51 protein-coding genes and 1 tRNA gene (2 of these 52 cut by a window edge) are annotated in these 57376 nt (G+C 70.6%); 24 read left to right on the forward strand and 28 right to left on the reverse strand.

Translation table 11 applies throughout. The features are described 5' to 3' along the window. The 5 genes from proS to VYJ16_RS02525 form a co-directional block, all read right to left on the reverse strand. A protein-coding gene (gene proS / locus VYJ16_RS02505; protein ID WP_336348740.1) for a proline--tRNA ligase crosses the window boundary here: on the reverse strand, positions 1-141 show its 5' portion. Its footprint begins 1359 nt before the window's first position; only the first 141 of its 1500 coding nucleotides appear in the window; its start codon is at positions 139-141; its stop codon lies beyond the left edge, outside the window. 75 nt (positions 142-216) lie between these two features. Further along, positions 217-843: an 8-oxo-dGTP diphosphatase gene (locus VYJ16_RS02510; RefSeq protein WP_336348741.1), complete on the reverse strand. Its 627-nt coding sequence runs from the start codon at positions 841-843 to the stop codon at positions 217-219. A gap of 52 nt (positions 844-895) precedes the next feature. Next, entirely contained in the window at positions 896-1375 is a 480-nt protein-coding gene (locus tag VYJ16_RS02515) for a DUF488 domain-containing protein (protein WP_336348742.1), read from the reverse strand. Between the two features lie 29 nt (positions 1376-1404). Beyond that, positions 1405-2250 (reverse strand): hypothetical protein, encoded by an 846-nt coding sequence (locus VYJ16_RS02520; RefSeq protein WP_336348743.1) that lies wholly within the window; start codon positions 2248-2250, stop codon positions 1405-1407. 84 nt (positions 2251-2334) lie between these two features. Next, positions 2335-2841: a DUF7984 family protein gene (locus VYJ16_RS02525; protein WP_336348744.1), complete on the reverse strand. Its 507-nt coding sequence runs from the start codon at positions 2839-2841 to the stop codon at positions 2335-2337. A gap of 301 nt (positions 2842-3142) precedes the next feature. On the opposite strand from VYJ16_RS02525, the gene VYJ16_RS02530 reads away from it, so the two are divergent. Then, positions 3143-5062 (forward strand): beta-CASP ribonuclease aCPSF1, encoded by a 1920-nt coding sequence (locus tag VYJ16_RS02530; protein ID WP_336348745.1) that lies wholly within the window; start codon positions 3143-3145, stop codon positions 5060-5062. Between the two features lie 39 nt (positions 5063-5101). Here the strand turns inward: VYJ16_RS02530 and VYJ16_RS02535 are convergent, their stop codons facing one another. Then, a complete protein-coding gene (locus tag VYJ16_RS02535; RefSeq protein ID WP_336348746.1) occupies positions 5102-6730 on the reverse strand; it encodes a hydroxysqualene dehydroxylase in 1629 nt (542 codons plus the stop codon). Positions 6731-6911: 181 nt separating this feature from the next. On the opposite strand from VYJ16_RS02535, the gene VYJ16_RS02540 reads away from it, so the two are divergent. After that, the gene (locus VYJ16_RS02540; RefSeq protein ID WP_336348747.1) at positions 6912-7259 is read left to right on the forward strand and encodes a DUF192 domain-containing protein; all 348 of its coding nucleotides are present in this window, start codon (positions 6912-6914) and stop codon (positions 7257-7259) included. Between the two features lie 230 nt (positions 7260-7489). On the opposite strand, the gene VYJ16_RS02545 is transcribed toward VYJ16_RS02540, so the two are convergent. Together VYJ16_RS02545 and VYJ16_RS02550 are read right to left on the reverse strand one after the other, a co-directional pair. Continuing rightward, positions 7490-8494 carry a transcription initiation factor IIB gene (locus VYJ16_RS02545; RefSeq protein WP_336348748.1) on the reverse strand — a complete coding sequence of 335 codons (1005 nt, stop codon included), beginning with the start codon at positions 8492-8494 and terminating at the stop codon, positions 7490-7492. Positions 8495-8619: 125 nt separating this feature from the next. Then, positions 8620-9747: a M48 family metalloprotease gene (locus VYJ16_RS02550; RefSeq protein ID WP_336348749.1), complete on the reverse strand. Its 1128-nt coding sequence runs from the start codon at positions 9745-9747 to the stop codon at positions 8620-8622. Between the two features lie 203 nt (positions 9748-9950). Between VYJ16_RS02550 and VYJ16_RS02555 the strand changes: the two genes are divergently transcribed. Further along, on the forward strand, positions 9951-10238 hold the full coding sequence (locus tag VYJ16_RS02555) for a YgaP family membrane protein (RefSeq protein WP_336348750.1): 288 nt from the start codon (positions 9951-9953) through the stop codon (positions 10236-10238). A gap of 522 nt (positions 10239-10760) precedes the next feature. Here VYJ16_RS02555 and VYJ16_RS02560 read toward each other — a convergent pair. After that, positions 10761-10845 (reverse strand) — tRNA-Ser (locus VYJ16_RS02560). Positions 10846-10949: 104 nt separating this feature from the next. On the opposite strand from VYJ16_RS02560, the gene VYJ16_RS02565 reads away from it, so the two are divergent. Further along, positions 10950-11900, forward strand: coding sequence for an AAA family ATPase (locus tag VYJ16_RS02565; protein WP_336348751.1), 951 nt, complete (start codon positions 10950-10952; stop codon positions 11898-11900). Positions 11901-11984: 84 nt separating this feature from the next. Here the strand turns inward: VYJ16_RS02565 and VYJ16_RS02570 are convergent, their stop codons facing one another. The 7 genes from VYJ16_RS02570 to VYJ16_RS02600 form a co-directional block, all read right to left on the reverse strand. After that, positions 11985-12197, reverse strand: coding sequence for a hypothetical protein (locus tag VYJ16_RS02570; protein WP_336348752.1), 213 nt, complete (start codon positions 12195-12197; stop codon positions 11985-11987). Positions 12198-12295: 98 nt separating this feature from the next. Continuing rightward, on the reverse strand, positions 12296-12880 hold the full coding sequence (locus tag VYJ16_RS02575; RefSeq protein WP_336348753.1) for a DUF7519 family protein: 585 nt from the start codon (positions 12878-12880) through the stop codon (positions 12296-12298). Continuing rightward, on the reverse strand, positions 12877-14286 hold the full coding sequence (locus VYJ16_RS02580) for a DUF58 domain-containing protein (protein ID WP_336348754.1): 1410 nt from the start codon (positions 14284-14286) through the stop codon (positions 12877-12879). The genes VYJ16_RS02575 and VYJ16_RS02580 overlap by 4 nt, the downstream gene beginning before the upstream one ends. Then, positions 14283-14846: a DUF7269 family protein gene (locus VYJ16_RS02585; protein ID WP_336348755.1), complete on the reverse strand. Its 564-nt coding sequence runs from the start codon at positions 14844-14846 to the stop codon at positions 14283-14285. The genes VYJ16_RS02580 and VYJ16_RS02585 overlap by 4 nt, the downstream gene beginning before the upstream one ends. Beyond that, on the reverse strand, positions 14843-15808 hold the full coding sequence (locus VYJ16_RS02590; protein WP_336348756.1) for a DUF4129 domain-containing protein: 966 nt from the start codon (positions 15806-15808) through the stop codon (positions 14843-14845). Before VYJ16_RS02590 ends, VYJ16_RS02585 begins: the two co-directional genes overlap by 4 nt. Before the next feature lie 99 nt (positions 15809-15907). After that, positions 15908-16876 (reverse strand): DUF4129 domain-containing protein, encoded by a 969-nt coding sequence (locus VYJ16_RS02595; RefSeq protein WP_336348757.1) that lies wholly within the window; start codon positions 16874-16876, stop codon positions 15908-15910. A 47-nt stretch (positions 16877-16923) separates the two neighbouring features. Beyond that, positions 16924-17553, reverse strand: coding sequence for a VOC family protein (locus VYJ16_RS02600; RefSeq protein WP_336348758.1), 630 nt, complete (start codon positions 17551-17553; stop codon positions 16924-16926). 178 nt (positions 17554-17731) lie between these two features. Here VYJ16_RS02600 and VYJ16_RS02605 point away from each other — a divergent pair, with 178 nt between their 5' ends. Next, a complete protein-coding gene (locus VYJ16_RS02605) occupies positions 17732-18268 on the forward strand; it encodes a metal-dependent hydrolase (protein ID WP_336348759.1) in 537 nt (178 codons plus the stop codon). A gap of 32 nt (positions 18269-18300) precedes the next feature. Here the strand turns inward: VYJ16_RS02605 and VYJ16_RS02610 are convergent, their stop codons facing one another. After that, complete coding sequence (locus VYJ16_RS02610; protein WP_336348760.1) at positions 18301-19533, reverse strand: M20 family metallopeptidase; 1233 nt, start codon at positions 19531-19533, stop codon at positions 18301-18303. After that, the gene (gene thrC, locus VYJ16_RS02615; protein WP_336348761.1) at positions 19530-20813 is read right to left on the reverse strand and encodes a threonine synthase; all 1284 of its coding nucleotides are present in this window, start codon (positions 20811-20813) and stop codon (positions 19530-19532) included. The genes VYJ16_RS02610 and thrC overlap by 4 nt, the downstream gene beginning before the upstream one ends. 196 nt (positions 20814-21009) lie before the next feature. Here thrC and VYJ16_RS02620 point away from each other — a divergent pair, with 196 nt between their 5' ends. The 9 genes from VYJ16_RS02620 to VYJ16_RS02660 all read left to right on the forward strand — a co-directional run bounded on the left by VYJ16_RS02620 (position 21010) and on the right by VYJ16_RS02660 (position 32523). Further along, a complete protein-coding gene (locus VYJ16_RS02620) occupies positions 21010-23328 on the forward strand; it encodes a type II/IV secretion system ATPase subunit (RefSeq protein ID WP_336348762.1) in 2319 nt (772 codons plus the stop codon). Then, on the forward strand, positions 23325-25214 hold the full coding sequence (locus tag VYJ16_RS02625; RefSeq protein ID WP_336348763.1) for a type II secretion system F family protein: 1890 nt from the start codon (positions 23325-23327) through the stop codon (positions 25212-25214). Before VYJ16_RS02620 ends, VYJ16_RS02625 begins: the two co-directional genes overlap by 4 nt. Continuing rightward, positions 25211-25969: a DUF7289 family protein gene (locus tag VYJ16_RS02630; RefSeq protein ID WP_336348764.1), complete on the forward strand. Its 759-nt coding sequence runs from the start codon at positions 25211-25213 to the stop codon at positions 25967-25969. Before VYJ16_RS02625 ends, VYJ16_RS02630 begins: the two co-directional genes overlap by 4 nt. Further along, on the forward strand, positions 25966-26508 hold the full coding sequence (locus VYJ16_RS02635) for a DUF7266 family protein (RefSeq protein WP_336348765.1): 543 nt from the start codon (positions 25966-25968) through the stop codon (positions 26506-26508). The genes VYJ16_RS02630 and VYJ16_RS02635 overlap by 4 nt, the downstream gene beginning before the upstream one ends. Beyond that, positions 26509-27219 carry a DUF7263 family protein gene (locus VYJ16_RS02640; RefSeq protein WP_336348766.1) on the forward strand — a complete coding sequence of 237 codons (711 nt, stop codon included), beginning with the start codon at positions 26509-26511 and terminating at the stop codon, positions 27217-27219. After that, a complete protein-coding gene (locus VYJ16_RS02645) occupies positions 27212-27658 on the forward strand; it encodes a DUF7262 family protein (RefSeq protein ID WP_336348767.1) in 447 nt (148 codons plus the stop codon). Before VYJ16_RS02640 ends, VYJ16_RS02645 begins: the two co-directional genes overlap by 8 nt. Next, positions 27655-28203 (forward strand): DUF7261 family protein, encoded by a 549-nt coding sequence (locus VYJ16_RS02650; protein WP_336348768.1) that lies wholly within the window; start codon positions 27655-27657, stop codon positions 28201-28203. Before VYJ16_RS02645 ends, VYJ16_RS02650 begins: the two co-directional genes overlap by 4 nt. Before the next feature lie 179 nt (positions 28204-28382). Then, the gene (locus VYJ16_RS02655) at positions 28383-30344 is read left to right on the forward strand and encodes an outer membrane protein assembly factor BamB family protein (protein WP_336348769.1); all 1962 of its coding nucleotides are present in this window, start codon (positions 28383-28385) and stop codon (positions 30342-30344) included. Between the two features lie 268 nt (positions 30345-30612). Further along, positions 30613-32523, forward strand: coding sequence for a PQQ-binding-like beta-propeller repeat protein (locus tag VYJ16_RS02660; RefSeq protein WP_336348770.1), 1911 nt, complete (start codon positions 30613-30615; stop codon positions 32521-32523). Between the two features lie 56 nt (positions 32524-32579). Here VYJ16_RS02660 and VYJ16_RS02665 read toward each other — a convergent pair whose 3' ends face one another. Together VYJ16_RS02665 and VYJ16_RS02670 are read right to left on the reverse strand one after the other, a co-directional pair. After that, positions 32580-33713: a M48 family metalloprotease gene (locus tag VYJ16_RS02665; protein ID WP_336348771.1), complete on the reverse strand. Its 1134-nt coding sequence runs from the start codon at positions 33711-33713 to the stop codon at positions 32580-32582. A 75-nt stretch (positions 33714-33788) separates the two neighbouring features. Beyond that, the gene (locus VYJ16_RS02670; RefSeq protein ID WP_336348772.1) at positions 33789-34850 is read right to left on the reverse strand and encodes a TrmB family transcriptional regulator; all 1062 of its coding nucleotides are present in this window, start codon (positions 34848-34850) and stop codon (positions 33789-33791) included. A gap of 218 nt (positions 34851-35068) precedes the next feature. On the opposite strand from VYJ16_RS02670, the gene VYJ16_RS02675 reads away from it, so the two are divergent. Continuing rightward, positions 35069-37165 (forward strand): DUF7997 domain-containing protein, encoded by a 2097-nt coding sequence (locus VYJ16_RS02675; protein ID WP_336348773.1) that lies wholly within the window; start codon positions 35069-35071, stop codon positions 37163-37165. Positions 37166-37371: 206 nt separating this feature from the next. Here VYJ16_RS02675 and VYJ16_RS02680 read toward each other — a convergent pair whose 3' ends face one another. Continuing rightward, positions 37372-38499 carry an ABC transporter ATP-binding protein gene (locus VYJ16_RS02680; RefSeq protein ID WP_336348774.1) on the reverse strand — a complete coding sequence of 376 codons (1128 nt, stop codon included), beginning with the start codon at positions 38497-38499 and terminating at the stop codon, positions 37372-37374. Positions 38500-38603: 104 nt separating this feature from the next. On the opposite strand from VYJ16_RS02680, the gene VYJ16_RS02685 reads away from it, so the two are divergent. From VYJ16_RS02685 to VYJ16_RS02700, 4 genes are all read left to right on the forward strand, one after another. Next, a complete protein-coding gene (locus tag VYJ16_RS02685) occupies positions 38604-41366 on the forward strand; it encodes a glycoside hydrolase family 15 protein (RefSeq protein WP_336348775.1) in 2763 nt (920 codons plus the stop codon). A 318-nt stretch (positions 41367-41684) separates the two neighbouring features. Next, on the forward strand, positions 41685-43022 hold the full coding sequence (locus VYJ16_RS02690) for a substrate-binding domain-containing protein (protein WP_336348776.1): 1338 nt from the start codon (positions 41685-41687) through the stop codon (positions 43020-43022). A gap of 4 nt (positions 43023-43026) precedes the next feature. Continuing rightward, positions 43027-43983 (forward strand): carbohydrate ABC transporter permease, encoded by a 957-nt coding sequence (locus tag VYJ16_RS02695; RefSeq protein WP_336348777.1) that lies wholly within the window; start codon positions 43027-43029, stop codon positions 43981-43983. After that, positions 43980-45059, forward strand: a complete 1080-nt coding sequence (locus VYJ16_RS02700; protein ID WP_336348778.1) for a sugar ABC transporter permease — start codon at positions 43980-43982, stop codon at positions 45057-45059. The genes VYJ16_RS02695 and VYJ16_RS02700 overlap by 4 nt, the downstream gene beginning before the upstream one ends. Before the next feature lie 218 nt (positions 45060-45277). Here VYJ16_RS02700 and VYJ16_RS02705 read toward each other — a convergent pair whose 3' ends face one another. Next, positions 45278-47143: a receiver/sensor box histidine kinase gene (locus tag VYJ16_RS02705; protein WP_336348779.1), complete on the reverse strand. Its 1866-nt coding sequence runs from the start codon at positions 47141-47143 to the stop codon at positions 45278-45280. Positions 47144-47543: 400 nt separating this feature from the next. Next, a complete protein-coding gene (locus tag VYJ16_RS02710) occupies positions 47544-48419 on the reverse strand; it encodes a hypothetical protein (protein ID WP_336348780.1) in 876 nt (291 codons plus the stop codon). Between the two features lie 155 nt (positions 48420-48574). Between VYJ16_RS02710 and VYJ16_RS02715 the strand changes: the two genes are divergently transcribed. From VYJ16_RS02715 to VYJ16_RS02725, 3 genes are read left to right on the forward strand one after another with little or no spacing between them, the layout of a single operon-like run. Then, a complete protein-coding gene (locus VYJ16_RS02715) occupies positions 48575-49753 on the forward strand; it encodes a DUF3179 domain-containing protein (protein WP_336348781.1) in 1179 nt (392 codons plus the stop codon). A 46-nt stretch (positions 49754-49799) separates the two neighbouring features. Further along, positions 49800-50396, forward strand: a complete 597-nt coding sequence (locus tag VYJ16_RS02720; protein WP_336348782.1) for a hypothetical protein — start codon at positions 49800-49802, stop codon at positions 50394-50396. A gap of 60 nt (positions 50397-50456) precedes the next feature. Beyond that, positions 50457-51908, forward strand: coding sequence for a hypothetical protein (locus VYJ16_RS02725; RefSeq protein ID WP_336348783.1), 1452 nt, complete (start codon positions 50457-50459; stop codon positions 51906-51908). Here the strand turns inward: VYJ16_RS02725 and VYJ16_RS02730 are convergent. The 3 genes from VYJ16_RS02730 to minD all read right to left on the reverse strand — a co-directional run bounded on the left by VYJ16_RS02730 (position 51881) and on the right by minD (position 54092). After that, the gene (locus VYJ16_RS02730; RefSeq protein ID WP_336348784.1) at positions 51881-52642 is read right to left on the reverse strand and encodes a histidine kinase; all 762 of its coding nucleotides are present in this window, start codon (positions 52640-52642) and stop codon (positions 51881-51883) included. The two genes, VYJ16_RS02725 and VYJ16_RS02730, sit on opposite strands and share 28 nt — an antisense overlap. Before the next feature lie 131 nt (positions 52643-52773). After that, positions 52774-53319: a DUF8054 family protein gene (locus VYJ16_RS02735; RefSeq protein WP_336348785.1), complete on the reverse strand. Its 546-nt coding sequence runs from the start codon at positions 53317-53319 to the stop codon at positions 52774-52776. Next, entirely contained in the window at positions 53316-54092 is a 777-nt protein-coding gene (minD, locus tag VYJ16_RS02740; protein WP_336348786.1) for a cell division ATPase MinD, read from the reverse strand. Before minD ends, VYJ16_RS02735 begins: the two co-directional genes overlap by 4 nt. A gap of 378 nt (positions 54093-54470) precedes the next feature. On the opposite strand from minD, the gene VYJ16_RS02745 reads away from it, so the two are divergent. Then, positions 54471-55124: a SatD family protein gene (locus VYJ16_RS02745; RefSeq protein WP_336348787.1), complete on the forward strand. Its 654-nt coding sequence runs from the start codon at positions 54471-54473 to the stop codon at positions 55122-55124. Next, positions 55118-55570, forward strand: coding sequence for a hypothetical protein (locus VYJ16_RS02750; protein WP_336348788.1), 453 nt, complete (start codon positions 55118-55120; stop codon positions 55568-55570). The genes VYJ16_RS02745 and VYJ16_RS02750 overlap by 7 nt, the downstream gene beginning before the upstream one ends. A gap of 57 nt (positions 55571-55627) precedes the next feature. On the opposite strand, the gene VYJ16_RS02755 is transcribed toward VYJ16_RS02750, so the two are convergent. Together VYJ16_RS02755 and VYJ16_RS02760 are read right to left on the reverse strand one after the other, a co-directional pair. Next, a complete protein-coding gene (locus VYJ16_RS02755) occupies positions 55628-56494 on the reverse strand; it encodes an adenosylcobinamide amidohydrolase (protein WP_336348789.1) in 867 nt (288 codons plus the stop codon). Then, positions 56491-57376, reverse strand: partial view of a threonine-phosphate decarboxylase gene (locus tag VYJ16_RS02760; RefSeq protein ID WP_336348790.1) — the 3' portion only. 185 nt of this gene lie beyond the right edge of the window; the window shows 886 of its 1071 coding nt (coding positions 186-1071); the start codon falls outside the window, past its right edge; its stop codon occupies positions 56491-56493. Before VYJ16_RS02760 ends, VYJ16_RS02755 begins: the two co-directional genes overlap by 4 nt.

Raw genomic sequence — 57376 nt, forward strand, 5'->3', positions numbered from 1 at the left:
GTAGCCGCGCGGGCGGGTGACGATGAAGCCACCCATCGGCGCGTAGTCCGCGAGTTTCGCCTTCTGGACGACCTCCGCGTACCACTCGCCCGTGTTGTGGTTCTTGCTCTCCGTGATACCGAGTTCCTGCTCGCCACTCATTACGCCAGTCGACGCCCACCGCGACCATAAGGGCATTGAAGCCCGCGGCGCGCTGTGGTACGCGGCCGGTCCCGCTCAGTCGTCGTCGAGGTCGACGCCCGATCCGTCCGCGTCGAGGTCGACGCCGACCGCGACGTCGTGCTCGAGCATCTCGTCGCCGTCCGCGTCGAAGTAGAACACGCCGCGGATGGTGTCGCCATCGAGGACGTGCGGCAGCCATAGCTCGTCGTCCTCCCACATCTCGTCGTAGGGGACGTCCTCGCGAGCGCGCCACTCCGGGAACGCCTCCGGCGTCTCCTCGGGACTCCCGGTGACCGAGTGCGCGACGTAGACGTGACAGCAGAAGACGTGCTCGCGGCCGAAGTAGAAGTCGAACTCGCCGCGCTTCGCGAGGTCCGCGACCTCGACGCCAGTCTCCTCCTTCGTCTCGCGCGCCGCCGCCTCGCGCGGGGTCTCGCCGGCCTCCACCTTCCCACCGGGGCCGTTGTAGAGGTCCGCGCCGAGCCCGCGGCGCTTCCGTATCATGAGGAGTTCGTCGTCGGCCGCGAGCGGGAGCGACCCGCGGAGGGGATAGCAGATGGTCGCGTCGTCGCGCTCGCCCGCGAACGCGTCGCTCGGCACGCCGTCGGCGACGTCCACGTCCGCGTGCTCGGTCCACACACCCACCGCCTCGGGTCCAGCGTCGGGCGACCCCTCGTCCATACCCGGAGATGAGCACGCGGGCACAATCAAGCGTTCGGACGCGACCGCGCTGTCAGTCGTCCTCAGCGGTCGCGAGCCGCGATTCGAGGACGTCCCGGAGGATGGTGCGGTGACAGCGCTTCTTCTCGGTGTTCTCGAAGCACACGAGCGCGACGTCCTCGCCGTCGCGGACGCGCTCGGCGAGCGACTCCAGTGCCACCGCGGCGTCCGCGTCCGACTCCAGGTGCGTCCGATACCGCTCGGCGAAGTCCACGTCGAGCCACGCCTCGTTGTGCGCCTCCCGCTCGCAGACGCCGCGCATCTCGAAGTCCTCCTGCAGCTGTTTCGTCTCGTCGAGGAGGCCGGATGGCGGGGCGAGCGCCGGTTCGTTCTCGTCGACGCTCCCCGAGAACCACCGCGTCGGCCGCCGCACGACGCCGACGCGCGTCGCATCGCCGACGTCGGCGAGGTCGTGCTGGAGCGCCGCGACGTACGTGTCGAGCACCCGGCCAGGTGCGTCGGATTCGTCGGTCACGCCCGAATCGTCGGTCACAGGTCGAGCGACGAACGCGACCCACTAAGTCACTCGGTCGTCGTCGGGACCGCCACGGTGCGTTCCATCGTCCCCGACCCCCAGTCGAGGACGACCACCTGCTCGTTCACGCTCGGCACCAGGCCGACCGACCGCGTCACCGTCCTCGTCTCGCCCGCCGCGACCTCGACGCGGAGTTCGCCCTGATCCGAGACGGCGCGCGAGCCGAGTTCCGCGAGGAACTCGCCGTCGCCCTCGCCGACGTTCGCGACCGTGAACGACACCGCGACCTCGTCGCCGTCCGCGCGCGCCGGCACCTGGAACGGCCGCACCTCGAACGCGGGAGGGTTCCTCAGCGAGGGGACCAGCGAGTTCGTGAGCGGAAACACCGGAGTTTCGACCGCGCCGACCCACGCCAGCGCCACCGCCTCGGGGTCGACGTCGAGCGGAAGCGAGAACGCGAGGTGGACGCCGTCGGTGAACGGCTGGACGGTCTCGGAGACCGGCTCGATAGCGGCGTCGTCGACGCGGAGCTCGCAGGCGTCTCGCGCCGCCTGCTGTGGGTCGTCGCCGGACACCTCGAGTTCGACGACGACGTACTGGCGGTCGGCCTCCGCGCTGACGCTCGGGTGCGTGCCCGCGAGGAGCGTGACGATGGCGCGCGACGTCCGCGCCGACGCCAGCCGGACCGACCGACCGTCGACGTCCGCGCGTCTCGCGGGAGCCGCATCCCCCTCATCGGTGCCGTCTTGCGTCGTCGCGTTCGTCGTCGTCGACCGCGTCCCGGTGGGCTCGGTCGTGCCGCCGCCACCGTCGGTCGCGTCGAGACAGCCCGCCGTCGCGGCGAGCGCCGGCAGGACGGCAGCGACGACGGCACGGCGAGAGACGCGTTTCATGCCAGTACAAGCGGCCACGGCCGGTAAGTGTCTTGTCGAGACTCTAATGCGAGTTTCACCGGAGCAGCATCGGGAGTGCCCGCCTTACCGGTTCGCGCGTTCGACGGCGTCCGCGACCGCGAACGGACTCGGTTCCTCGGTCCACCCCCAGCCGGGGACGTGCTCCTGGACGCCGGCGGCGAGCGCGGCGTCGAGGTCGTCCGCGCCAGCGGCCTCGTCGTCGTCGCCGTGCGTGTCGACGTCCGCGTAGTGGAACGTCGCCTCGCCGAGCATGCGGAGCGGCTGGCCGCCCGCGATGGTGCCCGCGAGCTCGCGCCCGAGGACCTCGTCGACGACGAACCCCGGATAGTCGCCGTCGACGTCCAGATCCCGGAGGAGTGCAACGAGCGCCGCGACGTTCACCGCGCGGTCGCCGTCCGCGAACGTCTCGTCCACGACCGCCCGGTACTGCGCGTCCGTCACGTGGTCGACGTCGAGACCGAACAGCTCTCCGAGGTCGTCCCGAACCGCATTGATGAGCGGGACGACGACGTTCGCGCGCTCGCGCGCCCACTCGTACTCGCTCGCGACCATCGACGGCGTGACGTGCATACCCGCCGGTACCGTGCGAGGGCGCCTCAAGTTTGCGAAGGCTTTTATAACTCCGCGGATTAATCGACGAGTAAGCGGGTTCTCCCTGGACTCCCCCCAGTGGGCGACGAACCGTACGAGCGGTCAGCCGGCCCGGGGCACACTAACCGATGAACTACTGCTGTAATCGACAGTCCACGTTCCGCTCGCGCGTCCATCGCCGTCGCCGCGACGGCGACGACCAGCCCCGCGGCGCGTCCAGGGACCCCCTGCGAGCACGAACACGCGTTCGCGCTCGCTGGACCCCACATCTGCAGCACTCATGAGTTCAGTAGACCGACAACTCGACGACCTGAAGGCAGAGATCACGAGCGAGATACCCGACGACATCACCGTCTCCGACGTGAAGTACGAGGGCCCGGAACTGGTCGTGTACACGCGCGACCCGAAGAAGTTCGCCCAGCAAGGCGACCTCATCCGGCAACTCGCCTCCAAACTCCGCAAGCGCATCACCGTCCGGCCCGACCCGGACGTCCTCAGTCACCCCGACGAGGCACGCGAACAGATCATGGCGGTCATCCCCGAGGACGCGGGCGTCACCGACCTCGACTTCCACGCCGACACCGGCGAGGTCGTCATCGAAGCCCAGAAGCCCGGGATGGTCATCGGCCGACACGGCTCGACGCTCCGCGAGATAACGCAGGAGGTCGGGTGGACGCCCGAGGTCGTCCGCACGCCCCCGATCGAGTCCTCGACGGTGTCGAACGTCCGGAGCTTCCTGAAACAGGAGCGCGACGAACGCCGCGACATCCTCGAGAAGGTCGGCCGCCAGATCCACCGCGAGGAGATGCAGGACGACGAGTGGGTCCGCATCACGACCCTCGGGTGCTGTCGCGAGGTCGGTCGCGCGAGCTTCATCCTCTCGACGCCCGAGACCCGTATCCTCATCGACTGCGGGGACAAACCCGGCGCCGAAGGCGAGGTCCCGTACCTCCAGGTACCCGAAGCGCTCGGCTCCGGCGCGAACTCGCTCGACGCCGTGGTTCTCACGCACGCGCACCTCGACCACTCCGCGCTCATCCCGCTGCTGTTCAAGTACGGCTACGACGGCCCGATCTACTGCACGGAGCCGACCCGCGACCTGATGGGGCTGCTGACGCTCGACTACCTCGACGTCGCCGCAAAGGAAGGGCGCGCACCGCCGTACGAGTCCGAGCAGGTCCGCGAAGCCATCAAGCACACCATCCCGCTCGAGTACGGCGACGTCACCGACATCGCACCGGACGTGAAGCTCACGTTCCACAACGCCGGCCACATCCTCGGGAGCGCAGTCAGTCACTTCCACATCGGCGACGGATTGTACAACGTCGCGTTCTCCGGCGACATCCACTACAGCGACACGCGCCTGTTCAACGGTGCCGTGAACGACTTCCCGCGCGTCGAGACGCTCGTCCTCGAATCCACGTACGGTGGTCGGAACGACTACCAGACCGACCAGGAGGACTCCGAACGCAAGTTGAAGGAGGTCATCAACACGGCTCACGACCGCGGCGGGAAGGTCCTCATCCCCGCGTTCGCGGTCGGCCGCAGCCAGGAACTCATGCTCGTCCTCGAGGAGGCGATGCGCGAGGGTGACATCCCCGAGATGCCCGTGCACCTCGACGGGATGATGTGGGAGGCGACCGCCATCCACACCACGTACCCCGAGTACCTCCGGGACGAACTCCGCGACCGCATCTTCCACGACGACGAGAACCCGTTCCTCGCCGACCAGTTCAACCACATCGACGGCGGCGAGGAGGAACGCCAGGAGGTCGCCGACGGCGGCCCGTGCATCATCCTCTCCACGAGCGGGATGGTCACGGGCGGCCCCATCATGTCCTGGCTCCGCCACCTCGGGAGCGAGGAGGACTCGACGCTGACGTTCGTCGGCTACCAGGCACAGGGGACGCTCGGTCGCCGCATCCAGAACGGCTGGGACGAGATCCCCGTGAGTCGCGACGGCGGCCGCGGGAACACGATGAAGATGAAGATGCACGTCGAGACCGTCGACGGGTTCTCCGGGCACGCCGACCGCCAGGGCCTCGAGAACTTCGTGCGCACGATGAATCCGCGCCCCGAGAAGGTGCTGTGCGTGCACGGCGACGAATCCAGCGTGCAGGACCTGTCGTCGTCGCTCTACCACGACTTCAACATGCGGACGTTCGCGCCGAAGAACCTCGAGACGTTCCGGTTCAAGTGACGACGCCGTAATCGTCGCGTTCGCGCTCGTTCTCGACCGTCACCGCAGGCCGTTCGTGAGTCGCCGGTACCCCGACCAGACGACGTCGCTTCCCTGGCCGGGGTGCGGGAGCCCGAACTGCGTCGCGAACTCGTCCTGCGCGCGGAGTGGTTCGACGAACGCTGGCCAGTCGAACGACCAGACGCCCGCTCGCGCGGACCGGACGCCGAGGCGGTCGAGGACGACGTTCGCCGCGCGTCGCCCGGCTTCGTTCGCGTTCTCCATGCTCGCCAGGTCCGAGTGCGTGCGGACGTAGTCCGCGGCGAGCGCGAGGTTCGCGCACTCGGTCTCGGCGTCCGGACGATGTCGGCGCGACCCGACGGTGTTGATGAGCAGCGGGTCGGCGTTCCGGAGTTCGCCGGCGTCGTCGTCCCAGGAGAGCGCCGGGTCGACCTGCCAGTCGACGAGGTCGTCGTCACCGAGTTCGGGGACGTGATCGCGGACCATCCGCCAGACCGCGTCGGCGAGTTCCTCCCGGGAGTGCTCGCGCGCCGACCGGCCGTCCGGGCCGGGCGCGTCGAAGTTCGAGATGGCGACCGAGAGCACGCCGTCGACGGTCGGGTGCGCGTCGAAGTCGTAGTCCGTCCAGAACTCGCGTTGACTGATGGCGGTGAGCGCCCACGGCGAATCCAGGAGCGCGACGTGCCCGCCGACCGGGCTGACGTCGCGAGCGAGGTAGAACTGGATGCCGTTCATCCACGCGGTGTCGAGGTCGTCGAGCGCGCGGAGCGACGGCGCGGCCGCATCGAGTGCCTCCGTCCGTAGTCGACGTGCGACACCGAGCGGGACCGCGAGCACGTACTGGTCGAACGCGACTCGTCGTTCCTCGCCGTCGGCCGCGACGCGGACGCCCGTGACGCGTTCGCCGTCGCTCTCGACCGCTCGAACCGGCGTACTCGGCCGGAATTCGACGCCCTCGTCTTCGAGGAACGCGACCCAGGGGTCGATCCAGACGTCGCTCGTCGGGCCGTCGAGGATGCGGTCGGCGTCCCGGTCGGGCGCGAAGATGTCCTGGAGGAGCTGGAGGTAGATGCGACCGATGGTCCGCGTGCTCGCTCGTTCGGGGCGCATCGCGACGAGCGTCTGCGTGATACCGTACGCGAGATGCGTCCGATAGCCGTCGCTCATCTCCTCGGCGCGAACGAACTCCCACCAGGGGACGTCGTCGTACGCCTCCCAGCGGTCCTCGCTCGACGTCAACAACTGGAGGAGTCGCCCGGTGAAGAACGCGGTCTCGTCAGCGGGCACGTCCTGGCCACCGAAGAGGTCGGCGACGCGGTCGCGCCACCCCGCGAGCGTCGTCGGTGCACTCGTCGGGACGGTCCGGCCACCACCGACGAGTGCCTGCCGCATCTCTGGAACGGCGACGAGGTGGTCCGCGACCGAGCCGCCGTCGCCGTCCGGGATGTCCGCCATCGTCGCCGTGAGGTGCCGGTAGAACCCCGGGAAGAACCGGAAGCCGTGCTCGGCGGGCAGCGGCGCGCCGTCGGACGGTCCCGGGAACGACCGCGCCTTCCCGCCGAACCGGTCGCGCGCTTCGAACACGGTCACGTCCACGCCGCGCGTCGCGAGCTCGTGCGCGGCACTCAGTCCCGCGACGCCGCCACCGAGAACGGCGACGCGATTCACGACGACCACCGTTCGCTCCGTCTCATGCGCGCCGCTAGGGATGGTGTGGACAAATACGCACCGCCGACGCGACCCCCACCGAGTCCGACCGACCGAGCGGGTGACGCGAGCCGCGCGGGGCGCGCGAACGAGAGGCGCGTCGCCGGAACCCTCTTGCGTGCCGCTGTCGACAGCACGCTGTATGCGAGTTCTCCACGACGACGGCGGGACCGAGCGCGTGCTCGCCAGCGACGTCGACGTCGCCGCGTCGACGCTCGCTCGCGCTCGCGGCCTGATGTTCCGACGGTCGATCCCCGACGAGTACGCGCTCGTGTTCGCGTTCGACGACGCTGCCGCTCGCGACGTCCACATGCTGTTCGTGCCGTTCCCCATCGACGCGGTGTGGCTCGTGGACGACGAGGTCACGCACGTGAAGCGACTCCGGTCGTGGCTGGGGCTGGGGCGAGCGCGAGCGGACACGCTCGTCGAACTCCCGGCCGGTGCGGCCGCGGACGTCGACGTCGGGGACGTGGTTCGCGTCGAGAACTGACCGCGAGCGCGCGTCGAGTACCGTTCGACGTCGTCGCTAGCTGGATGCTGGCGGGCAGCCCACCCGTGGCGGAGCCTGCGTCGGCGGGTGGGACTCCCGTCGTGACCGACGCACGCGCTGGTCAGCGCACGTCGGGGTTGGCTGCGAGTTCACTGAAGAAGTCTCGGGTTCGAAGCAGGCCGCTTGTAGCGGCCGAGGCGGACGAGGGTGTGGTGACGAGGGTGTGGTGGTTACGCGAGCGCGCCGCCCTGGTCGGCGTTCTCGAGGAGTTCCTTGTAGCGGTTCCGGATGGTGACCTCGCTGACGTTCGCGACGTCACTCACCTGGCTCTGCGTGACCTTCTCGTTCGCGAGCAGGCTCGCGGCGTAGACGGCCGCGGCGGCGAGCCCGACCGGTGACTTCCCGGAGTGCAGCCCCTCGCGTTTCGCGGCGTCGAGGAGTTCGCGGGCGGTGCGTTCGCCTTCGTCGCTGAGGCCGAGTTCGCTCGCGAACCGCGGCACGTACTGGAGCGGGTCCGCGGGTTCGACCTCGAGGTTGAGCTCGCGGACGACGTACCGGTACGCGCGCTTGAACTCCATCGCGTCGACGCGCGAGACCGCGGCGACCTCGTCGAGACTGCGGGGCGTCCCTGCCTGGCGGGCGGCGGCGTAGAGCGCGGCGGTGGCGACGCCCTCGATGCTGCGGCCGGGCAGGAGGTCCTCGGCGAGCGCGCGGCGGTAGATGACGCTCGCGGTCTCCCGGACGTCGTCCGGCAGGCCGAGCGAGGACGCCATGCGGTCGATCTCGCCGAGAGCCTGCTTGAGGTTACGTTCCTTGCTGTCGCGGGTGCGGAAGCGCTCGTTCCAGGTGCGCAACCGCTGCATCTTCTGGCGCTGGCTGGAGCTGAGCTGGCGGCCGTAGGCGTCCTTGTTCTGCCAGCCGATGTTCGTCGACAGCCCCTGGTCGTGCATCATCTTCGTGGTGGGAGCGCCGACGCGGGACTTCTCGTCGCGCTCGCCGGCGTCGAACGCGCGCCATTCGGGGCCGCGGTCGACGGCGTCCTCTTCGACGACGAGCCCGCAGTCGGTGCAGACGGTCTCGCCGTGTGATTCGTCGGCGTCCACGCGACCGCCGCATTCGGGGCACGTTCGTTCGTCGGTTCGCTCTTGCTCTCGTTCGTCGTGCTCTACCGTTCGGTCGACGGTGTTCCGTTCGGCTGTGCGGTCGTCGGTCGTTCGTGTGCGGGAACCTGACATCGTGTGAGGGGAGGGGCGGACCGGGTCGTGTGGTTTCGGAACTGGACTCGGCCGTCTTTCAGTAACCAATTGTAACCCCTGCAGCCATATAAATACACCGGCTAGTTTTATAATGGATGAGTTATCTACGTGGCTGCATTCTCACCAGAAAACGCCATCAATCGTCGTTTCCGAGCTGCTATCGAAGGATGAACCGCGAACAAGGAGGTCGTCCGAGTACTGCCGGCGAGCACCAGTCGCTGCTCGACGAGCGCGTCGAACGCCGCGACGAGCGCGCCCGGACCGACCGCCCGCGCCGCAGCGGCGTCGGCGGTGAACTCCGTCCAGCGGAACACCCACGCCGTCGCGAGCACGTACCCGGCGCCCGCGAGGAGGGTCCACGCCGGGAGGTCGAGTCCGAACTCGACCGCAGCGAGGACTGGAAGGACGCCGGCGAGGACGGTCGCGAACCGGACGGCGACGTGCCGGTGACGATGGTGTGCGACCTCGTGCGCGACGACCGCACGGACCGCCGCGTCGGTGCAGACGTCGAAGACGGTCCCGGTGACGAACACGTACTCGGGCCCTGGCGGGGTGCCGGCGGCGAACGCGGGCCCGATACGCGTCCGGTCGTCGACGACGCGGAGCGTGACGTCTTCGGGGAGGACGTCCGCGACCACGCGCCGTTCGACCGTCGTCGCGGGACGGGCGCGCAGTGCGACCGTGAGCGTGTAGGGGAGCACGAGCATCGTGCCGGCCGCGAGCGCGAGCACGGCGGCGAGCCGTGGAACGCCCGCGGGAACCGTCGACACGACGAGGACCGCGACGCCGACGACGGCCACCGACCCGCCGCCGCGCGAGAGCAACCAGCGAACGACGAACCGATGCGTGAGGTCGTACTCGCGAGCGCGCCGTCGGTACGAGACCGTCGCGAGCGCGACCGCGAGCACGCCCCCGAGCCACGCGCTCCCGAGCGCGACGACGACGACAGCGGCGTGCACCGCAGCGACGGCCGACGGGGACCCGAGAACCGCCGGCGCGTCCGCGGCCGTGAGCCCGTCCGCGACGACCCCGTCACCGTCGACCGCGCGCCAGCCGACGAGGGCCGCGACCGTGACGACCACGTACCCGGCGCGTCGAAGGCCGCGAAGCGTCCCCGCCAGCTCCGGCCCGTCGAGTCGCTCGCCGAGCCATCGCGCGACCGCTCGCGCCACGAGATACGCCGCGCTCCAGCACGCGACGACGAACGCCAGCACGACCCAGGACCCGGTCACGACACCGGGTTCGCCCAGCAGGGGCAAGAAGATGGTGTCGACGCGTCCATCCGGCGGTCGACCCGCACGCGGTCCTCGCCGCAGACCCGCCGTCGAGCCGTCCCACCCCACGAGCACCGCCTTGAGAGTGGTTCTCACCCGCAGAGAAACGGTCTCGAAGCTTAAGCTCACCCGAAGCGTCTAGGAGTACAGGTGCTTACACCATGCAAAAGAACGTCGGCGGCTACGACCGCATCGCCCGGTTCGTCCTCGGTCCCATCCTCGTCATCGTCGGCCTCGCGCACGTCCTCGAGGTCTTCGCGATCGCGAGCGGCACACTCGGCCTCGGCATCGCCGTCGCCGCCATCCTCGTCGGTGCGGTGTTCCTCGTGACCGCCGCCACCCAGAAGTGCCCGCTCAACAGCGTCCTCGGCTTCGACACGTACAAGCCGAAGACGACCGACGACACCGAACCCACCACCGACACCAACCGCGTCGGCCCCACCAACTAACCCCACAGCGTTTTTCCACAGGACCACACTCCCCAGAGACCAATCGCCGCTGCTCACGATGTTGAGTCGAAGAAGCGCCGAGGCGGAGATTCTGAACCACGGTCGCTCACTTCGTTCGCTCCCTGGTTCAAACTCAACGTTCACGCTTCTCGCAGGACGGACGACTCGCTGACTCGCGGCTATCGCCGCTCGTCGCTTCGAGGTCGCTTCGCGACCGCGCTACCGCTCGTCGTCGTTGTCCTGCGAGAAGCGCCGAGGAGGAGATTCTGAACCGAAGCCAGACGTGCTCACTCACTGCGTTCGCTGCGCGCGACTGGCAGGGTTCAAATCTCTCGTTTCCGCTTCTTCCAGCACGCACGCCTCGCTATCGCTCGGCGTTGTTGTGCTGGAAGAAGCGCCGAGGAGGAGATTCTGAACCACGGTCGCTCACTTCGTTCGCTCCCTGGTTCAAATCTCGTCTGGCGTTTCTGCTTCCAGACTCACTCGTCGCTCCGCTCCTCGTTCGCAGTTGGAAGCAGAAAGCGCCGAGGAGGAGATTTGAACTCCTGAGTCCTTGCGGACAGTTGCTCTCGAAGCAACCGCCTTGGCCGGGCTAGGCTACCTCGGCTACACCCTGCGATTCGCGGGTGATGATTTTATGGGTTTCGATTCGTCCGGTGGTCGTGTGAGTTATCGCCACCACTAAATTGTAGTATGTGTTTCAGGTGGAACATGGACGTCGCTCAAGCGAGCGAGGACTGTGCCGCCGTCCTCGACGAGATCAGTAACGCCGTCATCGCCGACCGAGAGTTCCTCGAGACCGTCCTCCTGGGAGGCGTCGCCCGCGGGCACGTCCTCCTCGAGGACGTCCCCGGTACCGGGAAGACCCTGACCGCGCGCGCCATGGCGAGCGCGCTCGGGCTCGAGTTCTCCCGCGTCCAGTTCACGCCCGACCTCCTCCCCGCGGACGTGACGGGAACGCACGTGTTCAACGAGGAAACGCGCGAGTTCGAGTTCCAGGAAGGCCCGATCTTCGCGAACATCGTGCTCGCCGACGAGATCAATCGCGCCCCGCCGAAGACCCAGGCGGCGCTCCTCGAGGCGATGGAGGAGGCGCAGGTCACCGTCGACGGTGAGACGCGCCAGCTCCCGCAGCCGTTCTTCGTCATCGCGACCCAGAACCCCGTCGAGCAGGAGGGGACGTTCCCGCTCCCGGAGGCGCAGGTCGACCGGTTCATGGTGAAGTCGAGTATCGGGTATCCTGACGAGGCGGGCGAGACCGAACTCCTGCATCGGCGCGCGGGCCGCGTCGAGCAGTCGCCGAGCGTCGGGCGCGTCCTCACCGACCAGGAGGTCACTGACCTCCGGCAGGTCCCCGAGGACGTCACCGTCCACGAGGACCTCCTCTCGTACATGGCGCAGTTGACGCGGTTGACGCGCGAGGACGGTCGCGTCGAGGTCGGCGTGTCGCCGCGTGGCACCCAGCGATTGTTCGAGGCGTCGCGAGCGTACGCGACGCTCGTCGGTCGCGACTACGTCACGCCGGACGACATCAAGCGCGTCGCCCAGCCCGTGCTCGCGCACCGGCTCGTGCTGACGCCGGACGCGATGGTGAACAACGTCGAGAAGTCCCAGGTCGTCGACGCCGTCCTCGAGTCCGTGCCGGTTCCGACCGTCGAGTGACGCGTCACTGACCACGCACGCCGCTCCTCGCCCGGCGCGTTCTTCTGCGCGGTCGTCTGTGCGTTCGTACTCGTCGCGTCGCGTTCAGCGACCGGTGTCCGCGCTGGTCGGGTCGATGTTCCACGCGCCCTCGCAGGCGTCGTCGCAGAACGTCCGTTCGAGGAGGCGGACGCCGACGTCGGCGTCGCGGTCGGTCGGCGGGTTCTCGAACAGTTTCGTCCCGCAGTACGCGCAGTACTTGTCGGTGCCTCGCGGCTGGCGGTCGGTCGGGTCGTGTGGCTGCTGTGACTGGGCCATCGGTTGCTCGAATCCTACGTCCGTTCACTTGTAACCGCACACCCGACCACGGTCGGCAACGCGCCGTCGCGCTCGCCCCGGGCTAGGTGTGCAGACGGTCACCGGAGCGCCTGGAGGAGGATGCCGACGGCGACGAGGAGGAAGATGACGCCGGAGAGCGGCCTGGACCCGCCCGCGAACAGGAAGACGACGTACGCGAGGCCGGCGGTCGTGGTGCCGATGGCGACGGTGGCGGCGGAGTGTGCGACCTCGGCGCGCGCGGTGTCGGCGTCGCGACCGAGCTGGTTGCCGAGACTGACGGCGTTCTGGCCGGCGTCCCACGCGACGACGGCGGCGACGGTCGCGACGAGGATCCAGAGCGGCGGTGCGTCCCCGGACCCGCCGAGTGCGACGCCGCCGAGGAGTGCGAGGCCGGCGCCGTCGACGAGCTTCGGGTACCCGGAGAGGACGCCGGGGGCGAGCGCGACGATGCCGAGGGCGGCGAGTGCCCCGCCGGCGGTGCTGCCGACGCTCGCGGCGATGGCGACGACGCTCGCGGCGGCGAGTGCGACGACCGCCGACAGCGGCGTCGGTCGGCGGTCGACCTCGCGGCCCGTGCGTTCGTTCTCGGCGTCCGCGCTCGCGGCATCGGCATCGTCGGAACCGCCAGCAGCCGCGGTCTCGTCCGCGGTGGTCGTGCTCATGCGGACCACCGTCGTCTGGCGCGCGCGAGCGTCGTCGCGAGCGTGTCGTCGACGTTCCAGTCGACGGCGCGCACGCCGACCTCGCGGAGCGCGCTGATGCGAGCGAGTCGTTCGACGCGCGCGACGCGATGGCCGAGCGTCGCGCCGTCGGTCGGGTCCGGGCTGATTATCGTGACGGCGTGACCGTGCGCGTGCAGGAGGCGCGCGGCCTTCGCGGCTTCGTCGTCGGCGAGTGGCGAGAACATGATGACCTGGGCGTCGTTCGGGAGGCGCTTGCGGAGGTTCCGGAGGCCGATACCGAGCGAGAAGTAGTCGTCGGGGCGTTCCGGCGACAGCGCGGGGTGCCTGGCGAACAGTTCCTCTGCGCGGATGCGGTGCTCGTTCCCGAGGCCGGGCGCGAGCCAGACGCCGCTCGCCGACAGCGCGCCGATGCCGACGCGGTCACCGGTCTCGAGGAGGGTCGCGAACACCTGGCCGGCAGCGTCGATCCCGTGGTCGGCGGCGTGGAAGTTGTCGCCCTCGGCGTGCACGTACGCGCCCTGCCGGAGGTCGAGGACGCACACGACGGTCGCGGCCTTCTCCTCGCGGAACTCGACGGTCGTCAGCTCGCCCGTTCGCGCGTGGCGCTTCCAGTCGATGCGCGACAGCGAGTCGCCGCGACGGTACTCGCGGGTCTGGTAGAACTCGAGGCCCTCGCCGCCCGTGTTCGTGTCGACGCGGCCGGCGTACCGCGACGTCTGCTGGCGGAGCGGGACCTCGGCGGTCGCTTCGAGCGACGGCGTCGCGACCATCTCCGTCGCCGCCGCCAGGTCGAGTTCGGTCTCGATGCTGCCCGTGAACCCTCTGGCGTACACGGAGAGCGTCCGGAACTCGTGCGTGCCGCGTTTCGCGGCGACCGTGTACGAGAACGACGTGCGTTCGCCGGGCCGGAGGAAGGTTGCGGCGCGCGCGGTCCCGTCGACGACCTCGAGGCTCTCGGGGACGCCGTCGACGAGCCGGAGGTCCGGGAGCGTCGACTCGCCGGTGTTCTTGACGTGCACGGTGACGTCGACCTCGTCGCCGAGGTCGGGGTCGGCGTCCGAGAGTTCGCGGTCGACGGCGAGTTCCACGCGGACCGGTTCGGCGACCTTCGCGTACGCGACGAACGCGATGCCGACGACGGCGGCCAGCAGGAGCGCGGGCGACCGGAAGATGATGCCGGTGCCGCCCAGCAAGGTCGTGACGGCGGCGACACCCTCCCAGTGATTGGTCGCCGTCTCGTGGTGTTTGATGATGCGAGCGCCGACGGTCTCGCCGTCGAACTCGACGTCGGCGTCGGCCGACGGCGTGTCCTCGGCCGCCGTTTCCGTGCTCGCGGCCCCGTCGTCGGTCTCGGGACCGTCGGTCGTCGTGGTCGTTGCACTCATGCGTTCTCGCCCTCGCTCAGGTCGACGATCTCCTTCGCTGCGTGGGTCGCCCAGCGTTCGAACTGCGAGCGCGTCCGGTCGAACAACGAGACGCGCTGCAGGAGCGACGTGCCCTGTATCTCGCCGGTGAAGAACGCGGCCGCGTAGGGGTCGTCGGTCCACGAGCCGTCGTCGATGCGTTCGATCGCTTGCTCGCGCGAGAGCCCTTCGGTGCGGACGATGACGGCGACCGCGGCGGCGCGGAGGCGTTCGCGGACGGTGTCACGTTGCGCGCCGCTGTACCGGACGGCCGCGGCCTGGTCCATGAGGTCGTCGAAGTCGTCGCCGGGCGTCGGGAGTTCCTGCGCTATCTCGGGGTCCGCGGTCGTCGCCTGCTCGTATGGCGTCCGACGGCGTGCGTTCACGACGCGGACGGTCTGGAGCGCGAACCCGAGGCCGATGAGGCTCAGGAACACTTCGTTCGCGTCGAACAGTCCGGCGAGGCCGGGGACGAACAGCATCGCGAACCCGACGACGACGAACAGGACGCCGAGCGCGGACGTCGCGGTCTTCGCGTTCACGTCTCGTCACCTCCGTACTGGGACTCGATGCGGCGGAGTGCGTCGAGCGCGCGGGCTTCGCGGTCGCTCGTCGCCGCGGTGTGCCCGTATCGGACGCGCTCGAACAACTCTGTGAGTTCGACGACGTCGTCGCGGTCGATGCCGGCGTCCACGGCGGCGGCGGCGAACTCGCCCGGGGTGCTCGACTCGGGGTGGTCGACGTCGAGGTGCTCGGTCATCTCCACCCACGCCCGATATATCTCGTTGTCGACGTCGTCGGTGTCCTCGATGCGGTCGGCGGCGCGACCGGCAGCGGCGGCGAACTCGTCGACGTCGACGAGTCCTTCTTCGACGTCGTCGTCGGCTTCTTCGAGCGCGTCGAACGGGTCGTCGCCGTCGGCGTCCCCGCGCGTGACGAGGACTGCGCCGACCGCGGCGACGGCGATGACGGCGATGACGGCGACGAGCGCGAGCGGGAGGTCGCGAGCCTGCTCGCCCTCGCCACCGCTGCCACCGGCGCCGCCGGGCGAGAAGTCCGTGCGCGTCTCGTTCATCTCCTCGGCGCCCGAGCCGTTCTGGGGTTGCGGAATCTGACTGGTGTAACACACCCCGAACAGCGAGTACACGAAGAACAGGAGCACGAGGAGGATCATCGTGATCGATATCGCCTCCATCTGGCCGCGCTTCCAGTAGACGACGCCGACGATGCCGGTGAGACCGACGACGACGCCGAACCACAGGAGCGGGCGTTCGGAGCCCTGGACGCACTCGCGAGACCGCCCGGAGCGGTCGACCGCGGTGTTCGTCTGGTCGGTGAGGTCCGACGTCGTCCGCTCGACGTCGGTCTCCGTCACCGTGTTGGGCGCGCTGGGGGCCGCTCCGCCCCCGGTGGTCTGCGCGTCGTCGACGCTTCCGGCGACGGCGACGATGGCGGTCGCCGCGAGGAGTGCGACGAACGCGACCTGGAGGGTGGAGCGATTCATCGATACAGTGTTTCAGAGTAGTAACTAAATGGGTTGTGGAACGTCAAAGAACCACTTACGTCACGTGTTTACACGCCGCAAGGCTTGCTATCTTCGGTGTCACGTCGATTCGTCCTCGGTCCAGAAGTCGTCGAGGTCGCTCGCGGACGCCTCCATCCGTCGGAGTGCGTCCACCGCGCGTGCCTCCGTTTCCTCGGTCGGCGGTTCGTCGCCGTACCGGACGCGCTCGAACAGGTCCGTGAGTTCGCCGACGGTCGCCGGGTCGACGCCGGCGTCGACGGCTGCACGCCGGAACTCGCCGGGGGTGCTCGCGTCCGGATGGTCGACGTCCAGGTGCTCGGTCATCTCCACCCACGCCCGATAGATCTCGTTGTCGACGCCCGCCGATCCCTCGATGCGGTCCGCCGCTCGCCCAGCGGCCTCGCGTAGTTCGTCGACGTCGTGCGCTTCGGGTGGTTCGACCGCGTCCGGCACGCGCTCGTCGGGGTCCTCGGCGTTCTGGGCGTCGCGAGCGAGCGCGAGCGCGAACGCGCCGACGCCGACGACCGCGACCACGGCGACGAGCCACGTCGGCGACGCGAACTGGCCGGCGTCGCCGAGGATACCGAACGTCGCGTCACCGCCTTCGGGCGTGGCGACGACGTCGCTCGGGACGATGCTCTGGGGCGCGTTCTCGTCGGTCCCGCACTTGCTGAGGAGCAGCCAGACGAACGTGAACGGCAGTGCGAGCACGCTGACGTACGCGGTCGCCGCGAGCGCGTCCTGCCTGTGGCGCGCGTACAGCCAGCCCGCTATCGTCACGCCGCCGACGACGGCCCAGAACGACGCCGAGTACAGCCACGGGATGCACGCCCCGATCTCGATGTCGAGTTCGCCGGGACTCCCAATCGGGTCCGCGGCCGAATCACCGCCTTCGCCTTGCTCGTCCGCGGGGCCGTCGTCCTGGAGCGACCCGCCGCCGGGTGCCTCGTCGGTCGGCGCTGGCGCGGCGAGCGTCGCGGCCGCGGCGGCGACCGCGAGCACGCACACCACGCCGACGGCGACGACGCGCGCACGCTCCGAATCCATACCGCTACGTTAGCACGTGACGCTGGTGAGGGTTTCGGTGGCGGGGTTCACAGGCCCGCGGTGCCGCTCGCGGCGTCCGGGAGGTCGTTCTTCTCGACGGGGATGCCGAGTTCCTCCAGCGCCGCGCGCATGTGCTCGTCCTCCGCGTAGTCAGCGCCCTCCTCCTCGCGGATGCGCTGGGCGGTCGCGAGCACCTCGCCCTTGCGGTCGTCGGGGAACTCGTACTTGTCCGTCGTCAGCTCGATGACGAGCCCGCTGTTGTCGCGCGTGTACAGCGAGAAGAAGATACCGCGGTCGAACACGTTGTACCCGCGACCGTCGTCGTCGAGCGCCGCCATGGTGTCCTCGAAGTCCTCGGGCGCGATCGAGAAGCAGAGGTGGTGGACGCCGCCGACCTGCGTGCGCTGCCCTCGCGGCGAGTCGCGGTCAGGGCTCACGAAGAACGTGAGGATGCGGCCGTCGCCCGTGTCGAAGAACAGGTGCGTCTGGCTCGGGTCGTCGAGGTTCGGCTGGCGGAGCACGAGCGGCATCCCGAGGAGGTCGCGGTAGAACGCGATGGTGTCCTCGGCGTTCGACCCCCACACCGTGATGTGGTCGGTGCCGGTGGTGTGGATGGGGCTGTCGGGTCGCGCCGCGCTCGTGGGGATCTCGGTCTGACTAGCCGCGTCGTCTGTCATAGAACGTGATAGGTCCGCGACGCTGATAAGCGCTCGCGGGCCTCGGCGTCACCAGGTGACATCCACGTCAGTACGCGAGCGACAGGCACGCCAAGGTAAGCGACACGCACGGCAACGCGAGCGACACCCACGACAGTTAGACGGCTGACTGAAGGCCGAGGGCGGCGTTACAGCGCGTATGGTGGACGTGGCCGGCCACCTCGGGATGGCGCTCGTGTGGCTCGCGGGCGCGTGGGTCGTCGTCGACGACGCGCGGACCGCCGCCGCGTTCGTCGCGGTCGGCGTCCTCTTCGGGATGCTCCCGGACGTCGACCTCTACCTGCGGGACGTGCTGCCGACCGTGAAGCACCACGGCGCCCTCCACACGGTCCTCGCCGTCGTCGCGTTCGCGGTCGTGCTCGCACCCGTCGTCGGGGTCGCACTCCGCGCGCTCGACGCCCGCGTCGACGCCCCCGTGCTTCCCGACGCCGTCCGCGACGACGCGAACCAGTTCGCGGGCGTTGCCGTGCTCGTCGCCGGCCTCGCGCACGTCTTCGCGGACACGCTCTCCGCGCCCGACACGGCCGAAGCGCTCGAACCGTTCTGGCCGCTGTACGCACACCCGCTCGGGATAGACGTCGTCTACTACGACGCCCCGCTCGTGAACTACGGCCTGCTCGCCGCGGGCGTCGCCCTGAACGTCGCGCTCTGGACGTGGCGTCGACGAGGCGCGTGAGGCACCTGCGCGAACCGTCGTATCCGACGCGGTCAGTCGTCCGGGTAGGGTTCGAGGAGCGTCCTGGCGGCGCGTTTCAGTATCTCGAACCCGGCTTCGGCGGCGTCGAGGTCGACGTACTCGTCGATGCTGTGCGCCTGGTCGAGACTCCCCGGCCCCCACGTGATGGCTGGGACGTCGGCGACGTTGACGAACTCGCGGACGTCCGTGGACGCCTTGATACCCCACGGCTCGGGGTCCACGCCCGCGACGGCGGCGGCGTGCTCGCGGAACACGGTCGCGAGGTGGTGGTCGGTGGGGATGACGGCGGACGTGTACGTCTCGTCGCGACGCCACGACGCCGCGATGCCGTGCTCGCGTTCGAGAGTGTCGACGAGCGCGGCGAACTCGTCGTCGACGTCGTCGATGGTCTCCGCGGGGAGGATGCGCCGGTCGACGGTGACGCTCGCGCGCTCCGGAATGACGGCCTTGTTCGACCCGACGCCCGCGTTCGTCCCGGTCACGGTCGCGTACGCGCACCCGCACAGCGGGTCGGTGCGGTCGCGGAGTCGCGCGTCGTACTCCGCGAGCGCGTCCAGGACGACCGGGTAGTGCGCGGTCGGGTTCGTGCCCTCGTCGGGGCGACTCGCGTGCGCCGGCACGCCCGGCCACGAGAGCTCGTACCACGCCATGCCCTTCTCGCTGGTCGCGACCCGGCACTCCGTCGGTTCCAGCACGACGCCGTAATCGCCGTCGTACCCGGCTTCGAGCAACGCACGCGTGCCGGGTTCGGCGGTCTCCTCGCCCATCGCCGCGTGCACGACGATCGACCCGTCGAGCGCGCCCGATTCGAGTTCGGCCCGTAGCTCGTACGCGGTCAGCATCGCGATGGCGACGCCCGTCTTCATGTCGACGCTCCCTCGCCCGTAGAGCCGGCCGTCCGCGACGACGCCAGCGTACGGCGGGTGCGTCCACTCGTCGTGGTCGCCGACGGGAACCACGTCCAGGTGGCCGTTCAGGACGAGCGTCGGCCCGTCGGTGTCCCCCTCGACCGCGTCCGTCTCGCCTTCGCTCGGGGCGACGCGCGCGCCGACCTGCGGGCGCTCGGGGTCGGGGTCGGTGACGAGTTCGGCGTCGATGTCGTACTGGGCGAACCAGTCGCGGACGTACTCGGCGCACTCGCGCTCGTTCCCGGGCGGGTTCTCGGTCTCGATGCGGACGAGCGCCGCCGCGAGCGACCGGAGGTCGGTCGGGTACGTCGGCGACTCCGCTGGCGCCGAGGTCATCCGTCCAGGTCCGTGTACGCCGCCGCGGCGCCGTCGGTCGCGCCCGGTTCCGGCGCACCGTAGGTCGCCTCCACGGCGTCGAGCGACGGCGCGATACCCGTCACGTCGCCGACGGCCTCGTTCGCGCCCGCGGTGTCCTTGAGCCCCATGCCGGTGACGACCGCGACGACGGACTCGCCCGCCTCGATGATGCCTTCCTCGCGCGCTCGACGGATGCCCGCGACCGGCGCCGCGCCCGCGGGCTCGGCGTAGATGCCTTCGGTACCACCGAGCGTCGTGACCGCCGAGAGGATGTCCTCGTCGGGGACCGCGAGCGCGGTCCCGCCGCTCTCCTCGAGCGCGCGACACGCCTTCAGGGTGTTCCGCGGTCGCCCGACCGCGATGGCGTCCGCGAGCGTGTCCGCGACGTCGTCCACGTCGTCGTGCCCGTGGAACGCGTCGTGGATGGCGCTCGCGCCCGCGGACTGCACGCCGAGCATCCTCGGCGTGTCGTCGACGTATCCGAGTTCGGCGAACTCCCGGAACCCCTTCCAGCAGCCGGCGATCGTGCAGCCGTCGCCCATCGAGAACACGATCCAGTCCGGGACCGCACCCTGGGTCTGTTCGGCGAGTTCGTGCCCGACGGTGCGCTTGCCCTCGATCTGGAACGGGTTGATGGCGGCGTTCCGGTTGTACCAGCCGTACGTGTCGGTGACCTCGAGACTGAGGTCGTACGCCTCGTCGTAACTACCGTCGACGGCGAGGACGTCAGCGCCGTACACGCGCGGCTGCACGAGCTTCCCCTCCGGTGCGGCCGCGGGCACGAAGATGCGGGCGTCCAGCCCGGCGCGGGCGGCGTACCCGGCGAGGGACGCCGCGGCGTTCCCCGTGGACGCGCACGTGACGACGTCCTGCCCGCCGAAGCGCGCTTTCGTGACGGCGACGCTCGTCGCGCGGTCCTTGAAGCACCCCGTCGGATTCGCGCCGTCGTTCTTCACCGCGAGGTCGACGCCGAGTTCCGCGCCCAGGCGAGGGGCGTCCAGCAGGTCCGTGCCGCCCTCGTCGAGCGTGACGGGCGTCGCGTCCGTATCCACGGGCAGGAACGCGTCGTACTTCCACTGGCTGTCGACGTGACCGTCCAGCGGTGCGTCGAACCGGTCCTGGATGACGTCGTAGTCGTACGTGACGTCGAGGATGCCGGTGACGCCATCGTGGTTCGGGCACGTGTAGATAACGCGTTCCGGGTCGTACGTCGCCCCGCAGAGCGTGCATTCGAGCGTCTCGACGTGGTCGAGGGACATTGTCGATTCAGGTGTGTCACCGCACCACGAAACCAGTTGCGCCCGAGACGGAGTCACACACCCAGCAGACTCACACACCCAGCAGACTCACACACCCAGCAGACCCACCGCCCGGCTGCGACGACGGACGCCAACCAACCCAACCCCAATTGAGGATACCTTTAATTTAAGTTCGATAGCGACGGAACGTGCTGGCATGTCCGACCCGCCGACGCTCGAACTCCCCGACGACGAGGCGGCAACCACGCCCGCGGGGACGACGAGCGACGTCCCGCCCCCGATTCCGCCCGACGACCCCGACGCCTGGTACGCGCCCGACGTCCGCGCCCAGTACGCCGTCGCGCCCGACGTCGTCGCGACCGTCCGCGAGACCGCCGACGGGTTCGCGTACGACGTCCGCGAACCGGCGCTCTCCCCCGACGAGGACGCGGTCGTCGACAGCGTCGTCGACTACTTCGCGGACGCGAACCTCCAGCCACCCCGCACGCGGGAGGCCGTCCGCGACCGACTCGACGACGGGTTCGACGGGAAGCACGAGCGCGTCGTCTCGCGGCTCGTCGACCGGTCGCCCGCGAGCGAACGCCGCGTCCGCTACCACCTCCTGCGCGAGCTCCACGGGCTCGGCGACCTGACGCCGCTCGCGCTCGACGACCACGTCGAGGTCGCGGACGTCGACGACGACGTCCTCCGCGTCCACACCGACCGGTTCGCGCCAGCGACCACGCGCATCGACGCGGACGTCGACGACCTCGGTCGGTTCGCGAGCGAGCGCCTCGCACGGTACACCGTCAGCTTCGAACAGTACGAGATCCCCGTCGTCCTCTACCGCGAGCACGCCATCGGCGGGGACGCGTTCAACACGCGGTACGCCGTCCTCGAGCCCGACCTCCTCCCCGGCGACCGCGAACTCGTCGCCGACGCCACCGAGCGCGTCTGGGAGCACGCCGTCACGACGCCCGACGTCGACCGCGTCGCGCTCGTCCGCGACCGCGCCGAACGCTACCTCGAACGTGCGCTCAACGCTCGCTCCGCGAAAGCGTGGCTCGGCGCCACCAAGCATCGCGTCCGCGAACTCCTCGCGGACCTCGACCTCGCGCTCCCGCCCGTGGACGACCGCCACGGCCACGACCGCCTCGACGACCTCGTCTACTACGTCCTCCGGGACTACGTCGGCCACGGCGAACTCACCGTCCCCATCCGCGACCCGAACCTCGAAGACGTCGAGGCGAACCGCGTCGGCGAACGCGTGAAGGTCGTCCCCAGGAGCGACCTGCACGACGGCCGCGTCCCCACGAACCTCGCGTTCGACGACGAGTCGTCGTTCGTGAACGTCGTCACCCAGCTCGCCGCGAGCGACGGCGTCGAACTCACCGCGAGCAATCCGAGCGCGAAGGTGAACCTCGACGTCGGCACCGACGAGACCGTGCGTTGCGCGGTCGCGCTCCCCGTCGTCAGCGAGGGCGGCCCGCACGTCTCCATCCGCAAGCAGGCCGCGGACCCGCTCTCGCCGGTGGACCTCCTCGAAGCGGACGCGCTCCCCGTCGACCTCGTCGCCTTGCTGTGGATGCTCTACGAGCACCGCGGCGTCGTCCTCTTCTCCGGCCCCACGGGCGTCGGGAAGACCACGCTCATGAACGCCCACATGCCGTTCGTCCCCTTCGACCACCGCCCCGTCAGCATCGACGAGGGCTCCAGGGAGGTTGCACTCCCCCACGAGACCGGCGTGTCGCTCACCACGAGAGACCACCAGACGCCGTACAAGCGCGTGACGATGGCGGACCTCATGACCGAGACGAACTACCTCAACCCCGACGTCGAGGTCATCGCCGAAGTCAACACGCCGGAGTCGTTCGCGACGTTCGCGGAGACCCTGAACACGGGTCACGGCGTCGTCGGCACCACGCACGCGGAGTCGGTGGAGAAGCTCGTGAACCGCGTCGTCGAGCAGGGCCTTCCGTCCTACTTGCTCGCGGAACTGGACCTCGTGGTGTTCCCGCGGCACACGGACGGCGAGCGGTACGTCGGGCGCGTCGTCGAGTTCGTCGACGAGGCGACCTACGAGGCGTGCTCGGGCCCGAAGGGCTCCGTCGAGAAGGACGGCGCCACGGTGTACTACGACGAAGTGCTGTCGCGGACGCCGGACGGCGACTTCGAGCGCGCGTACGAGCATCCGGACCTCCACGACACCGCCGCGTCCCGTCGCTGCGAGCACGCGGTGTTCGAGACGATCGCGGACCGCACGGACCGGACCGTCGACGCCGTCGAGGACGAGTTCCACCGCAAGCACCGGTACGTCGAGCACTTCGTGCGCGACGGCGTCCGCGACGTCGACGAGTTGTTCTCGGTGGTCGCGGACCTCCGGACGGACGAGGCCGCGACGGTCGCGTCGCGAGCGAGCACGGACGCCCGCGGTGCTGACGCGGACGCGGACGCCACCGATGCGGCCACGGGTGCGGTCGCCGACGGCGAGAACGCGGCCATGGACGCGGTCGCCGAGGACGGTGGTGGGTCGTGACGCGGCCGGTGTCGGCGCTCGACCGGGCGGCGTACGCGCTGTTCTCGCGGCGCGCGGACGCGAGCCGGCACGACCGGAACCGCGAACGATACCGTGGGTCGGGCGTCCAGATGCCGTTCGACGTGTTCGTCGCGCGCCTCCACGCGCTCGCGTGGCTGGTCGCGGCCGTCGCCGGGCCGACCGCGGCGGCGCTCGCACCGCTCGTGGTCGTGGCCGTCCCCGGGGTCGCACTCGGACCAGCGAGCGCCGGTGCGGGCGGCGGACCCGGCGTCGTCGGAGCGGGCGGCGCGTCGATGCTCGCGTTCCGCGCCGGCGCGTTCGCGGTCGCGGCGTTCGGCGGGCATCGCGCGACGACGGCGCTCGGCGGCCGGTACCTGGCGTGGCGCGCTCGCGCCCGTCGCGTCGGCATCCAGCGGACGCTCCCCGGCGCAGTCCGCTACCTGCGCGCGCTCTCGACGGGGACGGACGACCGGCGGACGATGCTCGCGAAGGTCGCGGAGAACCGGGACGCGTACGGCGCGACCGCCGACGCCGCCGGCGCCGTGCTCGCGAAGGCCGAACTCACGGGGAGCCTCAACGAGGGCCTCCGCTTGGTCGCCCGCGACACGCCGAGTCAGGACACGCTCGCGCCGTTCCTGATGAAGTTCCGCGAGCACGCGACGCAGGGCCCCGAGGAACTGTCGAGATACCTCCGGATGGAGAGTCGGATGCTCGGGCACCGGCAGGCCCGGGAGCGCGAGCGCGCGAGCGGGTTCCTCGAACTCGTCGCCGAACTGTTCGTCGTCCTGCTCGTCCTCCCCGCGCTCCTGGTCGTCGTGCTCTCCGTGATGAGCGTGCTGACACCGAGCCTGAACCAGCCGCTCGGCGGGCCGTTCGCCGGCACGCCGCTCGGCGCGGTGACGCCGCGAGCGCTCATCGTGTACGGCGCGGCCGTGTTCGTCGCCGCGGTCGGCGCGCTCTCGGCGGCGATAGTCGTCTCGCTCCGGCCGATCGCGGCGACGCCCGAGTACGAGCGCCCCCGCGGCGTGGGGGCGACGTTCGCGTCCGCGCTCTCGAACCCGGCGAGCGCGAGCGTCGTCGCTGTCGCGCTCGCGGGCGGCGTGGTCGTCCTGGCGTGGGCGACCGGCGCGAGCGCGCTCGCCGCACTCACGGTCGGGTACGTCGCGTACGCCGTCCCGGTCGGCGTCGTCGCCACCCGTCGCGCGCGCCGGGACGACGCGAAGGACCGCGAGCTGAAGGACTTCGTGCACGCCGTCAGCGGGCACGTCTCGCTCGGCCGGCCGTTCCCGGACGCCGTCGCCAGGGTCGCCGAGGAGGTCGACCTCGGGCCGCTGGACGCGGACGTCGCCGACCTCGCGTTCGCCGCGGGCCTCACGAGCACGGACGGCGACCTCCGGACCGCGGCGCTCGACCGATTCGTCGCACGCGTCGGCACGCCACTCAGCGAGCAGACGATGCGATTGGTCACGGGCGCGCTCGACGCCGGGAGCGACACCGAGACCGTGTTCGAGACGCTCCAGACGGAGGTCGGCCGGCTCCATCACGAGAAGCAGTCGCTGCGCGACGAGATGCTCGTGTACGCCGCGGTCGGGTGGACGACCGCCATCCTCGTCGTCGGTATCGTCGTCGCCGTGAACCTCTACGTGCTGGACTCGTTCGCGCAACTCTCGGCGGTGTCGACGCCCGGCACGGGGTTCGTGCTCGACCCGGACGCGGTGAACGTCTCGCGCGAACACCGGCGGTTCTACGTCGTCACGCAGGCGACGATGCTCGCGTCCGGCTGGTTCGCGGGCGCGGCGAGCCGCGGGAAGTACGACGCGCTCCTGCACTCCGGGCTCCTCGTCGCGTTCGCGTACGCGGTCTTCGCGCTCGGAGGGCTGCTATGACTCGCGACGGTGGGCTCGGCGGGTACGCCACCGGGCGGCGTGACGGTCGGAGCGAGCGCGCTCAGTCCCACGTCGTCGGCGTGGCGCTCCTCCTGGGTGTGACCGTGGTCGCGATGGCGGCGGTGACGGCTGGCGTCGGGTCGACGGTCGACTCCGGCGTGGCTCGCGCGGACGCGGACCGGGCCGCGGACGCGTTCGCGAATCTCGATGCGGTCTCCCGGACCGGCCCGGGGTCGGTGCGCGTCGAGTTCGCGGACGGGACGCTGTCGACGGTCGAACGCGACGTCCGCGTGCTCGACGACGACGGCGGCGTGGTGCGTGCGGTGGACGCGAACGCGCTCGTGTTCGAGGCGGGCGACCGCCGCGTCGCGTACCTCGCGGGCGCGGTCGTCCGCGGTGACCGCGGGAACGCGTGGTTCGCCGCCGACCCACCGGTCGCGGCCGGCGAGGAGAGCGTCCTCGTCGGCGCGCCCGCCGTCGGCGCGAGCGAGTCGGTCGCCGTCGGCGGCCGCGGCCGCGTGGACCTCGACGTGGACGTCTCTCACGACCGGGAGACGCTCCCCGCGGGCGCCTACCGGCTGGCGGTCGAGACCGCGACGCCACGGCCGTGGCGGGCGTACTTCGAGGCGCTCGGCGCGACCGTGGAGACCCGCGACCTCGACGGCGACGGCGTCGACAGCGTCGTCGCGTCCTTCCCGGGCGGCCGCCGCCTCCACCTGGTCGTGCACGCGCTCGACCTGGAGGTGGACGCGTGACGCTCCCTGACCGCGAGCGAGCGCCGAGACGACCCGGCGTCGGTGCGGGCCGCGAGTCGTTCGCGACCGACGATCGCGCGCTGTCGTCGGTCGTCGGGAAGACGCTCGAACTCGGGTTGCTCGCGCTCTACGTCGGCCTGTTGGTGTCGACGTTCTACGGTGGCGTGCTCCCGGAGTACCGGCTGGGTGCCGCGGGCTCGGTCGCTGACCGTGCCGGTGCTGCGGTCGCGACGGACGTCGAGGCGGCGGTGCCGTCGACCGCCGACAGCGGCGTCCCCCCGGACGCGGGCGTGCAGTCCGTCGCCGTGGAGCGCGAACTCGACGTTCCTCGGACCATCCGTGGCGACGCGTATCGGCTCCGCCTCGACGCTGGCGCGCTGGTCCTCGACCACCCACGGGATGCGCTGTCGCGGACGATACCGCTCGCGCTCCCCGACTCGGTCACGCGCGTCGAGGGCGCGGCGCGTAGCGGCGAGACGGTCGTGGTCGTCGTCGTGTCGACGCCGGACGGACTGGTCGTTCGACTGGAGGGCCGCTGAATGCACGACGCGACCGTGCGAGCCGACGGCGGCGGCGCGGGCTGGCGTGCGCAGGCGAACCTCGTCGCGCTCGTCGCCGCGCTCGTTGCGTTGACGACGGTGTCGACGGTCGCGGTCGTCGTCGCGAACGGCGCGCTCGCGGACGCGACCCGCGAGCCAGTCGAGCGACGGGGTGCGACCGCGCTCGCGGATCGCCTGGTTGCGGCTGACGGCCCCGTCGCGGTCCGCGAGAACGTCCTGAACGAGACGCGCGTCGAGGAACTGGACGCCGACGCCGTCCGCGACCTCGCTGCCCTCCCCGAGAGCGCGGACGTTCGGGTGCGCGTCGACGGCGAGACGATAGTGAAGACCGGCGACGTGACCGGTGGGACGACGGTACGCCGGGTCGCGCTCGTCGTCGACCGCGACCCGCGGACGGTGACGCCTGGACTCGACGGCCGGGACCGCGTGACGCTCCCGCGACGCACGCCGTGGGTCGCCGTCGACGTCGCGCCCTCGGCCGGTGAGGTGACGACGGTTCGCGCGAACGGCCGCGTCGTCCTCCACGACCCCGACGGGCTCGCGCCCGGCCGGTACCGCGTGAACGTCTCGCGGCGCGTCACGCCCGCGCTCTCGTTCGCGGGCGACGACCTCGCCACTGGCGCGGTCGACGTGACGTACGCACCAGCGGACTCGCGGAAGGTCGTCGTCGAGGTGACCGTCGATGCCTGAGCGCTCACGGCGCCCCGGGGCGGACCGGGACGGCGCGGACCGCGGCCAGCTGTCGCTGTCGGCGGTGGAGGGGGCGGTCGGCGTCCTGCTCGTCCTGGGTGCGCTCGCGTCGTTCTTCGCTGGCGTGCCGGCGCCCGCCGACGAGCGAGCGGCGCTCGACGCGACCGCGTCGGACGCCGCGACGGTGCTGTCCGGCGAGAACCCGCGACACGCGGGGGCGACGCGGCTCGCGGAGGTCGCGCGGTCGCCCGATGCGTTCGAACGCGAGCGCGACGCACTCCGTCGTCGCGTCGCCGCGGTCCTCCCCGAGAACGTCCTGTTCGAGGTGCGGACGCCCCACGGAACGGTCGGGTTCGACCCGCCGGACGACGTCGCGGTCGGGGTGGCGACCGTGCCGACGCGCTACGGCGACGTCACGATACGAGTGTGGTACGCGTGAGGGGATCGAGTGAACCCGAACGGTTGCGCCTCCGCGGGGACGACCGCGGACAGCTCGTGCTCGCAGCTGCGGGCGTCGTCGCGGTCGCACTGCTCGCGATGACGGCGGCGTACCTTCAGTTGGGCGCGCACCCGGACGTCGCTGCGGAGCGCGACGTCGGCCCGCGGGAGGCGGTCGACCGCGCGGTCGGCGTCCTGTCGCGGGCGGTCGACGACGCGCGCGTCACGCACACCGGCGAGGCGTGGGGCGAGCGCGACGCCGTCGCCGACGCCGTCAGGAGCGACCTCGCGACGGCACTCGACTCGCTGGAGACCGCGCGGGTCGCTCGCGGGGTCGCGTACGCGGTCGGGTACGACCAGGCGGCGGCGTCGGCGTACGCGAGCGAGCACTGCCCTGGTGGCGACGGCCGCGCGTTCGGCGACTGCGAAGCGATACGTGGCGTCGTCGTCCAGGAACGCGCCGGCGAGACCACCGTGCTCGCGGTCGCGTTCGAGGTGACCGTGACGACGCCCGACGGCGAGACGACCGTCGAGGTCGTCGTCTGACCCGGAGACCGGGGCTGACCGCCCGAAGTTCTGCGCGGCATCGATTTGTCAACGTTCACGGTTCCCGTACTCTCCCAGCAGGTTACCGGGCGACAAAGAAGCTGCAAGCGGGGTTTGAACGAAGAACAGTCCCGGTTACGAGCACAATAGCCTTTGACAGGTTCCGTGTCCGACCAGTCATGGGTAGCGATAGATCTCCCACAGCGAGTCGAAGAGCCGTACTGCAGGCAAGTGGCGTTCTCGGCCTCGGCGTCTTCGGCGCACAGACCGCGTCGGGCGTCGCGACCGCGGACGGCTCGGACGGTGACGCGACCGACGCCGCGGCGAGCGCGTGGACGCAGTTCGGCCGGGGTCCGTCGAACGCGGGCACGACCGACGTCGACCTGCGGTCCGAGGAACGCCCGTTCCTCCGGCAGCGCTGGTCGCGCACGGAGACCGGCCAGGGCATCCCCGGGCAACCGGTCGTCGCGAACGGGCGAACGTTCACCGTCGGGTGGGGCGGGACCGTTCGCGCGTTCGACGTCACGACGGGCGTGGAACGCTGGTCCGCGGACGCACCGGGACGGTGCGTTGCCGCGCCAGCGGTCGCCAACGGCGTCGTGTACGTCGTGACGACGTCGGTGACGGCGGCGTACGAGATGGGGAACGGGACGGAACTCTGGTCCGTCGACCGCGGCGGGTTCGCCGCACCGACCGTCCACGACGGGACCGTGTACGTCCCCGGCGCGTCGCCGGGAATGGGCGAATACGACGACACGTTCGAACCGACGGCGATCGCGGCGCTTTCGGCGGCCGACGGGAGCGCCGAGTGGACGGCGAACGCGGACGCGCTCCTCGACACGACCCCGGCCGTCGCGGACGGAACGGTCGTCGTCGGGACGGAAGCCGGCGTCTGGGCGCTCGACCCCGAATCCGGCGACACCACGTGGAAGACGACGATTTCGGAGGGTCACTCGTCGACCGTGACGGTCGCGGACGGCGTCGCGTACGGCCAGTCCGACGGGACGATGTACGCCATCGACGTCGCGAGCGGCGACGTGTCCTGGACGCGAGATATCGGGTCGACGCCCGCGCCGCGTGCGGGCTCGGGCATCAATCCGCCTCGTTGGTTCGCGGACGCCGTCTTCTCGGCTGCCGTTCGCGACGGGGTCGTGTACGCCACGATCCACGATCCGACGGACGAGTACGAGGACAACTCCCTGTACGCGTTCGACGCAGCGGACGGGTCGACGCGCTGGACGTCCTCGGGAACGCCCTGGGAGACCGGGGGCGGGCACGTCCTGAACGCGCCGACGCTCGCGAACGACGAGGTGTACGTGCTCTGCCAGACGAGCGTCGACGACGAGAACGACGACCTGTTCAACGCGGCCGACCCGTACGTCCTGCTGTCGCTCGACCCCGACGATGGGACGGTGGCTGGAACGCACGTCTTCCTCGACAACACGGGCGACGCGGGGTCGGCGCTCCAGGCGTTCTCGCCGGTGACGATCGTCGACGACCGGTTGCTGTTCACGACGTTCATCGAGAACGGACTGCCGTCCGCGGGCCTGCAAGCGTACCGGCCCCTCGACGAGATAGACCGGGCGCCACCGAAGGAGGTGACGGTCGAAGCGACCGGCGATCCGACGAAGTGCACGGAGACCACGCTCACCGTGGACTTCCCGGAGAACCTCGATCACTACGACCGCCACACGGTCGTTCGGTGGACCGTCGACGGCGACTATCGCGGGACTGCACGAGGGTTCTATCACGGCACGGAGGCCGCGTTCGACCTCGCGGCTGGCGAGCACACGGCGTCGGTGACCGCGGTCGACCGCTGGGGTCGCTCGGCGAGCGCATCCACGGAGTTCACGGTCGCCGCGGAGTGTGACCCGAAGACCGAGAGCGTCGGCATCGACGTCCAGACCGACGACCCGATGGTCGGCGAACCGGTCGAGTTCCGCGCGGTCGTCGAGGGCGACGACGACCTGACGTACGAGTGGGACGTCGCGTGCGGGTCCGAGATAGACGCAACCGGCCGCGAGGCGTCGTACACGTTCGACGAGGCCGGCGACTGGGGCATCCACCTGCTCGCGACGGACGAGGACGAGGAGAAGACCTTCGAGGCGTACACGACCGTGGTCGTCGACGACGCCGGCTGACGCGACCCGCGACGACGCCGGCTGACGCGGCCCGCGACGACGCCGGCTGACGCGGCCCGCGACGACGCCGGCTGACGCGGCCCGCGACGACGCCGGCTGATGCGGCCCTGGACGACGAGAGCTGACGGTGCAACGACCGGTCGGAACGACAGGACGCCCGGAGCCCTGAAAATCCAAGTCCTTTGGTGACTCTCCCGGTGTTTACGCCCGGGATAGTATCGATTACGAGAAATATAGTATTTCAACCCCAAGACGACGTTCGGCTTGCATGTCCGACGATTCCAGTGACACGACGAGTCGGCGTCGATTCCTGACAGCGACCGCGGCGGTCGGTGGCAGTGCACTCCTCGGCACTCGCTACGCGGGTACGGCCGCTGGCGGAGGCGCTGGGCGGTCCCGTTCGTCGGGCCGTACTGACATCGACGGCGACACCCTGGTGACGGACTGGAAAGCGCCGACACCGAACTACGGCTCGAAGGCGAGCCCGGTCGTCGCCGAGGTCGACACGGACGCGTACACGGGCGGCGTGGTGTACGACGCCCCGGTCGACGTCGGCGTCCGCGCGTACGCACTCGAGGACGGGACGCCGCTCTGGGAGACCGAGCTCGAGGGCCTCGTCGGCGAAGGCCCGACGGTCGAGGACGGCGTCGCGTACGTCGCCACGGACGGCGAGACGTACGCGCTCGACGCCGCGACCGGGAGCGTCCTGTGGTCGTACGAGATGGGCGGCAGCCTCGGGATCGCGGTCGGCGAGGACCACGTGTACGCGCCGACCGGCCGGTCCGCCATGCAAGGCAGCACCGATTACACGCCAGAAGCGGTCGAACGAACGCTGCGCGCGTTCGAGAAGGCCGACGGGACGGTCGCGTGGGAGCGGTCCTTCGGTGGGACCGACACGACCGCGCCGGACGAGTTCAAGACCCAGCCCGTGCTCGTCGACGGCGAACTCGTCGTCGGCGGCGCCATGGGACTGGTCGGCGTCGACCCCGCGTCCGGCGAGACGAACTGGCAGCAGTTCGACTACGTCGACTCGATGACGGTCGCGGACGGCGTCGCGTACTGCGTGACCGGCGACGAGCAGACGCTGACAGCATTCGATCTCGCCTCGAAGGAGCGCCAGTGGACGGCGGACGTGAAAGGCAGCGACCCGCTGTACCACGACGGGGCGGTGTTCGTCGCGCAGCAGGCGTTCGGGACGGCGTTCGATGCGGAACTCCAGGAGGACGGCGTCAGCGCGGTCGACGCCGGGACGGGCGAGGTCCGCTGGCAGCGCAACACGTGGGCGGAGGCGACGGTCCCCGGTGATTTCGCGCTCGTCCCGACGACGCCCCCGACGGTCGCGAACGGGCAGGTCGTCGTCGGCGCCGCGAACACCAGCGGGCCGACCTCCGAGCACGCCGCCATCTTCGGCCTCGACCCAGAGAGTGGGGACGTGGAGACGCACTGGTGGGCGCCGATCTCCGAGGACATGGACGCCGAAGGCGCGTTCCTCTCGCGATGGCTCGGTGGCGCACCGACCGCGGTCGACGGGCACCTGCTCGTCTCCAGCTACGACCCGACCGGGTACGCACCGCGGACGCAAGGCCTGTACGCGCTCGCGTGGAGCGACTCGCCACCGGGCGAGGGCCCCGCGGAACCCAGTCCCGTCCAGACCGGCGGCTGTAGCGTCGAGGACGGGCAGACGTCCGTCGGCGTCCAGCCGTACCCGGACCAGGACGACGGCTACGGGCAGGGGTACGCGTACGTCTGGGACGTCATGGACGACGGCGTGTTCGACGACACCGGTACGCGCGACGGCATGGTCCCGCTCCCGGACGACGCCACGGGGACGGTCACGACGACGGTCACGGTCCGCGACCGCTTCGGTCGGACCGCGACCGGGTCGCTCGACATCACCGTCGAGGCGGCGTGCGCGTCGTTCACGCTGACGGTGAGCCCGAAGACCGCCCTGACGGACGAGGAGTTCACGGGCCAACTCGAGGTCCGGAACGCGGACGCGAGCGAGTTCGACTACCACTGGGCGGTCGCCGACCAGTACGAGCCCGAGGGCGACACGTCGTGGACGACGTCGCTGTCGGCGCCCGGCACGTACACGCTCTCTGTGCGCGTCACGTCCGACGCGGGCTTCGACCAGACGTTCGAGACGGACGTGACGGTCCAGTGCCCGGACGACGCGTGACGACCTGACGTCGCTCGCGCCGCGACGCGCCCGGTTTCGCGAGTACCGCGTCGCCGTCAGGCGTCGTCGGCGGCCTCGAAGATGCGGTCGATGCGCGTCTGCGTGTCGGGGTGCGTGTTCGGGAAGAAGTCGTCGCTGAGGAGGACGACGTCGCTGAACCCGTGGAGGCCGCGACGGAGCGGCATCACGTACAGGGTCTCGACGGCGCCGTCTATCTCGCGGATGTCCCGGAGCGGCGCCTTCTGGAGTTCCTCGTCGAGTTTCGCGAGCGCACTGGCGAGCGCGTCGGGGTCGCCGGTGAGTTCGACCGCGCCGTAGTCCGCAGCGTATTCGCGGGTGCGGGCGAGCAGGAGGAGCGTGAGCGAGGAGAACACCCAGAAGAACGTGGAGATGGCGAGCGTGAGGACGGCGGTGAGTATCATGATGGCGACGAGGACGAGGATGGCGACGATGATGCCGCCGCCCTCGTCGTCGCCGCCGGCGTCACCCCAGGACCCGCCACTAGTGCTCGACCCGCTCGAACTCCCGAAGAAGGGGATGGGGAGCCACGAGTCCGAGCTGTCGTCGTAATACTCGTTCTCGTCCGCCTCGTCGTCGTCGCTCTCGAACGGCGACGTGAGTGCTTTCGCGAACGCGAACGCGACCGCTGGGAGGAGGTACCCGACGGACATGACGGCGCCGTCGCGGTTCGTGACGTGCGCGAGTTCGTGCGCGAGGACGGCGTGCAGTTCGTCCTCGGTGAGCGTGTCGAGGAGGCCGGTGGTGACGACGATGGTGGAGCTACTCGGCGTGAACCCGACGGTGTACGCGTTCGGGACCGAGGAGTCGACGATCTTCAGGTCGGGGGCGGGGACGTCCGCTTGCTGGGCGAGTCGGCGGACGGCCGCGTACAGCTCGGGGTGGTCGGCTTCGGGTGCGTCGACGGCGTTCGTCTCCGAGAGCGGGGACGCGTAGAAGTTCCTGACCGTCCCGATGGCGAGCCAGACGACGACGCCCGCGGGGACGAGGACGGCGACGAGCCCGATCTCGGACGCGAGGTCGAACCGCTGTGCCCACCACCCGACGAGGGCGGGGACGACGTACCCGTAGAGGACGGCGAGCGCGCCGACGAACGAGGCGGCGCAGACGACGAACAGCGCGATGGTCGCGAGCATCCGGCGACGGAGCGACGACTCGATGCGCGAACTCATAAGAACACCAACTGGTCCGCCGTAATTAATCCTGACGGACGCTCCGTCCCTGGTCCGGCTCCAGCCCCAGGAACGTCAGTCGTCGGCGTGTTCGAGCGTGACGCCGCGGGCTTCGTAGTCCTCGAGGAACGCGCCGGGGCCGCCGACGGTGACGCGGTCGCCGTCGACGTCGAGGACGAGCGCGTTCTCGACCGCGAACCGGCTGTTCGGCGGGTTCACGAGGCCCTGGCGGACGTCGACGACGCGACCGGTGAGTTCGCGGTAGCCGTCGTCGTCCTTGACGGGGCGGGCGTCGACGGTCGCGACGATCGGTTCGTCCTGGTTCTGGTATCTGGTGGCGGCGAACACGGCGTGCCGGAAGCTCTGGTAGTCCGTCGGAAGGGGTTCGGGGTCGGCGACGTGGGCTTCCTCCGCGATCGGCCAGTAGTTCCCGAAGAAGCTCCCGGTGAGGATGGGGACGAGTTGCTCTTGGGCGATGGCGACGGCCTGCTGGCCGGCGTTCGAGCGCGCGAGGAGTTCGTACGGCGCGAACAGCCCGAGTTGGGTGTCGACCGAGAAGAGGACGGGTGCGCGTTCGGTCCAGACGCGGACGACGCTCGCGGGCGCGACGTCGCTGGCGACGTCGACGGCGGTGGATTCGTCGCCCGTGAGCAGGAGGAACACGAGGACGTTCCGGTCGACGGTCTCGCGGAGTTCGTCCTCGATCTCGGGGAGGAGTTTCGCGGGCACGGAGAGCGTCACCTCGTCCTCGGCGCTCGCGAGGAACTCGCGGATGCGTTTGACGACCGTGGACTGGGCTTTGATGATCTCGAACTCGCGGCGTTCCTCGGTGACGCGGTTCCAGCGCGCGGCGAGGTCCGGGCCGAGCGAGGAGAGTTCGGCGCTCAGGCGTTCGACGACCTCCTCCGGTGGGTTCGCGCGGATGAGCGTCGGGACGGCGTGGTCGTTGACGTCGACGAACCCGCGGTCCTCGAGTTGCTCGCTGACGCTGTAGACGTAGCGCTTGGAGACGCCGGCGTCGTCGGCGATGGTGCTCGCCTTCGCCTCGCCGTGGTCGAGGATCGAGAGGTAGGTGTCTATCTCCTTCTCGGAGAGGCCGAGGCGTTCGAGTCGGTCCGTGAGTGACGTGTCCTCCATGATACCCCGTGGGTTTCTATCGTCACTCACGGCGACCCGCGCCTTACCGCTTTCGTGACGACCGCTTCCGGCGCGGTCGTCGGTGCTGGCTCGCGGCCGAGGCGTCAGTGCTGGATTGGCGCCGCGGCGTCGGTATCGGCCACCACCCGACACCGAATCTGAATCTATGAACGAATATTACACCAAGTTTTATGATTCGTCGGGCGGACGTTGAGACGATGAACCTGCGAGACTCGCTCCACGACCACGCACGGAACCGCGGCCACCCGACGCGGTTCCCCGGCGAACGCCGGACGACCTCCGGCCTGTTCTCCGGCCTCGACGGCCGCCTCGTGCACGTCGGACGGGACGGCCGCCTCCGGGACTTCTCCGCGCCTCTCCTCGACTGCGCGGGCCTGGCGACCGCGCGCGTCGGCGTCCGCGTCGACGGCGACGTCCGCTGGCTCGACGCGTTCGACGCCCGCACCCAGCGGTACGTCGACGACACCGCACTCGTCGAATCCACGTACGTCGACGGCGACGTCGAGGTCACGCGCCGCGACCTCACGCTCGACGCCACGCACCTCACGCACGTCGACGTCACCGGGTCCGCGGACGCGCTCGTCGTCTACTGCTCGTTCCGTCCGGACGGCCACGAGGCCCGCGTCGGCAAGCTCGTCTACGGCGACCGCGGCGTCGTCGAGACGTATCACCGCCACGAGCACGACTACCTCGCCTCCGCGACCGGGTTCGCGCACCTCGACGGCCGCCGGCCCGCGGACGCCGGGGACGTCCTCGAGCACGGCCCCCGCGAGCGCCCGCGGGACGTCGACCTGGACGCCTACGAGGAGAGTCGACTCGGCGGCGACGTCGTCGCAACCGCTCCGCTCGAGGACGGGACCGCGACCGTCGCGACCGCGCTCGAACGGGACGTCGACGACCGCGACGCCGCAGTCGACCGTGTCCGGGAGCGCGTCAGCGGCGTGGACGCCGCCTCGCTCGTCGAAACCGCACGCGAGCAGGCGGCCACCCTCGGCGACGGGGACGCGAGCGACACCGCGGACGCGAACGCCGCCGCGGACCTCCGCGCGCTCGCCCTGCTCTCGGGGCCGACCGGTGCCCGCGTCGCCGGCCCGGACTTCGACCCGCTGTACGCGAACTCCGGCGGCTACGGCTACACGTGGTTCCGGGACGACGCGGAGATAACGCGGTACCTGCTCGCGGTCGACCGCGAGCGCGAGCTCGGGCTCGACGACTGGCATCACCGCAGCGCCGCGCTGTACGTCGACACCCAGCTCGCGGACGGCTCGTGGCCGCATCGCGTCTGGCCGAGCGACGGCTCGCTCGCACCCGGCTGGGCGAACAGTCGCGTCGAGGGCGACGGCGACGACTACCAGGCCGACCAGACCGCGAGCGTCGTCTCCGCGCTCGCGGACTACCACCGGTACCGGCAGGCGACCGACGCCGACGCCGCGAGCGAGCGCGCCGACGCACCCGCACTGGACGCGGTCGTGGACGCCATCGCCGCGGGCGTGGACGTGCTCGACGACACCCTCGAAGCCGATGGGCTCCCGGGCGCGTGCCAGAACGCGTGGGAGGACATGACCGGGCGGTTCGCGCACACCGCGGCGACGTACCTCGCGGCGTACGCGAGCGTCGCTCGCGTCGACGCACCAGACGACTCGCCGGTGGACGCGGCGCACGCCGCCGCGCAGGCCGAGGTCGTCCTCGACGGCCTCGACGCGCTCTGGGTCGCCGACCGCGGCGCGTACGCGCTCCGGCTCGCCGACGGCACCGTCGACGACCGCCTGGACGCGAGCACGTTCGCGCTCGTCGACGCCGTCAGCACCGCCCACGAAGCAGGTATCGACGTCACGGCGCACCTGTCGCGGCTCGTCTCGCACACCGCGACGACGCTCGACGGCCTCGAACGCGAGACCGACGCAGTACGGGGCCTCGTCCGCTACGAGGGCGACGACTGGCGCCAGCGCGAACAGGACGCCCCGAAGGTCTGGACGGTGTCGACCGCGTGGGGCGCGGTCGCCGCCGCCGAACTCGCCGCGCTCCTCGAACGCGTCGACGGCCACGACGTCGCGGGGGCGGACAGGAGCGACTGGAACGCCGAGGACTTCGCCGAGAGCGCGGACGCGCTGCTCGCCGAACTCGACCCGGACGGGACGCTCTCGCGGAACGGCGACTACCTCCCCGAACAGGTGTTCGACGACGGCACCGCCGACAGCGCCACCCCGCTCGGGTGGCCCCACGCCATCCGGCTCGCGACCGCGACGAAGCGCCGCGAGACCGAGGCCGCGGTCGCCGTCGCCGAGGACGACTGACGCGCTCGCCGCTATCGAGCGCTGTTCGAGGACTGTTCGAGCGCTGTTCGAGGACTGTTCGAGCGCTGTTCGAGGACCGTTCGAGGACTGTTCGAGGACTGTTCGAGCGCTGTTCGAGGACCGTTCGAGGACTGTTCGAGGACTGTTCGCGGGCTGCTTCTGGAGAACGGAACCGATGGGCTCGCTTCGCGAGCGCCGCGTCGACCCTACTGGGCGGCGTGGGTCTGCTTCCGGCGTTCCTCGCGCGAGTGCGTCTCGCCGCTGTCGACGTCGAACAGCTGGACGCTGTCCTCGTCGAAGCGCACGGTCACCTCGTCGCCGGGTGCGGGTTCGATGCTGGAGTCGACGCGCGCGACGAAGTGCTCGGCGACGTCGAGCGTGAGGTAGTTGTCCGCGCCGACGGGTTCGACGACCTCGACGGTCGCGGTGATGCCGCCCCCGTCGTCGCCCGCGGCGTCGACCGCGACGTTTTCCGGGCGGATACCGAGCTCGAACCGGTCGTCGTCGGGCATCGCGCTCGCGAACGCGTCGCTGACGGGGTACTCGAAGCCGTCGCCGACGAGCGTCGTCCGGCCGCCGTCGCGGTCGACGGCGACCTCCGCGAAGTTCATGCTCGGACTGCCGACGAACCCGCCGACGAACGCGTTCGCGGGGCTCTCGTAGACGTCCGTGGGCGCGCCGACCTGCTGGAGTTCGCCCTCGTCGAGGATGACCATGCGGTCACCCATCGTCATCGCCTCCTCCTGGTCGTGCGTGACGTAGACCGCGGTGATGTCGAGTTCGTTCTGGAGGCGCTGAATCTCCGTGCGCATCGTCGTCCGGAGCTTCGCGTCGAGGTTACTGAGGGGTTCGTCGAACAGGAAGACGGCGGGTTCGCGGACGATGGCGCGCCCGAGCGCGACGCGCTGCTTCTGTCCACCCGACAACTCGTCGGGCGTCTTCTCGAGGAGGTCGGTGATGTCCATCATGTCCGCGGCCCACTCGACCTTCTCGCGGCGTTCGTCGGCGTCGAGGTCGGTGCTCATCCGGAGGCCGAACCCCATGTTCTGGGCGACGGTCTTGTGCGGGTAGAGCGCGTAGTTCTGGAACACCATCGCGACGTCGCGGTGGCGCGCGGTCTGTGCGGTGACGTCCTCGTCCCCGATGGAGATGGTCCCGGAGGTCGGTTTCTCGAGGCCGGCGATCATGCGGAGCGTGGTGGTCTTTCCGCACCCCGACGGGCCGACGACGGTGACGAACTCGCCGTCGTCGATGGAAAGCGTGAGGTCGTCGACGGCGACGATGGAGCCGGTGTCGTACTCCTTTCGGAGGTTCTCGATGCGAAGGCGAGCCATTACACTGTGTGGGTGCGTCACAATACAAAAGACTTGTGCAACTTCGTGAATTTGTGATTGATTATTTCGTAGTCTTTTTAGAGCGTGCGGTTCTTTCCCATGCCATGACTCGACCGCCACGCCCAGGGGCGCGCCGACGCACCGTCCTCTCGGCGCTCTCCACCGGCGCACTCGCCGGGCTCGCCGGCTGCGCCGGCACGGACGACGGCGAGGCTACCACGGACCCATCCACCATGCCAGACACAGCCACCACCGACACCGACGCGACCGAAACCCAGAGCGACGACGGCGACGACCAGCCGAACCGCGAACCGGCGACGCCGACGTGGACGACCGGCACGAAGTACGGCGTCGGCACCGTCGCCGACCACCACGCCGACGCACCGTCGAAGACGTGGTTCACGCTCACCGACGGCGCGCTCACCGAACCGCGCTTCCCGCGCGTCGACTGCCTGAACGCCCGCCACGTCTCCTTCGTCGTCACCGACGGCGACGGCTACGTCGCCCACACGCACGTCCCACCCGAGACCGATGATTCCGTCGAGCGCACGGTCGAGCCGACCGCGTCCGAAGCGCTCGCGTGGCGCCAGACCGCCACCGAGACCGGCGACGCGTACGACTGGACGCTCGCCGTCGAGCACGTCGCCGACCCCGACCGCGACGCCGTCGTCCTCGACGTCGCGTTCGAAGCGAGCGACGCGCTCACGCTGTACGTCCTCGCGGCGCCGACGCCCTCTGGACGCGCCGCCCACACCGCGGGCGAGCGCCGAGCAGTCCCGGACGGCAGCGGCCACGTCCTCACCGCGACCGAGACGGACCCGGACGGCGTCGCGGTCCGCGATAGCGACGACGAACCCGTGGTCGTCTCGCTCGCGCTCGCCGCCGACGACGGCGGGTTCGCCGACGCCGCCGTGCTCGAGGAGGCGAGCGCGGTCGCCGACGCGTTCGCCGACGACGGCGTTCTCCCCGACGCAGGCGCTGAAGATGAAGACGAAGGGATCGGAGCGGCCGAGGGCGTGCTCGAACTCGTCGGCGCGCTCGCGACCGATGCGACCGCGGCGAAGCGTACCGTCGCGCTCGGGTTCGCCGAGGACGGCGACGCCGACGCCGCGAGCGAGGTTGCCGCGACCGCCGCGAGAGACGGGTTCGAGCGCGCTCGCGAGGGGTACGTCGCGTCCTGGCGCGAGTACATCGCGGACGTCGTCGTCCCCGAGTCCGTCGCCAGCGACGAGGAACTCGCCGCACAGTACAACGCGGCGGCGATGGTCCTGAAGGCCGTCGAGGACAAAACCTATCGCGGGGCGAGCATCGCCAGCCCCTCCGTGCCGTGGGGCTCGGAGGTCAGCGCTCGCGACGCTGGCGACCACGGCTACAACTTCGTGTGGGCGCGAGACCTCTACCAGGTGTTCACGGCGTTCGACGCGCTCGGCGACCCCGAGAGCGCCGCCGAGCACCTCGAGTACGTCTTCGCCTTCCAGCACGACGGCGACGGGTTCCTCCCGCAGAACACGTGGGTAGACGGCCGGACCAGGTGGGGTGGCGAGCAGCTCGACGAGATCGCGTTCCCGCTCGTCATGGTCGACCAGCTCCGGCGCCGCCACGACTACGGGTTCGCCGACGCGGACTACGACTACGGCGCGTCGCGCGCGATGGCGGAGTACCTCGTGCACGGCGGCCCGCGCACCGAGCAGGAGCGCTGGGAGGAGGAGGACGGGTTCTCGCCGAGCACCATCGCCGCGACCGTCGCGGGCCTGGCGGCCGCGGCACGGCTCGCGGCGAGCGAGGGTCGCACCGAGGACGCGCTCGTCTATCGCGCGGTCGCCGACCACTGGCAGCGATCCGTCGTCGACTGGACCGCGACGACGACCGGTATCGACCCCGACGGCGACCTCGCGGCGGCGGACCGCGAGCACGGCGGGTCGGGGCGCGCGCCGTCGCCGGACGCGGAGACGCCGTACTTCCTCCGGGTTACGGACGACAGCGACCCTGACGACGGCGCGGGGCGGTCGCTCGCGAACGGCGGGCCGACGCTCGACGAGCGCGGTATCGTCGACGCCGGGTTCCTCGAACTCGTCCGCCTCGGCGTCCTCCCGCACGACCACCCCGTCGTCGAGCACTCGCTGGCGGTCGTCGACGACACCATCCGCGTCGAGACGCCGAACGGCCCGGCGTGGTACCGGTACAACGGCGACGGCTACGGCGAGGTCGGGACCGGCGGTCCCGACGAGGACCCCGCCGTCGACCCCGGGACGCCGTGGTCGGTGACCCACGCCGGCCGCGGGCGCCTCTGGCCGATACTCACCGGCGAGCGCGCGGAGTACGAGCTGCTCGCCGGCACCGAGTCCGGGGACCTCGCGCCCGAGCGCCTGCTGCGGGCGATGCAGGGGTTCGCGAACGACGGCCGGATGATACCCGAGCAGGTCTGGGACCGCGAGGAGTCGACCGCGTACGGCTGGGAGTTCGGGGAAGGCACGGCGAGTGCGACGCCGCTCGCGTGGAGCATGGCCGGGTTCGTGCGTCTCGCCCGGTCGCTCGACGCCGGGACGCCCGTGGAGCGACCGCGGGCGACGGCGAGTCGGTACGTCGAGGACGATGGTGCGCCCGAACCGCCGGCGCTCTCGGTCGACTGGCCCGACAGCGTCGTCGACACCGCTGAGGTCGAGCTCTCGGGTGAGACCGAAGCCGTGACGCTCTTGGTCCGGACTCCCCAGGAGACGGTACGTGTCGACCCGAGCGACGGTTCGTTCGCGGCGACGATTCCGCTGGAGAGCGGTCGCAACCCCATCACGGTCGTCGCCGCGGACGAGGGCGCGCGCGGCGACCGCGGCCTGGCGGCCGCCCAGCGGACGATATCCTACGTCGAGTAACCGGACTCGGCCGGTCGCGAGTTCGTCGACCGCACAGCATTCCCCTTCGAGTCCAACAGGGTCGCAGCCGTCTCGTTCGTCCCCCTCAGCGTCGCAGCCGTCTCGTTCCTGGCCGTCGGCGTCGCGGGTTCGATGCGCGCGCGAGGGCGCGCCGTGTGGCCGCGGCCGACGTGAACGCCATCGAACCCCCAGTATCGGGGGTCGAACCGCCCGATTGCTAGCGCGGGTGACAGCAGCTAGCAGGGGACCGGCGGGTTGTGAGACGTTCGCACCCAAAGGACTAAATACGCGAACACATATTTCATCATAGATTCAGGCATGAGTGACCAGAGACGGGAGTTCCTGAAGAAGACGGCAGCACTGACCGCGCTCACCGGCGTTGCGGGCTGCGTGGGCGTCTCCGAAACGACCGAGACCAGCGCACCCACCGAGGGCGACGGCGGCGACGGCAACTCCGGCGACGGCGGCTCCGGCGACGAGTCCACCACGACCACCGAGGAAGAGGGACTCAGCGTCGTCGAACCCGAGAACTCCGGCGGCACCGCCGAACTCTGGCACGCACGCCGCGAAGCCGAGAAACGCAGCCTCGAAGCCCAGATCGAGACGTTCAACGGCGAGTACGACCAGCAGGTCAAACCCAGCGAGATCGCGGAACTCGGCACGAAGACCGAGACCGCCATCCCCGCCGGCAAAGGCCCGCACTCGTTCGACCACGCCCACGACTGGGCGGGCAAGTACTACCAGAACGGGTGGGTCGTCGACGCCAGCGACGACCTCCGCGTCGACCCCGACGAGTACTTCACGTCGACCGGCGCGGACGCGACGCAGTTCGACGGCGCGACCGTCGGCCTCCCCTACGCCGCCGAGACCGTCGGCCTCGTCTACAACACCGACATCGTCGACGAACCGCCGGAGACCTTCGAGGAGATGAAGAGCATCATGGACGACTACCACGCACCGAGCGACGGGAAGTACGGCCTCAGCTACCCCGTGAACTCGTACTTCCAGAGCGCGTGGATGCACGCCTTCGGCGGGTTCTACTACGACGACGCCAACGACGAACTCGGCCTCACGAACCAGGAGACGGTCGACGGCCTCGAGTTCATCGTGAACCAGCTCGCGCCGTACATGCCGGACTCGCCTGACTACGGCGCACAGGCGGAGGCGTTCAAACAGGGTCGCGCACCGTTCGCGATCAACGGCCCGTGGTTCCTCGGCGGCGCGCGCGACGCCGGCGTCAGCCTCGACGTCACGTCGTTCCCGACCGTCGACGGCAACGAACCGTCGCCGTACACGGGCGTCAAGCTCCTGTTCTTCTCCAAGCAGATGGGCGAAGGGAAGGACGCGAACGCGACCGCGAGCCGCGAGTTCATCGAGTGGTACACCACGAACCCCGACGTCCTCAAGGGCCTCGCCGACGAGCACGCGTACATCCCCGTCCACAAGGAGCTCGCGGAGAGCGACGACCTCTCCCCGACCGTGAGCGGGTACGCGAGCGCCGTCTCGCAGGGCATCCCGATGCCGACGAACCCGAAGATGCAGGGCGTCTGGGGGCCGACCGACGGCGCACTCAAGCGCGCGTTCAACGGCCAGCAGACCCCGAAGAAAGCGCTCGAGCAGGCCGAGACGGAAGTGCGCGAGAACTGGAACAGCTAGAGGGATGGAGAACGCCAACCGCACCGACTACCGAGAACGCACCAGCAGCGTCCAGCGCTGGGTGCGCGAGAACGCCGGCCTGTTCCTGGTCCTCCCGGGCCTGTTCCTGTTCTCGGCGTTCATGTTCTACCCGATCCTGTACCTGCTGTACCTCTCGTTCATGCGGGCGACGAACGCCCCGCCGACGAGCATCCACGCGGGCAACGAGCAGTTCATCGGGCTCGAGAACTACGTCACCATCCTCGCGGACCCGAGCTTCTGGAACAGCATGGGCGTCACGTGGCTGTTCGTCGCGACGAGCGTCGCACTCAAGCTCGCGTTCGGTATCGCGGTGGCGCTCGTCCTCACGAGCGACCGCGCTCGCGGGAAGCGCTTCATGCGGTCGCTCGTCATCCTCCCGATGGGACTCCCCGCGGTCTTCTCGATCACGGTCTGGTCGAAGATCTTCGACAACGCCCGGTACAGTCTCGCGAACAAGGTCCTCCTGAACCTCGGGTTCGAGAAGGTGAGCTGGATGACCGAACGCTGGCTCGCGTTCCTCACGTACAACGTCACGGAGGTCTGGCTCGCGTATCCCTTCATCGTCATCATCACGGTGAGCGCGCTCCAGGACGTCCCGGACGCGCTCCACGACGCGGCGAAGGTCGACGGCGCCGGCTATCTCGCGCGATTCCGGCACGTCACCCTGCCCGCCATCAAGCGCCCCGTGATGTTCGGCGGGATACTCACGGCCGCGGCGTCGTTCCAGCAGTTCCTCATCCCGTTCATCTTCAACGACGGCGGCCCGGGCGAGGCGAACTCGCTGCTCATCCACTACGGGTACACGGAGGCGTTCGGGAACACGTCGCCCGCGTACGGGAAGGCGGCGTCGATCATGATGCTGACGCTCCTGTTCATCGGCGCGTTCATGTGGTTGAACGTGAAGAAGGGGAAGCTCGCCGACGGGGTGGGTGACCGATGAGTCTCCTCGGGCGCGTCGCACGGTCGGTCGCGAGCGACGCGAAGACGGTCGCGTACTCGCCGATAGCCGCGTACGAGCACACGCGGTACACCGTCACCGGGATGCGGACCGGTGACGTCGACCCGGCGGACGTCGCGATGTCCGTGGTGTCGACGGTCACCGCGCTCGTCGTCGTCTCGCTCCTCCTGTTCCCGATCTACTGGGTGCTGAAGCTCGCGCTGAGCGGCGGGAGCGCGTCGCTGTTCGCGACGAACATCAACCTGCTCCCGACGGACCCGAGCCTCCAGACGTTCGTCTGGGTGCTCGGCGACCTCATCCTCCCCGGGTACAAGGTCTCCGTCACGATTCCGGGCCTCGGGTACGACGTCTTCGTCAGGACGCCGGAGCTCGTGTTCTTGGACGCGAGCGCGCACGGCGTCGAGTACCCGAGCGAGTTCAAGCGCTACCTCTGGAACTCGATGACGGTCGCCGTCCCGACGGTGTTGCTCGCGATGAGCCTCATCGTCCCGGGCGCGTACGCCCTCTCGCGCCGGCAGTTCATCGGTCGCGGGAAGCTCCTCTACGGCTACGTGCTGTTCACGCAGGTCGGCGGCGGCATCGGTATCGCGAGCCTCATCGCGCTGTACGCGCTGTTCGTGCAGGTCGGCCTGGACGCGAACAAGCTCGCGCTCTCGGTGTACTACGCCGCGACCGCGGTGCCGTTCAACACGTGGCTCCTGAAGACGTACATGGACGGCATCCCGAAGTCCTACGAGGAGGCGGCGTACGTCGACGGCGCAAGCCCGCTCCGGGTCGTCTGGGAGGTCGTGCTCCCGCTGTCGAAGGCGGGGCTGGCGACGGTCTTCATCTTCACGTTCCTCGCGGGCTGGACGGAGTTCATCGTCGCCCAGACCATCCTGGCGACCGACCAGTACACGCTCCCCGTCGGACTCTTCCTGCTGGTGAGCGAGTACTCGACGCCGTGGCCGAAGTTCTCGGCGTTCGCGTTGACGTTCGCGCTCCCGATCATGCTCGTCTACCTCGGCGCGCAGCGGTACATCGAGGACGGACTGAGCTTCGGCGGCGTCGAAGGCTGAGGCCTTCGACCGCCACCGAATCGCGGAGATCGACGGCCGCGCCGCACGCGACCGAAACGAAACCGCGTCGCACGCGGCCGAAATCGCATCGCACGCGGCCCACACCCGACGCGCGTCGGTCCGCGGCCGCGAACCACACGCGGTCGACCTCGCCACGGGTCGACCCCATGCCACCACTTCTGACGGACGACCCCGACCCGCCGCCAGTGACGATGTCGTCACTCCTCGACGACGTCGACGCCGTGGAACGCGAAGCGCGCACCGCCGAATTCGCTCTCGCCGAGCGAGACGGTCCAGCCGTGCGCGTCCGCGATCTCGCGGACGATGGCGAGCCCGAACCCGGTGCCCTCGTCGTTCGTCGTGAACCCGTGCTCGAAGACGTCGTCGCGTTCGCTGTCGGGGATGCCGGTGCCGTCGTCGTCGACGAACAGGAGCGCGCTCGCGGTGTCGACGCCGACGCGGAGGCGCGTGGCGTCGCCGTGTTCGATGGCGTTCCGGAACAGGTTCTCGAACACCGTTCGGAGGCGTTCGGGGTCCGCGAGCACGTGCGGGGCGTCCCGGTCGACGTCGAGTTCGGCGTCGGGCGCGTCGACGACGCGCCACGCCTCCGTCGCGGTCGCGGGCAGCGACGCCGGTTCGGGGTCGTCGACGACCTCGCCGTCTCGCGCGAGCGTCAGGACGTCCTCGATGAGCGCCGCCATGCGGTCCAGGCTCGTCGCGATCTCGTCGACGGTCGCGTCGTCCGCGTCGCCCGCGGCGAGCACCTCGAGGTGGCCTTGCGCGACCCCGAGCGGGTTCCGGAGGTCGTGACTGACGACGCTCGCGAACTCCGAGAGCCGTTCGTTCTCGCGCTCCAACCGCCGTTCGCGCTCGTGGCGCTCCAGCTCGTACCGCACCCACGTCCCGAGGAGTTCCACGAACGTCTTCTCCGCGTCCGTGAACTCGCGGGCGTGCTCGGTGTCCGCGAAACAGAGCGTCCCGTACAGCTCGCCGTCGACCTCGACCTTCGTGCCGACGTAGCACGCGAGGTTCCAGCGTTCGTACGCCGGGTCGTCCCGCCACTCGTCGGCGGCGTCCGCGACCGCGAGCGTCTCCTCGGCGGCGATTGTGCGCCGGCAGTACGTCGTCGACATCGGCTCGGTCGCGCCCGGCTGGAGGCCCGGGTGCGCGCTGTCCGCGGCGACGACCTCGAACTCGTCGTCGATCGCCGACAGGAACCCGACGTCGACGTCGAAGCGCTCGCACCCGAGTTCGAGGAGCGCTTCGACCTTCGCCTCGAAGTCCATCTCGGGGTTCGAGGTGAGTTCGACCATCCGGCGGCGCGCGCGCTGGGCGGCCACCTGCTCGGTGACGTCGTCCTGAATGCCGACGTAGTGCGTGACGTCGCCGTCGTCGTACACGGGCGCGACCGTCACTCGATTCCAGAACCGCGTCCCGTCGACGCGATAGTTCCGGAGTTCCACGGTCTCCGAGTAGTCCTCGTCGATGGCGGCGCGGAGCGCCGCGACCCCCTCGGGGTCGGTGTCGTCGCCCTGCAGGAACCGGCAGTTCCGCCCGAGCGCGTCCGCGGCCGCGTAGCCGGTGATGGTCTCGAACCCGCGGTTGACGTACACGAGCGATTCGTCGGGGTCGTCGGCGTCCGCGACCGTGATGCCGACGCCAGCCTGGTCCATCGCGGCGGCGCGGATGTCGCGGTCCTCGCGGACGCGTTCCGCGGCGATGCGGTCGGTGACGCGAGCGCGCAGTAGCGCGTGCTCGTGGTCGGCGCTCGCGGGAACGTAGTCGACGCCGTCGGTCGTGGCGAGGTCGCGGACGCGACCGGGGTCGCGTCCGTCGGCGGTATCGTAGTAGACGACGGGGAAGTCGGGGGCGACGTCGGTCGGATCGCACGGCGCCGTAGGGGTCAGGACGAGACAGTCCGCGGTCCCCGCGTCGACGTCTTCCAGGAGGGTGGACGGGTGGACGCGACGGACGTCGAGCGTGAACGTCGAGTTCTCGATGGGCGCGCCCGCGAGCGCCGTCTCGAGGTCGGCGTCGGCGACGAGCACGGTCGGCGTGCCGGTCTCGATGGCGTGGTCGACCATCCCGTCATCGCCTCCGCGTCGAACTCGACCGGTGGGGGTGAGTGTACCGGTGGGGGTGAGTGTACCGGTGGGGGTGAGTGTACCGGTGGGGGTGAGTGTACCGGTGGAGGTGGGTGTGTCGGTCCGCGCGTGGCGCAGGCACGACTGTGGTGGGCGGCCCCGTCGCGGCGCGGGAGGCGCAGGCGCGACGACGCGAGGACGCCCGACGAACGGCTATCACACGTTCGCGGACGACCCGGGGACAGTAATGCGCTTCGGCCAGCGAACGCCTTCGACGCACGACGCCGACTCGAACCCGAGCGACGCGACGCCCGCAACGGCCGTTCGAGAACGCGGCCACCGTCGCAGTCAGTCAGTCGGTCAGTGTCACTCTCGAGAACGCGGCCACCGTCGCAGTCAGTCAGTCCTCGACGGGAGCGTGCGCGCGCCGCGTCGTGTCGACGCCCTCGTCGGCCGCCCACGCCGTGAGTGCGTCGAGCATCCCCGCGATCTCCGCGTACGTCTCCTCGAGTTCGTGGACGTTCCGCCCGGAGTCCAGGAGTTCGGTCCCCATGTGGTGGACGACGTTCCCGTAGTGCGCGACCTGATTCCGGAGGTCGCGGACGTCTGTGAGCGCGTCGGCGACCGCCTCCCCGTCGTCGTACCCGAGGCAGTCGACGACGGCGTCGCACTCGACGGCGGCCTGCTGGAGCTGCCAGAACGTCGTGTAATCTATCTCGCGGAGCTGGAGGTCCGCGTCCGCGTACGACTCGAACTCCTCGATGACCGCGTCGTACTCGGATGTCTTGCCTGCGCCTTCGCGTTGCAGCATCGAGAGCGTCCCCTGCCAGTTCGCCTCCGCGTCGACGAGGTCCCGGAGCCGCATCTCGAGTTCGCCGATGCGCGTGTAGAGGAACGCGTGCGCCGCGGGCTTGTTCAGGTCCGAGCGCGTGACGATGCCCGCGACCCGGCCGTGCCAGCCGACGAAGTAGAACGGCTCGGCCTCGAGTTCGACGACGAGGTCCTCGAACCCGAGGTCGGGCGAGAGGAGGTTCGAGAGGTCGATGCGGTCGGCGTGCTCGTAGACCCTGTCGTCGGGTGATTCCTCGCGGACGACCGCGAGGTCGTCCCGAGTCACGTAGAGGTACGGCGGGTCCTCGCGCCGCAACGGTGCGGCGGTGTACCCGTTCTCGACGAGCCAGTCGTGGACGTCCGCGACGCTCGCGCCGGCCCCCGCCGCGTCCGGGTTCCGCGTCATGAGCTCGCGGACCGTCACCTGCTCCTGGTGACCGAACATTACCAGTCATCTCGACGCCACGTCACTATGATTGTTCCCTAGCCGTTCCGGGTGACCCCGGTTGCGTCCTGGACCGCGACGTGGCGGCGAGCCCTCGTGCGTGAGTCGTGCACGAGCCACGTAGGGCTTTTCAGGTACGGGTGCTACTGGCTGTCGTGCAATCGAGAACCCGACGGTCCGTGCTCGCCGCGACCGCGAGCCTCGCCGCGGGCGGGCTCGCGGGCTGCCTCGATTCGAGCGACGGCAGCGGCTCGACCCGCGGCGGCGAGACCACCGGCGGCGATGGAACCGCCACGTCCGGCGGCACCGACCCGTCCTCGACCCCGGCGGACGTCGGCCTCCCGACGCGCGAGGAGCCCTTCCACGTCCCGGATTCCGCGAAGCGTCTCCGCGAGAACGTCGTCGGCGGCGGCCCCGGCAAGGACGGTATCCCGAGCGTCGACGACCCCGAGTTCGAGCCCGTAAGCGACGTCGGCGACCGCATCAACCCCGGGATGCCCGTGTTCGGCGTCGAGGTCGACGGCGACGCGAAGGCGTACCCGCAGTACGTCCTCGTCTGGCACGAGATCGCGAACGACGTCGTCGGCGGCCGCCCGCTCGCGGTGACGTACTGTCCGCTCACGGGAACCGCGATGGCGTTCGAGCGCGGCGACGTCGAGTTCGGCGTCAGCGGGCGGCTCGTGAACTCGAACCTCGTGATGTACGACCGCGCGACGGACTCGCGGTGGCCGCAGGTCATCGGGACCGCCATCGACGGCGACTTCGAGGGTGCGAGCCTCCGGCAGGTACCGACGACGTGGACGACGTGGGAGCGGTGGCAGGCCGCGAACCCCGACGGCAAGGTGCTCACCGAGGACACCGGGCACGTCCGGAACTACGGCCGCGACCCGTACGGCGACTACAACCCGACGCGCGGCTACTACGAGTCCACGAACTTCCTGTTCGCGCCGATCCGCGAGAGCGACCGCCTGGAGCCGAAGGCGGTCGTGCACGGCGTCCGCTCGGGCGACGGTGCGTTCGCGGCGTCCGAGGCCGTGCTCCGCCGGGAGCGCGTCGCCGCGGGGAGCGCCGGGTCGCTCGACGTCGTCCTCGTGTACGATCCCGCGTTCGCGGCGGGCGTTGCGTACGCGAACCCCGACGGCGCGAGCGTCGAAGCGGACGGCGACCGCTACCGCGTCGACGGCGGCGAGCGGGTCGCTGCCGGCGACCTCCCGCTCGAGCGGCTCCCGAGCTTCGACGCGATGTTCTTCGCGTGGTACGCGTTCTACCCGGACAGCGAGTTCGTGCTCGCGGACGAGGACGCCAAGTCCCCGAGCGAGGTGCGTGCACGATGAGCGATGCCGAGGTGGACGCGACCAGCGAACCCGGGGGAACCCCGCGATGAGCGAGGCGACGGTGACGCGGTCGGTGCCGCGGCGTGCGCGCCGCGTCGCGAGTCGCACCCGGCGCGCGCTCGGCCTCGTTCGCTCGCGTCGCGACGGTCGCCTCGCGTTCGGGGGCGGCACCCTCGCGTACCTCCTCGTGTACATGGTCGCGACCGGCGCCCTCTCGGTCGGTCGCCCGGTCGGATTCGACGTCGTTGTCGCCAGCGACCCGCTCGGCAAGCTGTTCGCGCGAACCGGCCCGGTGAGCTTCGAACCGCTCGCGCTCGTCGACCTCGGCCTCGCGCGCGTCCTGCTCGCCCCCGGCGACCTCCTTCTGGGTACCGGGCTCGCCGCGCTCGTCGGCGCGAACCTCGCGCTCACGTACCTCGCGGTCGTCCAACCGAAAGCCTGCGGCATCGACACTGGCGCGGGCGTCCTCGCCGCCGTCCCCGCGCTCCTCTCCGGGACCGCGTGCTGCGGGCCCGTCGTCCTCCTCGCCGTCGGCGTCACCGCCAGCGGCGCGCTCGTCTCGCTGTTCGCGTGGCTCGTCCCCCTCGGCGCGCTCAGCCTCCTCGCGAGCCTCGCGTACGTCGCCGGGAAGATAGCCGTCTGAACGACGGTCGAGTCAGGGGGCGGCTATATGACGGTCCCGCCGGAATTTCGACCGTCCGCCATGTTCCGGCGCGGTTCGAGCCCTCCACCCAGTCGCACCGCCACCGAACGAGCCGCGACGTCGCCGTTCGCGACGACACGCTCCGGAGTCGTCGCCCTCGCCCTGGTCGCGCTCGTCGCCCTCGCGGGCTGTAGCGGCGCTCCGACGACCACCGACGCCCAGACGACCACCGACGCCCCGGGGCCGACGGACGCGGCCCCCGCGACGAACGCGACCGCAACCACCGCACCCCCTTCGACGACGGACGCACCCACGACGCGGGCGACGACGGACCGCGAGTCGACCACCACGCCCGGCGACCACGACGGGAACGACACCGCGTCGTTCCGGATTCCGGTCCGGGGGAACGGGACGCTGCCGTTCGACCACAACGAGACGTACGCGCGGACGATGACGCTCCTCGGGCTCGACGACCCCGTCGACCCGCCGAGCCAGATATACCTCTACCGGCCGGCGACGCCCTGGCAGCCGACCGTCTCGGACCCGTTCGCGCTGACGCTCATGGACGCCCGCGAGTCCTCGAACTTCTCGCGAGAGACCCGCACCGGCCTCAGCCTCGCGCTCTCGGGGACCGAGTCCAGGACGGACCTCGAGTTCACGGTCGTCCACGAGTACGTCCACAACGCGCAGTTCGCGCGCATCCAGGACACCCCGACGTGGGACACGACGTTCTCGGACGCGTACCAGCGGCATCGCGCCGCCGCCGCCGTCGTCGAAGGCGCGGCGTCGTACGTCGCCCTCGAGTACCTCGCGCGCTACGAGAACCGGAGTCGCGCCGCCGTGGTCGCGGAGACCGACGGCTACCGGAACGCGTCGCCCGCCGGCAAGTACGCGTGGGCGCCGTACCACTTCGGGCGCGAGTACGTCGCCGAACGCGTGGACTCGCCCGCCGATCACTGGCGGCTCTACGAGGAGCCACCGCAGACGACCGAGGAACTCATCCACGGCCTCGAACCCGGGTCGGAGCCACCGAAGCCGCTGTCGGTGACGGTCGACGCGGACGCGTGGTCGGTCGAGGAGCGCGAGACGCGCGGCGAGCTGTTCGCGCGCGTCGTGCTCGCGAGCGAACTCGCCGAACCGAAGGCTGCCCGTGGCGCGGCGGGCTGGGGGAACGACGAACTCGTCGCGTTCTCGAACGGGAGCGAGCGAGCGTTCGCGTGGACGCTCCGGTGGGACGACGCCGCGAACGCGACCGAGTTCGTCGACGCCTTCGGCGCGGCGACGAACGCCCGCAGTCCCCGGTCGGACGGCGGGTGGACGGTCGACGACACCCGGATACGGCTCGTGCGCGTTTCGCCCGAGACCGTCGTCGTATTCACCGGCCCGGGGTCGTTCGTCGACTCGGCGACCGCGACCGGGAGCGACGGGAACGTCACCGTCGGCGGCCCCGCTGCGGGCCAGTCGCCGGCGTCGCGAGCACGAGGTCAGGCCTGGTACGCGTCGCTGACGTAGGACTCGATGTCGCGGACGCGGTCACGGTCGAACGTCCAGAACCCGCGCCAGTGGCCGTCGTCGTCCTCGACGCACACGAGCGCGGCGTGGTCGGCGTCCGACCCGTCCGGTGGGACGAACACGACGAACCAGACCGCGTCCAGGTTCGGATGGTTCGAGTGCGCCGACAGCGAGCTCTCGGGCGTCCAGTCGCCGACGCCGTAGACGTTCGCGTCGAGGTCGGTCTCGGCGAGCGTCTCGTACACCGTCTTCGTGCCCTTCTCGTCGTCGATGCGTGACAGCCGCTGGAACCCCGAGTGGATGCGGCCCGCGCCCTCGCGGTACGCGAGCGCCTCGATGAACCGCGATATCTCGATGAGGAGGAACTTCTCCTTGCGCGTCGACGGGTACCCTTCTGCGTTGAACGGGACGTCGGCGAGCTCCGCGAGCACCGCGGGCGTCTCGACGTCGGCGAGTTCCCGGGACCCGGTGATGTAGATGTCGGAGTTCACGAACAGGACCGCGTCGCCGACGTCGTCGAGTTCGGACTCCGCGACGCGCTCGCCGTCGCGCGTGAGGACGACGAGGTTCTCCTCGCCGCCGTCGGTGAGCGCGGTCTCCACGTCGACCGGCTGGCGCTCGAAGAGGTCCTCGAACATCCCAGTGACGTGCTCGTTCCCGGCCCCGCTCACGTTCACCACGGTGAGGGACACGCTGGGGGCGTCCAGTTCGTCGACGAAGTCCGCCAGTTGCATTCGATACGTACCAGGGAACGGATTCACAAGTACCTTGCCGCCGGTTCGAGCCTCGATATCGGCGGGACCGCTCTGCCGCCGGTTCGAGCCTCGACGTCGGCAGGACCTTCGGTCGGTCCGCGGCGGCGCGGTCAGGAGAGCTCGTCGACGAACCCCCACTCCTCGGCGCGGCGTTCGGCCTCGGCGCGGGCGTCCTCGCGGAGTTGTTCGACGCGGTCCTCGTTCTCGAGGAACGATTCGAGGGGGTCGTCCGCGGCGTCGTGCCCGGGGTGGTCGGCTTGGGCGCGGTCGCGGGCGGCGGCGGCGAGGTCGTGGTCGCCGGTGAGGACGCGCGCCGGTTCGCCGGGAGCGACCGCGAGCGCGTCCGCGCCGTCGGCGTCGTGCACGTCCGCGAGCGCGTCCGGGTCGACCGCGCGACGTTCCGCCTTCACGGGGCCGGGGCCGGCGAGGTCAGCGAGCGCGTCCGCGCCACCGCGCTCGGTACCGGTGTGCGACGCGAGGACGGGGACGCCGTCGCGGACGGTGAGGACGCCCGCGCCGTCGTCGCCGAGGAGGAGCGTCGCGCTCGGTTCGAGCACGAGGTAGCCCGTGAGGCGTTCGTCGAGTGCCGCGCGGAGCGCGCGCTCGTGGTCGTCGAGGACGCGCGAGGCGACGACGTCGCCCTCTGGGAGTCTCATGGGCGGTCGGGGACGACGGCGCTCGCGAACCGGTCGGCGACCGCGTCCTCGTCGCCGTCCGCGGGGTCGAGGCGCGACGCGGCCGCCCGGAACGCCTCTGCGGGCGGCGATTCCGGGGCGTGCGCGACGAGCGGTTCGCCGGCGGCGCGCGCCTCGCGGACGACGTCGGCGGCGGGGACGCTCGCGAGCACGGGCGCGTCGAAGTACCGTTCGGTCTGGTCGCGGACGGCGTCGACGTCGTCGGGGTCGTGCACGCGGTTGTAGCAGACGCCGGCGGTCTCGGTGCCGTACGCTTGCGCGTACTCGTGGACCTTCAGGCCGTCGCTGAGTGCGGGAATCGTCGGTTGTAGGACGACGACGATGCGGTCGGCGAGGACGATGGGGAGGACGGCGGACTTCGACCCGAGTGCGGCGGGCGAGTCGAGCAGGAGGACGTCGGTGTCGGCGGCGAGGTCGGCGACGACGTCGGCGAGCCGGTCGGGGTCGGCGGCCTCGAAGTCGCCGAGGTCGGTGCCGCAGGGGACGACGCGCATCCCGAAGCGCTCGTAGGTGGCGTCCGCGACGGCGACGTCGTGGTCGCCCAGGAGGAGGTCGTGGAGCGTGACGGGGGCGTCTTCGAGGTCGGCGTGGAAGAGGAGGTTCGCGAGGCCGGTGTCGGCGTCGACGACGGTGACGTCGTGGCCGTCGTCGGCGAGCGCCATCCCGAGGGCGAGCGTGGCGGTCGTCTTCCCGGTGCCGCCCTTCCCGCTCGCGACGGCGATGGCTTCGACCATGCGTCGTCGTCGCTCGCGGAGTTGCTAAGCGGTTTCGGTACGCGAAAGAAAGGCGACCCCACCCTCGGGGTCGACGGGAGGACGGCCGACAAAGGGGGGAAGCCGGCCGATCCGTCTCGAACGGACCGTGTGACACGTCGAGAGTCCACCCCTCGACTGAACGAAATCACTGTCCACGGGGACCTATAGTTTATGGCCGGGGCCTGATTATTCAACCAACGGTTATGGCTGAATCCGAGCACGTACGGTAATCGAAGGCCGTCGGGGCGGCCTCGTCGCACCCCGCCGACGGCCATCCCACGCCCACCCACGCCAAAAAATCAACCACTAATGGTTGAAAGAGTGCTTTTAACCCGTTCGAGGTTGAGCCTTCGGACGATGACAGTCCGTCGTTGCGTCGTCCTCGGCGACGTCGTCGACTCCCGAAACCTCGACGACCGCGAGGACGTCCGCGAGACGCTCGAAGCCGCGGTCGCCGCCGCAACCGACGCCGCCGGCGACGCCATCGTCGCACCGTTCGCCGTCCTCAAGGGCGTCGACGAGGTCGGCGGCGTCCTCGACGAACCGGGCGCGGTCGTGCCAGCGTTGCGCGCGCTCGTCGAACACCTCCACCCCATCGAACTCCGCGTCGGCCTCGCGTGGGGTGCCGTCGACGTCGCCCCCGACGCGGACGCCGTCGCCGCGATGGACGGCCCCGCGTTCCACCGCGCCGACGAGTGCCTGCAGGCCGCCGCCGCCGACGACCGCTACGTCCGCGTCTCGCTCGCGGACGTCCCGGACGTCTTCGCCGCCGTCCTCGGCGACCAGCTCGACCTGCTCTCGCTGTGGACGAGCACGTGGACGCCCCGCCAGCGGTCGTTCGTCACCGCGTACCGCGACGCGGACACGATGACCGCGGTCGCCGACGCGTTCGACGTCTCCGTCCAGATGGTGTCGAAGACGCTCGACCGGACGCGCGCCGCGACCGTCTACGCCGTCGAGGACACGCTCGAAGCAGCGTTCGCCGCTGTCGGCGGTGACGACACGTGGTAGCGTCCTGGCGCGTCGCCCGCGGCACGCTGCTGGTCGCGTCGCTCGCGGTGTTCGCAGCGCTCGCGTGGACCGCGTGGCCCCTCGACCTCTCGGGGGTCCCCCTCCATCGGTACGCCGGGTTCGCGGCCGCCGGCGCGTTCCTCTGGGCGACCAGCGGGTACGTCGTCCGCTGGGCGCTCCGGTTCGCGGGCACCGACAGCGACGCCGGCGACGCCGACACCGGCCGCGCCATCGGGAAGGTCGAGAACGCGCTCGTCCTGACGCTCGTCCTCACGGGCGCGTACACCGCGCTTGGCCTCGTGTTCACCGCGAAGTCCATCGTCCGCTGGCAGGACATGGACTCCGAGAACACGACGTACTACCTCACCGGGAGCGTCGCGAACTTCACGTACAGCCTCCTCGTCGGCGTCGCCGCCCTCGCCGTCTTCGGGCCGTCGCCGTTCTGAACGCGTCGCCGTCCATCGCGGCGACGGCGTCGTCGTCCTCCCAGCGAGGCGACGACCTCAGTCCTCGACCGAGAACACGGCCGCTCGCGAGTCCGTGGTGACGCCGTACCGGGCGTCCGCGACCGACGTGGGCGGGGACTCGCTCGCGTCGTTGTAGCGTGCGTCGAGTGCCGCGGCGACGGCGTCGCGAACGCACGCGCGGGTGGCGGCCCCGACCCTCGTCGCGCTCCCGGAGAACGCCGCAGGGTCGCCGTCGGGGTCGCAGGCGGCGACGACCGCGTCGCTCGTCGTCCCCGGGACGCCGACGCGGTCGAGGAGGGTCGTCGCACGGGCTTCCGCGGCGACGGCGACGAGGTTCGCGAGCGCGCCCGGCGCGAGGTCGCGGGTCGTGCCGACGACGACGTTCACCGTCCCCGGCACGAACTCGCCGTCCGGGAGGCCGTCGTCGCCGTCGCCTCCCGCGTGGTCAGTGGCGGGCGCGCGGAGCGCGTCGTCGTCGGTGGGGAGCGCGGCGGGGTTGGAGACGCCCGCGGTCGCGTACGCCTCGACGGGGCCGAGGCGCGCGCCGCGAGCGTGCCGGGTCGCGACCCCGGTGAGGAGCACTGGTGCGTCGCCGCGGGCCGCGGCGGCGACGCGTTCCGGCGCGACGCCGCGCTCGCGGAGGCGCTCGTCGACGAACCCCGCGAGGTCGTCGCACCGCCAGTCCTCCGGGACCGTACACGAGTACGCCGCGTCCGCACGCATGCGGCCGCCGCGCCACCCCGTCGACAGCCACTCCGTGCCGGGGCGCGCGAACTCGAGGACGTCCTCGCACCGGGTCGCCGCGAAGAACGGCGCGTCCGCCGACGGCTCCGGGACGCCCGCCCCCGCATCCGAGTCCGCGCCGCCGGCCGCCGACGGGGGCGCGTTCCCGTCGTCGCTCACGCGTCCACCACCTCGGCGAGCACCCGGAGCAGTTCGTCGTTCTCCGCTGGCGTGCGGACGGCGACGCGGACGTGCGCGTCCAGCCCATCGAAGGTCGTCGCGTCGCGGACGGCGACGCCGCGCTCGCGGCACGCGGCGACGACGCCCGCGGCGTCGCGGCCGGTGTCGGCGACGTCGAGGAGGACGAACGGCGCAACGCCGTCGCGGTCGGTCGCGTCGTCGTACGCGCGGACGCCGTCGGGGAGCCCGGTTCGGATGCGGTCGCGTTCGACCGCGACGCGCTCGCGGGTATCCGCGACGAAGTCGTGGTCGCGGAGGCAGTGCGCGCCGACCGCGGCCGCGGGCGCACCGAGGTTCCACGTGCGGCGGGCGGTCCGGAGCCGGTCGCGCTCGCGGCCCGTGGCGACCGCGAACCCGGCGCGGAGCCCGGGGAGCCCGAACAGTTTCGTGAGCGAGCGCGCGACGACGACGCCGGGCTCGCCAGCCATCGAGGGTTCGTCGGTGAACCCGAGGAACGCCTCGTCGACCAGCAGGGTCGTCCCGGCGTCACGGCAGCGCGCGGCGAGCGCGCACAGCGCGTCGTGGTCGTACACGTCCCCCGTGGGGTTGTTCGGGTTGCACGCGACGACCAGTCGGGCGTCGGCGAGCGCGCCAGCGTCGAGGTCGACGACGGCGTCGTGCGCAACGCGGTCGACCGTCGCGCCCTGCAGGTCGGCCTCGCGAGCGTACTCCCCGAACGACGGCGCCGGCACGAGCACGCGGTCGCCGGGGTCGAGCGTCGTCGCGAACGCCAACCGGAGCGCGGCGAGCCCACCGGGCGTCGGGACGACGTGCTCGCGACCGATTCCGCGAGCGGTCCCACGGCTGACGTAGTCCGCTGCG

Source organism: Halorubellus litoreus (genome assembly GCF_037081675.1).
GTDB classification, from domain to species: Archaea; Halobacteriota; Halobacteria; order Halobacteriales; family Natrialbaceae; genus Halorubellus; species Halorubellus litoreus.

Coding starts and splice junctions, on each gene's coding strand:
- VYJ16_RS02510 (WP_336348741.1), bottom strand. CDS start 843: ATGGACGAGGGGTCGCCCGACGCTGGACCCGAGGCGGTGGGTGTGTGG.
- VYJ16_RS02520 (WP_336348743.1), bottom strand. CDS start 2,250: ATGAAACGCGTCTCTCGCCGTGCCGTCGTCGCTGCCGTCCTGCCGGCG.
- VYJ16_RS02525 (WP_336348744.1), bottom strand. CDS start 2,841: ATGCACGTCACGCCGTCGATGGTCGCGAGCGAGTACGAGTGGGCGCGC.
- VYJ16_RS02530 (WP_336348745.1), top strand. CDS start 3,143: ATGAGTTCAGTAGACCGACAACTCGACGACCTGAAGGCAGAGATCACG.
- VYJ16_RS02540 (WP_336348747.1), top strand. CDS start 6,912: ATGCGAGTTCTCCACGACGACGGCGGGACCGAGCGCGTGCTCGCCAGC.
- VYJ16_RS02545 (WP_336348748.1), bottom strand. CDS start 8,494: ATGTCAGGTTCCCGCACACGAACGACCGACGACCGCACAGCCGAACGG.
- VYJ16_RS02555 (WP_336348750.1), top strand. CDS start 9,951: ATGCAAAAGAACGTCGGCGGCTACGACCGCATCGCCCGGTTCGTCCTC.
- VYJ16_RS02565 (WP_336348751.1), top strand. CDS start 10,950: ATGGACGTCGCTCAAGCGAGCGAGGACTGTGCCGCCGTCCTCGACGAG.
- VYJ16_RS02570 (WP_336348752.1), bottom strand. CDS start 12,197: ATGGCCCAGTCACAGCAGCCACACGACCCGACCGACCGCCAGCCGCGA.
- VYJ16_RS02575 (WP_336348753.1), bottom strand. CDS start 12,880: ATGAGCACGACCACCGCGGACGAGACCGCGGCTGCTGGCGGTTCCGAC.
- VYJ16_RS02580 (WP_336348754.1), bottom strand. CDS start 14,286: ATGAGTGCAACGACCACGACGACCGACGGTCCCGAGACCGACGACGGG.
- VYJ16_RS02590 (WP_336348756.1), bottom strand. CDS start 15,808: ATGAATCGCTCCACCCTCCAGGTCGCGTTCGTCGCACTCCTCGCGGCG.
- VYJ16_RS02595 (WP_336348757.1), bottom strand. CDS start 16,876: ATGGATTCGGAGCGTGCGCGCGTCGTCGCCGTCGGCGTGGTGTGCGTG.
- VYJ16_RS02600 (WP_336348758.1), bottom strand. CDS start 17,553: ATGACAGACGACGCGGCTAGTCAGACCGAGATCCCCACGAGCGCGGCG.
- VYJ16_RS02605 (WP_336348759.1), top strand. CDS start 17,732: ATGGTGGACGTGGCCGGCCACCTCGGGATGGCGCTCGTGTGGCTCGCG.
- VYJ16_RS02610 (WP_336348760.1), bottom strand. CDS start 19,533: ATGACCTCGGCGCCAGCGGAGTCGCCGACGTACCCGACCGACCTCCGG.
- thrC (WP_336348761.1), bottom strand. CDS start 20,813: ATGTCCCTCGACCACGTCGAGACGCTCGAATGCACGCTCTGCGGGGCG.
- VYJ16_RS02620 (WP_336348762.1), top strand. CDS start 21,010: ATGTCCGACCCGCCGACGCTCGAACTCCCCGACGACGAGGCGGCAACC.
- VYJ16_RS02630 (WP_336348764.1), top strand. CDS start 25,211: ATGACTCGCGACGGTGGGCTCGGCGGGTACGCCACCGGGCGGCGTGAC.
- VYJ16_RS02640 (WP_336348766.1), top strand. CDS start 26,509: ATGCACGACGCGACCGTGCGAGCCGACGGCGGCGGCGCGGGCTGGCGT.
- VYJ16_RS02645 (WP_336348767.1), top strand. CDS start 27,212: ATGCCTGAGCGCTCACGGCGCCCCGGGGCGGACCGGGACGGCGCGGAC.
- VYJ16_RS02655 (WP_336348769.1), top strand. CDS start 28,383: ATGGGTAGCGATAGATCTCCCACAGCGAGTCGAAGAGCCGTACTGCAG.
- VYJ16_RS02660 (WP_336348770.1), top strand. CDS start 30,613: ATGTCCGACGATTCCAGTGACACGACGAGTCGGCGTCGATTCCTGACA.
- VYJ16_RS02665 (WP_336348771.1), bottom strand. CDS start 33,713: ATGAGTTCGCGCATCGAGTCGTCGCTCCGTCGCCGGATGCTCGCGACC.
- VYJ16_RS02670 (WP_336348772.1), bottom strand. CDS start 34,850: ATGGAGGACACGTCACTCACGGACCGACTCGAACGCCTCGGCCTCTCC.
- VYJ16_RS02675 (WP_336348773.1), top strand. CDS start 35,069: ATGAACCTGCGAGACTCGCTCCACGACCACGCACGGAACCGCGGCCAC.
- VYJ16_RS02680 (WP_336348774.1), bottom strand. CDS start 38,499: ATGGCTCGCCTTCGCATCGAGAACCTCCGAAAGGAGTACGACACCGGC.
- VYJ16_RS02685 (WP_336348775.1), top strand. CDS start 38,604: ATGACTCGACCGCCACGCCCAGGGGCGCGCCGACGCACCGTCCTCTCG.
- VYJ16_RS02690 (WP_336348776.1), top strand. CDS start 41,685: ATGAGTGACCAGAGACGGGAGTTCCTGAAGAAGACGGCAGCACTGACC.
- VYJ16_RS02695 (WP_336348777.1), top strand. CDS start 43,027: ATGGAGAACGCCAACCGCACCGACTACCGAGAACGCACCAGCAGCGTC.
- VYJ16_RS02700 (WP_336348778.1), top strand. CDS start 43,980: ATGAGTCTCCTCGGGCGCGTCGCACGGTCGGTCGCGAGCGACGCGAAG.
- VYJ16_RS02705 (WP_336348779.1), bottom strand. CDS start 47,143: ATGGTCGACCACGCCATCGAGACCGGCACGCCGACCGTGCTCGTCGCC.
- VYJ16_RS02710 (WP_336348780.1), bottom strand. CDS start 48,419: ATGTTCGGTCACCAGGAGCAGGTGACGGTCCGCGAGCTCATGACGCGG.
- VYJ16_RS02720 (WP_336348782.1), top strand. CDS start 49,800: ATGAGCGAGGCGACGGTGACGCGGTCGGTGCCGCGGCGTGCGCGCCGC.
- VYJ16_RS02725 (WP_336348783.1), top strand. CDS start 50,457: ATGTTCCGGCGCGGTTCGAGCCCTCCACCCAGTCGCACCGCCACCGAA.
- VYJ16_RS02730 (WP_336348784.1), bottom strand. CDS start 52,642: ATGCAACTGGCGGACTTCGTCGACGAACTGGACGCCCCCAGCGTGTCC.
- VYJ16_RS02735 (WP_336348785.1), bottom strand. CDS start 53,319: ATGAGACTCCCAGAGGGCGACGTCGTCGCCTCGCGCGTCCTCGACGAC.
- minD (WP_336348786.1), bottom strand. CDS start 54,092: ATGGTCGAAGCCATCGCCGTCGCGAGCGGGAAGGGCGGCACCGGGAAG.
- VYJ16_RS02745 (WP_336348787.1), top strand. CDS start 54,471: ATGACAGTCCGTCGTTGCGTCGTCCTCGGCGACGTCGTCGACTCCCGA.